Raw genomic sequence first — 56,470 nt, forward strand, 5'->3', positions numbered from 1 at the left:
AACTTCCGGCAGCCTGCTTAGAGATCTCCGGCGTACGGCAGACGGGACATCTCGTCCGAGGTCATCCACTCGCGCAGGCGGTGGGTGGCCCGGACGTCGTCCTCGTTGTACTCCAGCAACCGCTGCCGCTGTTCGACGTCCAACGCGTCACCGTTGAGCCCCACCGCTGCCCGGTACCAGCGCATGGAGTTCTCGCCGCCGGCCTCCGGGTCGCGCCACGAGAAGCCCGCGACCGGGGCGATGATCTTCAGGCCCTTGCCGTGCGCGCAGAGGAACTGCTCGCGGACGATCCCGAACAGGTCGACCCACGAGTCCGAGTTGATGAACTCCTTGACCTGCGCCACCGTCGGGATGCCGGGCTTGCCGGCGAACCGTTCCGCCGACGCCAGCAGCCAGCGGTTCTCGGCCAGCTCGTTGTAGCAGTAGGCGCGGAACGACAGCCCGCGTGCCTTGGCGCGCAGGCGAATGCCCGTGAGCCAGGTCCAGAACTCGGCGAACGAGCGGGCCTCGTCGTCGCACGGCAGCGCGTCCCACGTGACGAACGCGCGGTAGCCGTGCGATTCGTCGATGTCCTTTCCGGACAGCAGACAGCCCCACATGTACGCGCCGAGATCGCCGAAGCTCTCCATGTCGACGTCGACCTCGACGTCCGCGCGCGGCACGCTCATCTCGGGCACCCGGCGCACCAGCGTCAGATCGCGCAGCCACGCCCGTGCGAGCACCACGGCGTCGCCGAACGGCATGCCCACCAACTGGATCGGGCCCTCGGACGCCGGGTCCAGCGCGGCCAGTTCATCCACAGTGGACAGGCCGGCCTTGCGCAGCGCCACCGCGTCCTCGCCGCGCACGACGAGGCTGACGTCCCTGCCCTGCTTGAGATCGCTGTCGCAGGTCGGCCACCACGGGCACGTCTTGCAGTCGACGATCCGCGACGGCCGGGCCAGCGGGTCCTGCTGGTTCGCCGCGGCCAGCGCCACCGCCAGCCGGTCGCTGAACCGGGCGTCGTACTCGGCCAGCGCGTTGCGGCCGCCGGGCCACGTCGGTGCCTCCAGGTCGTGCCACAGCACGACATCGGCGTCCATGCCGATCACACCACCGGTCGCACGCCCGTTCCGCGCGTAGCCGGCGGCCTGCAGCTGCCGTTGCGCGTGGGCGAGCCGCAGCTGGTCGCGCGGCTGCGGCCGGACCTTGCGGTGCGGGTCGGTGCGGCTGCCGTCGGGCAACGGCAGCGTCAACGGGCTGGTGCGGGCGCCCTGACCGGGATCGGTGATCTTGTGCCGGACCACGAGCACCGGCACGTACCCGGTGGAGTCCTTGACCAGCAGGTCGATCCCACCGCGCCGGCCACCGCGCGGGTCACGCGGCAGTGCGGCGCCCCAGATGTACGGCGCGCCCATCTCCATCGCGGCGAGCGTCACGCGTTCGCGGTCAGCAGTGCGCACGTCCGGTCCGCTCGGCACCTCGAAGAGATTCGAGCCGACGATTCTGCCGAGCGCGTCCGCCACCGCGCGCCGGTGGTTCGTCGCGTCCGCTTTACGTTGTTCCGAAGCCGGATCCGGCGCCGCCTTGGGAGCGTCGCGCATCTCCGGATCGTTTTCGAGGTGCACCCGCCGCCGACAACGAGTGACCACGCCGGCGTCTAGCTGCACCTGGGAAGTCACTGGTGCAGCGTATGTCGCGCGTCGAGCCGATGTGTCGGCAACCTGGGCAGTAAGTTTCATCTGACGGAGGAGGTGTACCCGAATGGCGCGCAAAGCGAAGGCCGGCTTCACGCCCAGCAGGGCCAAGAACCTGGTCGGTGTCGCGAAGGTGGTGGCGCCCGCGCTCATTCCGGTGCTGGCCCCGGTGATCGCTCGCGGAGCTGGGCTTTTGAGCGAGCAGTACGACCGGTACCGGGCGCGGCGGCTCGGCATCGACGTCGCGGACATCGGGAAGTACTCCGGCTACGGCGCCCGGTTGCACGCGCGGATTGTCGGCTTTTCGGAGTCGTTGGAGGCATTGCGGGCTTCGGATTCCAATTGGGTTTCGAAGACCGAGGCGCGACTGGCTCAACTCCTCGCGGCGGTGCGCGCCGCCGAACGCATGCCGACGGCCCGGCGCAAAGCAGCGCACCGGGCCGTCAGTACCGATCTGGAGATGCTGGAGCAGGAACTGCTCAGGCGCCTGAACGTGCGCTGACGTTCGGGGTCTTCCCCGTCACCTCGGCCACGGCCTTGACCGCCGCCTCCTCGACCACCTGCCCCGGGTCGAGGTGCGCGGTGACCTCCTCCATGACCTCGGCGACCCGTTCCTCGCGCCTGATCATCGGGTCGGAGCGCAGGTCCTTCGCCAGCGAGACGCACAGACCGACCATCACGACCATGAACGGCAGGGCCGCGATGATGGTCAGGTTCTGCAGACCTGTCAGCGCGTTCGATCCGCCGACCAGCAACATCACCGCGGCGACGGCACCGGTCAGCACGCCCCAGAAGATCACCACCGGTTTCTTCGGCTGGATCGAGCCCTGCTGCGAGAGCGTTCCCATCACGATCGACGCGGCGTCGGCGCCGGACACGAAGAAGATCGCCACCAGCACCATCACCACCACACCGGCGATCGTCGCGAGCGGGAACTGGTCGAGCAGCGAGAAGAGCTGCGACTCCGGGGTGGACTGACCGGCGAGATCGACGCCGGCGCGTTGCTCGAAGATCGCCGTCCCGCCCAGGATCGCGAACCACACCAGCGACACCGCGGACGGCACCAGGATCACGCCTGCCACGAACTGCTTGATCGTGCGACCGCGGGAGATCCGCGCGATGAACATGCCGACGAACGGCGTCCACGAGATCCACCACGCCCAGTAGAAGATCGTCCACCCGGACAGCCACGTCTCCGTCGCGTCACCGCCGGAAGCAGCCGTCCGGCCGGCCATGTTCGCGAGCTCGCGGAAGTAGTCGCCCAGCGCGGTCGGCAGCAGGTTCAGGATGAAGACCGTCGGACCGACCACGAACAGGAACAGCGCCAGCACCACGGCCAGCACCATGTTGATGTTCGACAGCCACTGGATGCCCTTCGCGACACCCGAGACCGCGGACGCGACGAACGCCACGGTCAGCACCGCGATGATCGCGACCAGGACACCCTTGCCGACGTCACCGGCCCAGCCGGCCGCCTCCAGGCCGGACCCGATCTGCAGCGCGCCCAGTCCCAGCGACGCCGCCGAGCCGAACAGGGTCGCGAAGATCGCCATCACGTCGATCGCGCGGCCCCAGCCGGACGACGCCCGGCGACCCAGCAGCGGCGCGAACGCGGAGCTGATCAGCGAGGACCGGCCGCGGCGGAAGCTGCTGTAGGCGATGGCGATGCCGACGATGGCGTAGATCGCCCACGGGTGCAGCGTCCAGTGGAAGAGCGTGGTGGCCATCGCGGTCTCGAGCGGGTCGCCCTCGGTACCGGGCGGCGGCTTCACGAAGTGGCTCAGCGGCTCGTTGACGCCGTAGAACATCAGCCCGATGCCCATGCCCGCGCTGAACATCATCGCGACCCACGAGACCGTCTTGAACTCGGGTTTCTCGTCGTCGCGACCGAGCGGGATCTTGCCGTAGCGGCTGAACGCGAGCCAGAGGGCGAAGACCACGAACCCGGAGGCCGAGATCACAAAAGCCCAGCCCAGATGCTGGATGATCCAGCCGAGCGCCGACTTCGAGAAAGTCGCCAGACTGGCTGTGCCGACGATTCCCCAGGCCACGAACGCAAGCGTCAGACCAGCGGCAACGCCGAACACGACCCGGTCGGTACGGCCCGGCTGGTCGCATTGGTTGTGCATGCGGCCGTAGTTACCCACTCGTAGACCCGGGCAAACTCCTCCGATTACCCTCACCGACGTGAGCACACGGTCGAGTGAGTTGCGCATCCTGCGTGGTGCCGCACTCGCGCTGACGTCTGCCGCGCTCACGATCACCGCCCACGGGCTGGGCGGCGGCGAGATCTCCGAGTTCATCCACGCGTTGCCGTTGGTGGTGCTGATCGCGTTCGCGGCAGCGTCACTCGCCGACAAGCGCACCGGGCGGCTCTCGGTCATCGCCGGGCTCGGCACGGCCCAGCTCGCTCAGCACCTGCTGCTGACCTGGGTCAACCACGAGCACACGAACACGCTCACCGGGCAGATGTTCGTGGCGCACCTCGTCGCCGCGACGCTGACCGGCCTGCTCCTGTTCCACGCCGAGAACGCCCTGTTCAGGCTCTTCGCCGCCGTCACCCGCCTGATCCCCCGCAGGCTCACGCCGCTACCGGTCACGACGCCGGTGCGGACGTTCACCAGCACGCCTTACGTCCGCAACGCGCACCACACGGATCTGAGACGTGCGAACGGGCTGCGCGCCCCTCCTTGCGGTTCCTGATCACCCAAAACCACCAAACCCCTTTGGCAATCAGGAGCCACAACTTCATGTCGACAAATCGATTTGGCGTGCGCACGCTCGCCGTCCTCGCCGTTGCCGGATTCGCCGTGCTCGGCACCCCGGCGATCGCATCGGCGCACGTCAGCGCCCAGCCGTCCGAGTTCACCCAGGGCGGCCGCGCGACGTTCGCGTTCCGCGTGCCGAACGAGCGGGACAACGCCGGCACCACCAAGATCGAGGTGACGCTGCCGCAGGACACGCCGCTCACCTCGGTGCGCACGAAGCCGCTCGCCGGCTGGAAGGCCGAGGCCGTCAAGGGCAAGCTCGACAAGCCCGTGACGATCGCCGGCAAGGAGATCACCGAGGCGTTCAAGACGATCACCTGGACCGCCGATCCCGGTGTGAAGATCGGGATCAACGAGTACCAGGAGTTCTTCGTCGCGCTCGGCACCCTGCCGGAGGGCAAGGACAAGCTGGAGCTCCCGACCAAGCAGACCTACGAGAACGGCGAGGTCGTGGACTGGTCGCAGTCGACCGGCGCCGACGGCAAGGAGCCGGAGCACCCGGCGCCCGCGCTGAAGCTCGCCGCGAAGAAGGCCGGCGAGGACGCCCACGGCGGCCACGCCACGACGCCCGCCGCCGGCAGCGCCGAAACCCACGAGGCATCGGCAGCCGGTTCCGACAAGACCGCCCGCTACCTCGGTGGCGCCGGTCTGGCCGTCGGTGCGCTCGGCCTGGGCTTCGGCGTCGGCGCGATCCTGCGTTCGCGGCGCAAGGCATGAAGCGCGCACTCATCGCGTGCCTGATCGCTGGTGCGGCCGTGCTCGTCACGGCCGCCCCCGCGGCGGCGCACAACGCGCTGATCAGCAGTGACCCGAAGGACAAGACCTCACTGGACGCCGGTCCGTCGTCGGTCACGCTGACGTTCGACCAGGACGTGCAGGGCGGCCAGGGCATCAACACGATCTCGGTCGTCGACGCCAACGGCGGTCACTACGAGGTCGCGGGCGACCCGACGATCAAGGACAACGCGGTCTCGACGAAGGTCGACGCACTGGGCAAGGCCGGGCAGTACAAGATCGGCTACCGCATCCTGTCCGCGGACGGCCACCCCGTGTCCGGTGAGCTGACGTTCACGCTCACGAAGGACGGCACGGGCACTCCTCGCCAGGTCGCGACCAACGACACCCCCGACAGCGGTTCGAGCGACGGCCTGCCCATCTGGGTGTGGATCGTCGGCGCCGTGGTGCTGCTCGGCGGCGGCGTGTTCGTCGCCCTGCGCGGCGGCGGGGGCGCGAAGGCATGAGCGACGTCCGGACCGCCGCCTCCACCCACTACCGCGTGCTCGCCGGGCTCGTCCTCGGCGCACTCGCGGGCATCGCGCTCGGCCTCGTGCTGGCCCCACCTGTCGTGGTCGCCGGGGTCGTCGACGCCGGGGCGGCGGTCCGGTACGGCCTGCCGGTCACCAGGGTGCTGCTGGACGTCTCGGCGACGATCGTCGTCGGGTTGTCGATCCTGCCGAAACTGCTCGGCTTCGACCGTCCGACGCACACCGAACCCGTCATGCGGATCGCCCGGCCGGCCGCGGTCATCGCCGCGGCCGTCTGGGTGGTCACGGCGCTCACGGCCATCGTCCTGCAGGCCGCCGAGCTGCGGCCGGGCAGCAACGTCAGCATCGCCAACGCGATCGACTACATCGGCACAGTCGGTGCCGGCAAGGGCCTGCTGTTCAGCGCGGCCTGCGCGTTCATCTACCTGATCATCGGTGTGATGGCCGTGCGCGGCGGCGAGTCCGTACCCGCTGAGCTGCGGATTCTCATCTCGATGTTCGGGCTGCTGCCGATCCCGGTCACCGGGCACGCGTCCAACTGGAAGTACCACGACTACTCGATGGTCTCCATGGAGCTGCACGTGCTGGGCGCGGCCGCGTGGACCGGCGGGCTCGGCGTGTTGATGGCACTGGTCGCCCACCGCAAGGGGCTGCTCGCCGTCGCGCTGCCGAAGTTCTCCAGGATCGCGACCATCAGCCTGATCGTGGTCGCGGTGACCGGCCTGTTCAACGGCCTGCTGGAGCTGATCCTCAACCCGGTCGTCCCGTTCCCGCAGTCGCTGTTCACGACCGGGTACGGGTTGTTGTTCCTCGGCAAGGCCGTGTGCGCCGGGCTGATCGCGGTGCTCGGCGCGCACATCCGGTGGCGGTTGCTGCCGAAGATCTCCCAGCACAAGGTCACCGCGATCGTGCAGTGGGCGGTGCTGGAGGTGACCATCATGGGCGTCGCGTTCGGCCTCGCGGTCGTACTCAGCCGCGCACCCGTCAGCTGAACCCCGTCGCCACGCGAACCAGGTCGGCAACAGCGCGCGACCTGCTGTGCGGTGGCCACGCGATCACCGTCGTCACCTTTGGCGCGTCCACGACCGGCACCGCCACCAGTCCTTCGCCCAGGCCAGCTCGGACGACCTCCGGCATGACCGCGACAGCCCGGCCGAGCGCGATCATCTGGAACAGCTGCGTCAGGTTGTGCACCTCGACGCCGGGGCCGTCCAGGTAGGTGCCGTCGGGCTCCGGCCAGCGCGCGAGCTCCGGCAGGTCGATGACGTCGGCCATCCGCAACCGTGCCGCGCCGGCCAGCGGATGAGAGCTAGCGAGGATCGCGAACTGGCTCTCGGTGCGCAGGACCTCGACGTCGAGGTCGGCGGTCGAGTCGAACGGTTCGTGCAGGATCGCCACGTCGGCCCGGCCGTCGAACAGCGGTTGCCGGGTGTGGGCCTCGCACAGCAGCAGGTCGACGGCGACCGCACCGGGTTCGGCGGCGTAGGCGTCGAGCAGCTTCGCCAGCAGTTCGCTGGAACCACCGGCCTTGGCGGCCAGCACCAGGGACGGCCGGTCGACGGTCCGGGTGCGCCTCTCGGCCGCGGCGACCGCCCCGAGGATCGCCCGTCCCTCAGCCAGCAGCACCGCACCCGCGTCGGTGAGCGAGACCTTGCGACTGGTGCGGGTCAGCAGCGCGACGCCGAGCCGGTGTTCGAGCTGGGCGATGGTCCGCGACAACGGTGGCTGGGCGATGCCGAGGCGGTCGGCAGCGCGGCCGAAGTGCAGTTCTTCCGCGACCGCGACGAAATACCGGAGCTCTCGGGTCTCCACCCGACCACCGTATCGATATCCGCCGGGTATCGGTGCCAGACCGAAGTGATGTTGGTTCCGGCCACGCCGCCGACCACGATCAACTGCATGAGCGAACAGACGATTGCGCTGGTCACCGGCGCGAACAAGGGCATCGGCTACGAGATCGCGGCCGGTCTCGGGATGACTGTCGGGGTCGGGGCGAGAGATGCCCGGCGTGGCGAGGAGGCTGCGGCGAAACTGCGGGCGAACGGCGTCGACGCGTTCGCCGTGCCGTTGGACGTGACCGACGACGAGAGCGTCAAGGCGGCAGCGGCGCTGTTCGAGGAACGGTTCGGCCGCCTCGACGTGCTGGTCAACAACGCGGCAATCGCCGGAGCCTGGCCCTCCGCGCCGTCCACCGCCACACCGGAAAACCTGCGGGAGGTGCTGGAGACCAACGTGGTCGGCGTCGTCCGGGTCACCAACGCGATGCTGCCGCTGCTGGCCCGTTCCGCACGACCGCGGATCGTCAACCAGTCGAGCCACCTCGCGTCACTGACACTGCAGACCACGCCAGAAGTGGAGTTCGGCGAGGTCAACGGGACCTACACGCCGTCGAAGACGTTCCTGAACGCGCTCACCGTCCAGTACGCCAAGGAGCTCACGAACATCAAGGTCAACGCGGCCTGTCCCGGCTACGTGGCGACCGATCTCAACGGCTTCCAGGGCAGGGACACACCCGCGGAGGGAGCCAGGATCGCGATCAAGCTGGCCACCCTGCCCGACGACGGGCCGACCGGAGGGCTGTTCGACCACAGCGGACCGGTGCCCTGGTGATTGTTCAACGTGAAACATCCGCGCGATCCGAGCCGCACTCGGCGAGTGGTCCGATCGGCGCGACGAGCTGCGCACGAACGGACTAGTCGGTGATCAGTCGAGCCGAAGATTCTTCACGCATGCGCGCCAGCCGGTTCATCGTCCGCTGACCGCGACGATCGAGCTCACGGCTGTCGATCCAGCCGTTCGCGTAGTAGCGGTAGTCCTGCGCCAGCGCCACCAGCTCCGCGAGGTAGTCGGCTGACCTGCGCCGACGCTCCTCGTCGAACCCCGCCAGCAGTGGCAGCTGGGTGTCCACCACCTCGTCGAGCAACTGCGCGGACCGCAGCGCTCTCTTGGAACGCCACCTCCGAGTAAGGCTCACGCGCCGCACCTCGTCCTTCGCCCCGACCTGCCGCACCTTAGGCGTGGATTTCTCGCCCGTCGATGCTGCATTCGTGTGCGAAGGTCCTGGCGTTACCGGTTCGTGTCCCACACCATCCAATCGTGGTGCTATGGGGCCCAAACGAGATGCTGGTCAGGCAGCCGACTCGGTGCCGGTGAAGCGGGCGACGCGGTCCGCGAGCTCGCGGGCCTCGGGGTTGTTGCGGCGCTTCTCGGCCTCCTGGCGCAGCGGCTCCATGCGCTGCTTCGTGCGCACCGACTTGAGGCTTTCCGACAGGTCGACGGCCTGGCGACCGATCTTGGCGCCGTGGTCGATGTCGCCCTCGAGCAGGTGGTTGATCGCCATCGAGGTGAGGTTGAACGAGCGGCTGCGCGCGTACTCGTCACCGAAGTTGTTGATCGCCTTGGACAGCGCCGGGATGGCGGTCCTCGTGTACTTGGCGTCCACCGTCTGGGCCAGCTCCGTGTGCACCGTGCCGATCATGGACGAGAGGTCGATCTCGTTGAAGAACTTGGCCCAGGCGGGGGCTTCCGCGACGTTCGCGCGGGAGAACTCGTCGCGCGCACGGCCGAGCAGCTTGAGCGCCTGCTCGTCGGAGCCCATCTTGGCGTAGGCCCAGGCCTCGTTCGCGCACAGGATGCCCACCGCCAGTTCGGAACCGGAGTTCTGCGCGGCCAGCTGACCCAGCTGGAACACCTTCAGCGCGTCGTCCGGGGCGTTCTGGTGCAAGTAGACGCGGCCCATGCGGTACAGGATGTTCGCCATCAGCGCCTCGTTCTCGCCCTGCTTGGCGAGGTCGAGCGCCTGACCGAAGTGGTTGCGGGCCGAGTCCATCAGGCCCGTGTCGAACGACGTCCAGCCGGCGAGGTTGTGCAGGTCGGCCAGCGCGACGTAGAGGCGCTGGCGAACGATGTCCGTGGAGCTCGCACCGAGCATCTGCTGTCCCCAGGACAGCTGCGCGACCACGGCGTCGCGGCAGGAACCGCCGCCGTACTGGTAGTCCAGGGCACGCAGAGCCCGCGTCGCCGCTTCGACCTGGCGCACATCGGTCATGCCGATGCGTCCCGGAGCCGGAGTCTGTGTGGGGTGTGAAACCCACGACCCGGAGTCCGCTCCGAACACGGCCGCGCCCACTGTCACGGCGGCGGCGTGCGCGAGGAACTTCCGACGCTTCACCGACTCGTCCTCCTCAGGATGGGGTGAGTCCGCGGTTGCGGCCACCCTCACTGCCGTTGTCTCGTCATAGGCGAGACCCATGTATCCACGTGGGACACCCAAGCCGACGGCGATCCGAGTCAGGACGTCATATGCCATCACCTGGCGTCCCTTGAGGATCTCCGAGACTTCGGACTGCGACTGCCCAGTGAGCGCCGCGATCTGGCGCTGGGACACACCGTGCCGCCGGAGCAGCCGGTAAACCGAGCTGATCTCTCGTCGGGCCAGTGCGTCCCGCATCTCCTGGTGGTCCCACACCTCAGTGGGGATCGGAGAGCCCTGGGAACTCATGGTGTTCATCGCGCACCCTCACAGTCCGTTGGGCGTCATCGGCAGACTAGGGGCAGGTCCCCGAGTCGAGAAGTCCTCTTCGGCGGAGCTGATCGGCTCCACCGAACACCACTTACCGCTCACCGTAAGACTTCCACCGGTGGGCGCTGTGACGTCCCGTTCCGGCATGAATCATCGCAATCTAGATTCCGGTAAGCGAGTGAGCACGGAGAGGAACGACCAATAGTGGACAGCTCCTCCCCTGGCTCCACCTCCATTGTGGAGACGGGTGACACCGAATCCACATGGCGCGGCATGACCGGGCAACGTCGATCGTGGCAGATCAGCTGCGGCGACGTGGTCGACCGGGACCGCCAGCTCACCGTGAAGGTCGTTCAGGGCCAAGTGGTTCTGGTCGGACCTCCCGGGGAGACGGCAGTCTTGACCCACGACCAGCTCGTACAGCTCAGGGCCGCGCTACGCGAAGCCGCCGACCAGGCGGAAAGGTGACGGTGAGTTCCTCGATGGACGCGATACTCGGACAGGTTCTTCGCAACGCTGTGTGGGAACGCCTCGACCTGCTCACGGAGCTGGCGAGCCGCGCGGACGCCCCGTCCCTCCTGTCGGTGGCTCGATCCGAGCTCCCTCGGCTGACCGAGGGATGGCGTGCTCTGCTGGCAGCGCACGAGCCGGACGAGAAGGGCAACTGCCCTGAGTGCTCCGGCCGTTGGCGTCAGCAGAAGTCACCTTGCTCGGTGTGGCGCGCCGCGTACGAACACCTGGTCGCGGGCGGACTCGCCCCGCGCCCGGCTCGCCATCTGCGCGAGGCCCCGGTGACTCCTCCTGTCACCCGGTCCCGCCGCGCGGTGGCTCGAGCCCACTAACGGGCGTTTGCGACTGACCTGGCGTCCCCCCGACACGACCAGGTCTGCAAACCGCCTACTGACCGGTGGTCCGCGATGCGCGAACCCCCGACCGCGACATCGCGGACCCCGGTCAGCTCAACAACTCCACAGATTCCCGCGGGCCGGTGACGTGCACCCACCCTCCCCGACCGTCGTCGGTCCGCGGTCACCACGTCGGCCCCTTGTCTGCACCTCCCGCGCAGGCAAGGGGCCGTTTCCATGCTCGCGCAGGGGTCCCCCCGAGCTGGGAACCCCTGCGTTTCAACGTACTCAGCAGCACCGACAAGATCAGCGGTGTGTGCCGGTCCTCCAGGTCAGGTACGAGGTCAGGCCGGGGAACAGCCGGCCGGAGAGCTCGAACGCCTTGAGCTGCCACGGGAACAGGTGCTCGGCGCGTTCCTTCTCCACGGCGTCGACGATCGCCTTCGCGCACTGCTGCGGAGTGACCGTGGGGATCAGCCGGGCGATCGCCGGGATCCGCTCTTCGGCGCCGGGGTTGTTGTTGAAGTACTCGCTGGACACCTTGCCCGGGACGACCTCGCTGATCCCGACACCGGTACCGCGCAGGTCGAGGCGCAACGACGCGGTGAGACCGCGCAGCGCCCACCGCGACGACTGGTAGCCCACGCAGCCGGGAATCGGCAGGCGCGACACCGGTGAGTTCACGTTGACGATCCAGCCGGAGCCACGGGACCGCATGGCACCGAGGTATTCCCTGGTCAGCAGCAACGCCGCCAGGTACGGCACGGCGGTCATCGTCTGCAGCTCGTCGGCCGACGTGTCGTCCAGGAACAACCAGCGGCCGACGCCGGCGTTGTTGACGAGCACATCCGGTGCCGGAACCTCCTCGGCGAGCGCGCGGATCTGCGCGGCGTCCGCCAGATCCGCCACGTGAGCGGTCGCCGAGCCGCCGAACTCGATGATCCGTTTGACCTGTTGATCGAGCAGTTCGGCGCTTCTGGCCACAAGGTGGACGCGCGCACCGTGGGCCGCGAACCTGAACGCGGCCTCGGCACCGATCCCCTGGGACGCTCCGGTGACCAGAACACTCTTGCCCGACAGCTGCATCAGACCACCGATCGCACTCGACTCATCAACACCGCCGCCAGCGCGGTCGCCAGCGCCGACGCCGCGAACAGACCGCGGTAACCACCAAGGTTCGCGAGGATCATGGCAGTCAGCAAGGGGGCGATGACCTGCGGCAACGCGTTGGCCACGTTGATCACGCCCAGATCCTTGGCCCGATCGGCCGCGGCAGGCAACACCTGGGTGAGCAGGGCGATCGCGACGGCCAGGTAGGTGCCGAAGCCGATGCCGAGCAACGGGGCGGCGACCAGCGCGACCGGCCACGTCGGCGACACCACCAACAACAACGCCGCCAACGCCATGACAGCCGACGCGCCGTACACATACGGCTTCCGACGGCCAGAACGATCACTTCGTGCGCCGAACAGCACCGCTCCTGCGGTGAGCGCCACCCCGTACAGGGCCATCAACTGCAGCAGGCCCTCGTCGGGAGACGGGTGGTGCACCTCGTCGCTCAGGAAGAAGTACAGGTACAGCGTGCCGAACGCGTTGCCGACGTTGAGCATGAAGTGCCCGAGCCACGCCCACGCGAAGTCGGGGTGCTCACGGGGTGAGATCCAGAACGTCGGCCGCACCGGCTTCACGATCAACTGCGTGTCCGGCGTCCTGAGCACGAAGAACAAGCCTCCGGCCAGCACGATCACCGCACAGGCCAGGTAGCCGGCCTTCAGGTCGGTGACCAACTCCGTGACGACGACCGCGCCCAGCACGGTGCCGAGCATCTGGCTGATCCCGAACTGCCCACCGACCTTGGCCCGTTGCACGATGGGCACGCGGTCCGGCACCGCGGCGGTCAGCGCGGCGAGCATGCTGCTGACCCCCGCCTGCACCAGACACCAGCCGATTGTCATGACCAGGACCGAGTGCGCGCTGGCCAGAACAGCGAGGCCGGCCCCCGCGACGATCGCCCCGATCAGCGTCCACGGATGCCGACGGCCGAAGCGCGAGGTCGTGCGGTCGGACAGGAAGCCGATGAGCGGCACCCCCACCATCGCCACGAACGCGCCGACACCGGTGACGACGCCGAACACGAACGTCTTGTTCGCCTTGTCCAGCAGTTCGGCCTGCCGTGGCAACAGGATCTGGATCGGCGCGTAGACCGCGAGCCACAGACCGAGGTTCGCGACGAACAGCCAGGCCATCCAGCTTCTGCGAACCGGGACAACCGGTTCGGCGAGCGCTTCACTCACCACTGATCACCTTTCGGTACCAGTGGAACGAGTCGCGCGGCGTGCGTCGCTGCGTCTCGAAGTCGACGTGGACCAGGCCGAACCGCTGTGAATATCCGGACTCCCACTCGAAGTTGTCGAGCAGGGACCACACGAAGTAGCCGTCGACACCGGCTTCCAGCGCGGCCTTGAGGTGTCCGTCGAGGTAGGCGATCCGCTCGGTGTCCTCGACCTCGTGCGGGAAGCTGCAGCCGCTCTCGGTGACGTACACCGGCGGCAGGTTCGGGTGCCGCTCGCGCAACGTCGTGATGATCTCGCTCAGCCCGGACGGCACGACCGGCCAGCCGAAGTTGGTGAGCGGGTACTCGTCGATCTCCACCAGTTCGAAGGGCAGCGGATTGCCCTCCGACGGCGACTTGAGCCGGGTGGGGTTGTAGTAGTTCACGCCGTAGAAGTCGAGCGGCTGGTGGATGACCTGCAGGTCACCGTCCTGGATCGGCAGCAGATCGGCGACTGCGTCCGGATATCGGCCCGACAGAACTGGGTCCGCGTACAACCAGTTGTGGATTTCGCTGTACGCCTCGGCAGCCGCTACGTCATTCGGCGTAGCCGGCCAGGCCGGCGTGTGGTTGTTCGCTGTACCAACGGCTTGCGCGTTGAACGACCGCAGCACTTCGACCGCACGGCCGTGAGCGAGGTTCAGGTGGTGGGCGGTCGGCAACGCGTCGAAGAGCAACGCCTTGCCAGGGGCGTGCTCACCGATCGCATAGCCCTGCAACGTCACCATCGCGGGTTCGTTGATCGGGATCCACAGCTTCACGCGGTCGGCGAGACGGTTCGCGACCAGCGCCGTGTAGTCGGCGAACCGGTCGGCGATGTCCCGATTCAGCCAGCCGCCTTCGGCTTCCAGCTCCAGTGGCGTGTCCCAGTGGTACAACGTGACCACGGGGGCGATACCAACGTCGACAAGGGCGTCGACCAGGCGGTCGTAGAAGTCGAGACCTTCGGCGTTGACCGGCCCCTTGCCGGACGGCTGGATGCGCGGCCACGCGATCGAGAACCGATACGCGTTCACGCCGAGCTGCGTCATGAGCGCAACGTCCTCGCGCCACCGGTTGTAGTGGTCGCAGGCAACAGAAGCGTTGTCGTCGTCGCGGATCGGTGTGAACTCGTCCCACACGGAGGGACCCCGACCGCCTGCATCGAACGCGCCCTCGATCTGGAACGCGGACGTCGACACTCCCCAAAGGAAGTCGCTCATCGATCCTCCAAATGTGAAACTTGTTCGGATCGTAGGCGTGTTGACAGGTTCAGGGAAGTGAAAAGGCCGTACAACAGGCAAGATGGAAGCACCCGAACTACTGGGAGTCGCCGTGACGAGCACCACCCCGCTTCGCCGCCAGCCCGTGCAGCAGCGCAGCGCCAAAAGAGTCGAGCGCATGCTCGAGGCCTGCGCAACCCTGATCGACGAGGTGGGCTACGACGGAGTCACCACGACGTTGATCGCGGAGAGAGCGGGGGTGGCGGTCGGCTCGCTGTACCAGTTCTTCCCGGACAAGAGAGCCGTCGTGCAGGCGCTGACTTTGCGCAACGTCGACCGGTTCTCCCAGGGCATCACCGAACGGCTCGAGCAGGCGACACTCGAGCACTGGTGGGACGCCGTGGACACGGTGTTCGACGTCTACGTGACGATGCACCGCGAGATCCCCGCGTTCGGGAGGCTGCACTTCGGTGACGTCGTGGACATGCGGCTGCTGGACGACCGCCGCGACAACAACGCCGTCATCTCCGACAAGATCTCCGAGCTGATCTCCGGCAAGTTCGGCATCCCGATGACCGAGGTCCAGCTGCCCATCGCGATCGCCGTCGAAGCCGCCGACGCCGTGATGAAGATGGCGTTCCGCAAGAGCCCGATGGGCGACCAGACGATTCTGGGCGAAGCCAGGGCGCTGGTCAGGGGTTACCTGTCGTCACGCCTGCCGGTCTAGCGGGTGCACTCCCAGATGACCGTCGCGTCGAACGGGTTGCCGAAGGCGAAGGTCTCCTCGCACTGCGCGGCGGGATCGGTGAACCCGTCGGCCACGGCCTGATCCCGGGCGTCCCGGCGCGCGTACTCCCAGGCGAACCCGAAGCTGCTGGAGCCGTCACCGCGAAACTGCGCGGTGTATGGCGCCGCCGTCGCGCTACCAGTGCCGGTGAGCACTGTGGCGAGCGCGGCCGCCGACAGCGCACAGGCCAATGTCTGCACCGTCATGCTTCGACGCTAATGGCGGGCTTTGCCGCGTGATACCGCCGACGGCACCCGCGACCGCCTGGTCCTCAGCCGAAGTTCCTGCGCTCACCGCGGTAGGTGGGCACGGTCCGTTCGATGCGGTCGCCGTGCACCAGGTGCACCTCGTCGAACCGCTCGAACAGCTCGCCCGCCTTGGCGTGCCGCATCCAGACGCGGTCGCCGATCTTCAGCTGCTCCGCCGCCTTGCCGGTGACCGGTGTCTGCACCTCGCCCGCGCCCTCGAGCCCGAGCGTCTTCAGCCCGGCCGGCAGGTACGGCGACGGCTGGCGGTCGGGCGTCGGGGTTCCGGACGCGATGTAGCCGCCGGCGAACAACGTCGCGACCCGCTTGGTCGGCTTGCGCACCACCGACAACGCGAACAGCGCCGCGGGCTCCGGCTTGAACGCCTGGTACCCGTCGAAGAGCGTCGGCCCGAACAGACCGCTGCCCGCCGCGAGCTCGGTGACCGACGGGTCCGACCCCGTCAGCTCCAGGCTGCCGGTGCCACCACCGTTGACGAACTCCAGATCCGCGACCTGCCGCACCGCGCTGACCACGGCGATCCGCCGGTGGATCAGCTCCGGCCCGGACTTCGACTGGATGAACCGGATCCCGAGCGCGCGCAACGGCTGACCGGGCGGGTTGTCACCCAGTCCGGCGATCTGCCCCTCGTACGCCATGACACCGACCAGCTTGAACCCACGCCGTTGGGTGATCTTGGCGGCGAGGGCTTTCGCCTGCTGCGGCGTGTGGATCGACGAACGACGCGGCCCGATGTGGACGCCGGGCAACGGCCGCCACGACACGTCCAGCTCCAGGCAGACCCGGATGTCGGAGTGCGGTCCGATGGCCGCGTCCACGAAGTCGAGGTGCTCAACCGAGTCGACCATGATCGTGACCCGCTGACGTGCCGTCTCGTTGGCCGCGAGCTTCTGCAACGACGCCCGGTCGGCGGTCGGGTACGCGACCAGCAGGTCCTCGCACACGTTCTGCTCCGACAACCACAACGCCTCGGCCAGCGAGTAGCACATGACCCCGGCGTAACCGGGCCGTTCGAGCGCCCGGCTCACCAGCTCGCGCACCCGGATCGACTTGCTCGCGACCCGGATCGGATGACCGGCAGCGCGACGGGCGAGGTCCGCCGCGTTGTGGTCGAAGGCGTCCAGGTCGACGATCGCGAACGGAGGATCCAGATCCTTCGTCGCGGCGTCGAGTCGGTTTCTGCGCATGCCCCTGACGGTACGTCGTGAACCCTTGAAACGTGAAGAGCTTTCACCTACGTTGCTGTGTCAGGTCACACTCTCGTGGAGGTCCGTGTGTGGACGAACTGGGCTAGAACGGCTTCGTGCACCCCTGCGCGCGTAGTCCACCCGGCCAGCACGGACGAGATCGCAGCGGCGGTCACCTCGGGCACCCGTGTCCGCGCGCGGGGCAGCGGTCACTCGTTCAACGACATCGCGGTCGCGCCGGAAACAGCGCTCGACCTGGACCGTTGGACGGGAATCGTGCGCGCGGACACGGAATCCGGCCTCGTCACCGTCCGCTCCGGCACCCCGCTGTGGGCCTTCAACGCCGACCTCCACCGGCTGGGCCTCGCCATGCCGAACCTGGGCGACATCGACGCCCAGACCGTCGCCGGCGCAGTCTCCACCTCGACCCACGGCACCGGCGCGAAACTGGGCGTCCTCGCCACCGCGATCGCCGAACTGGAACTGGTCCTGGCCGACGGCTCGGTCGTCACCTGCTCGCGCACCGAACGCCCGGACCTCTTCAACGCGGCCAGAGTCGGCCTGGGCGCCCTGGGCGTCATCAGCACGATCACCCTGCAATGCGTGCCGTCGTTCGTCCTGCAAGCCTCCGAAACCCCGGGCCGACTGGACGCCGTGCTGGAGCAGTTCGACGACCTCTGCGCTGTCGAGGACCACGTCGAGTTCCACTGGTTCACGCACTCGGACCGCGTGATCCTCAAGCGCAACAACAGAATCACCGAACCCGCCCGCCCCCTGTCGAAGATCCGGCAGACGTGGGAGTACGAGGTGATGGAGAACGCCGCCTTCGGCGCGGTCTGCAAGGTCGCCAAGACCTTCCCGCGCTACACCCGCCGCCTGAACGAACTCTGCGGCTCCCTGATCTCCGAGCGTTCCTACTCCGACTACTCGCACAACGTCTTCGTGACCCCGCGCCGAGTCCGGTTCGTGGAAACCGAGTTCTCCATCCCCCGCGAAACCCTGATGGACGTGATCGGCGAACTCCGCGCGGTCGCCAACAAGCTGGGCGACCGCGACGCCCTGATCGTCCCGTGCGAAGTGCGGGTAGCCCAGGCCGACGACATCTGGCTGTCCACGGCGAACGGCCGCGACACCGCCTACATCTCGATGCACCAGGCGCTGGGCATGCAGTACAAGGCGTTCTTCGACGCCTACGCGAGCATCGCCGCGTCGGTGGGCGGCCGTCCGCACTGGGGCAAGATGCACGACCTCACGTCCGCCGAACTCCGCCCGCTGTACCCGCACTTCGACGACTTCCTGCGGGTCCGCGACGAGGTCGACCCCACCCGCACCTTCACCAACCCGTACCTCGATCGAGTGCTTGGCTGACGGCACGCGGGGACCCCGCGTGTCCCAGAAGGAAACGCGGGGTCCCCGCGTGCCGTCTGGAACCACGAGTGGGTGACGTCGGTGGTGGCTAGAGGATCGCGCGAACGGCGTCGGCGACCGGCGTCTCGCCGTTCACCAGCTCCAGCGTCTTGCCGACCGTCTGCGGAGCGTTCAGCAGCTCCGCCAGCACGGCGGCGACGTCCGCCCGAGTGACCGACGCCCGCGGCAACCGAGGCGCCGCCAACGTGACCAGTCCGGTGGGTGTGTCGTTCACCAACGGCCCAGGCCGCAGGATCGTCCAGTCGAGATCACGCGGCTTCAGGTCGTCCTCGGCCAGCTTCTTGGCCTTCAGGTAGACAGCGAACTCCGGATCCACCGAAGGAGAATCGGCGGCCTCGATGCCGACGGTCGACACCTGGACGAACCGCCGCACCCCCGCCTCGACGGCTGCGGAGGCGAACAGGGCGGCGGCTCCGTAGTCCACGGTGTCCTTGCGGGCGGCTCCTGAGCCTGCCCCGGCGCCGGCGGCGAAAACCGCGGCGTCCGCGCCGTTCAGATACGCGGCGACCGAGTCCAGCTCAGCGGACTCCAGGTCGCACAGCACCGGAACTGCTCCGGCTTCCTGCACATCGCCAAAGTGATCGGGATTGCGGACCAGTGCGGTTGCGGCGTCTCCACGGGTGGCCAGCAGCTGCTCGAGAAGCAGCGCGATCTGCCCGTGTCCGCCGGCTATGACTACTCGCATGTCCCGACCGTAGATCAGGAAGCGGTGGCGAGCACCTGCTCGTAGACGAGCTCGTTGACCCAGCGGGTGATGGCGGTGTCCTCGGCGGGCACGGTCTCCTGACGGCCGGACACGTCGACCGAGAGGTCCTTCTCGTCGTCGGCCAGCAGCACCGAGACGCCGTAACGACGGACGCGCGGCAGGCAGTTCGCCAGGTAGTCGTGCGAGAACGCGACCGACTCCGGCAGGACGACCGCGGCGTTGCCGTAGCGGGCGAAGGGGACGGCGGAGGCGAGCGCGGTCCGCCAGTGGCGGGCGACGGCCAGGACGCCGACGATGCGGACGGCGGCCGGCGGGACGCGGCCTTCCATCTCCGGCCACACCCAGGTGGAGACGGTGGTCTTGTCGGCCTCAGGACCCGCACCCACGCACACGCGCTCGGCGTGGGCGTCGGCCAGGAGCTCGGCCACGACGACGACCTTGCGGCCCATCAGGACCATTTCGGGGAGAACCACGCCGTGCCAGCCGAGGCGGATCGCCGCGGCGGCTGCCAACTCCTCGACGGACGCGGGCAGTTCCGGAACCGGGACTGCGGTCGTCGACAAACCGTTCGAGCTGTCGAGGGCCGCGATCCTTGCTGGGGTGCTGCTCACGCCAGTGCCTCCTCGTCACCCGCGGCGGGCTATCCGCCGCGTTTCGACTCGTGCTCTCGATAAGGATTAGCAGGAAGCGCACGGCCCGCCCCCAGGTCACCGCACCCCCTGCGATCGACGGCGCCGACCGGTCGGTGACCGGTCGAAGAGGGGTGCGGGGAGTTCGGTCCTACGGTGCTGCCGTCTGGGTGACGTTAATCCGAATGGACGCACCAAAAGACCTGCTCAGAGTGGGTGCGTCAGGCGTAGGGGCAAAATGGCGGTGAGCGGCGCCGGTCACCGTCCGTCGACCGTTCATCGCGCCAGAACGACCACCTACATGATGATCACGGTCTTGCCGGGGCCGTGACCTGCGAAAACATCAACAGCCTCGCGCAGCGGCACGCGCCGGGCGATCGGCACTTCCAGGTCGCCCGCCTGCACCATCGACGCGAGCCGCACCAACGTTTCGCGCGACCCCTTCATGCCGAAGTTCTGGGCGGGATCGCTGGAGACGTAGTTGGTGTTGAAGGCCAACGGCGCGTAGCGCGCGTTCGCCTCGAACGACGAACGGTCGGTGCTCACGAGGTCGATCAGGGCGTCGGCCTCGACCGGAGAATCCCCGCGGCCCACCGGGATGACCCGCTTGCCCGCGGCACGGGCGATCTGGACCGCGAACGACCCGACACCACCGTTGGGCCCGACGATCAGCACGGATTGCGCGGAACCGAGCGACTCGACCAACTGCAACGCCGTCATACCCGCGGTCGGCAATGCGGCGGCAACGGCGGGATCGAGATCCTCCGGCAACGGAGCCAACGCGTTCCCGGCCGGAACTGTGACGTACTCGGCGTATGTACCAACACCAACAGGATGGTGGAAGAAGGTGCCGAAAATCCTCTCTCCGGAACCGACTACCTCACCAGCCCCATCAGTTCCAGGAACCAACGGGAACACGTGGGCGGAACCCCGGAACATCCCGTCGACGACTTTCCGGTCGAACGGGTTCACGCTCGCGGCGAACAACCGGACCTTGAGCTGACCGGGCTCGGCCGAGGGCTCGGGAAGCTCCACGAGTTCGAGCTCCGCACCGAAATCCGCCGCCGCTATCGCCCACATGCCGACCCCCGAACGAGTGACAGACATCACCTGTTGGATCAAGGAATCCGATACTGCCGATCAACGAAAGAACCCCTCTCGCGATTCCGCGAGAGGGGTTCCATCTGTCTTTCGATGGGCAAGGGGGGAGTTGAACCCCCACGTCCTTTCGGACACACGGACCTGAACCGTGCGCGTCTGCCATTCCGCCACTTGCCCCTGGAGACGTTGGGAACACTAGCACGCGTCCAAACCAGGTTCCTAATCGCCCCCTGTAGGCGGAGTCGTACCCGGATACGATCGGTACAGGAGCCCGTCCGAGTGGAAGGAGTCGACATGGGCCTGCAACGCTTCGAGCGCAAGCTGGAAGGTCTGGTCGGCAACACCTTCGCGCGCGTGTTCGGCGGCAACGTGGTGCCCCAAGAGGTGGCACAGGCACTGCAACGGGAGGGTGACAGCAACATCCGCGAGCTCGCGGGTGGCAGACTGCTAGCCCCCAACCACTACAAAGTGTTGCTCGGCGCCCAGGACCACGAACGTCTTGCGGGCGACGAGCAGGATGAACTACGCATCACCCAGCTACTCGCAGAGGGCCTGCGGGAGCACCTGGCCGAGTCCGGATGGGATACCTATGGTGACGTCGTAGTCTCCCTGGAGCGCTCCGAGGCGCTGCACACCGGACAGTTCCGAACCAGCTCGTCCGTCGACCCCGACGTGAAAGCGGCCAGCCGACGGTCAGCACAACCTCGCACCGCAGGAGACCGACCCATGAGCCAGCCACCCGGCTACGGACAAGGACAGGGCCAGCCCGGCCAGGACCCTTATGGTCAGGGCGGCTACGGCCAGCAGGGCTACGACCAGCAGGGCTATGACCAGCAGGCCTACGGCCAGCAGCAGGGTTATGGCCAGCAGCAGGGCTACGACCAGGGCCAGCAAGGCGGCTATGACCAGGGTTATGGCCAGCAGCAGGGCTACGGCGGTGGCCAGCAGCAGCAGGGCTATGACCAGGGTTACGCCGGCGGCCAGCAGGGCGGCGGTTACGACCAGGGTTACGGCCAGCAGCAGGGCTACGGCCAGCAGGGCTACGACCAGGGTTACGCCGGCGGCCAGCAGGGCGGCGGCTACGACCAGGGCTACGGCCAGCAGCAGGGCGGTGGCTACGACCAGGGTTACGGCCAGCAAGGCGGGTATGACCAGGGTTACGGCCAGCAGCAGGGCTACGGCCAGCCAGGCGGCTACGACCAGGGCTACAACCAGGGCGGATACGCCCCGCCGGCCACCCAGGGCGCCAACCGTCAGCTCAACGCGACCCTGCATCTCGACGACGGTTCCAACCGCACGTACAACCTCAAGCAGGGTGGAAACGTCGTAGGACGTGGGCAGGAAGCCGACTTCCGCCTCCCGGACACGGGAGTCTCCAGGCGCCACCTGGAAATCTCGTGGGACGGGCAGAATGCGATGCTCGCTGATCTCGGTTCGACCAACGGGACCACGGTGAACGGCACGCCAGTGCAGACTTGGCAACTCGCGGAGGGCGACGTCGTCCGCATCGGCCACTCGTCACTGGTCTTCCGTACCGCGGGCTAGAGGTCGACACGGGCGTCGGTAAGCAACTCAAGGCAGGAGCGGTTACAACCGGTGCCAGAGCTGGTGATGCAGCTGACCAGAGCGGGCTTTCTCGTGCTCCTCTGGCTCTTTGTGCTGGCCGCCCTACGTGTGGTCCGCTCTGATCTCTACGCAGCCTCAGGGCTCCGGGCGTCAGGTCTGCCTGGATTCCGGAGGTCCGAGAAGTCGGCGAGGGGAAGCAAGGCGCCTCGGCAACTCGTGGTCACCCACGGGGCGCTGACCGGCACCCGCATCTCGCTCGACGGCAGGCCGATCCTGATCGGCCGCGCTGACGACTCCACTCTCGTCCTGGACGACGACTTCGCGTCGACCAGGCACGCGAGGCTGTCCATGCGCGGCACCGACTGGTACGTGGAAGACCTCGGCTCCACGAACGGCACCTACCTAGACCGAGCCAAGGTCACCGCACCCCTGCGAGTACCTCTCGGCACCCCGATCCGCATTGGCAAAACGGTGATCGAGCTGCGCTCATGACCTTGGTTCTTCGATACGCGGCCCGCAGCGACAGGGGCCTGGTTCGCTCCAACAACCAGGACTCCGTGTACGCGGGCCCTCGCCTGCTCGCAGTCGCCGACGGCATGGGTGGCCACGCCGCCGGTGAAGTCGCGAGCAAGGTGGTCATCGCCTCGCTGGCCCACGTCGACGACGACGAGCCAGGTGACGACCTCCTCGGCAAGCTCCGCGACGCGGTCGCGGCCGGCAACGGCGCCATCTCCGAGCTCGTGACGAGCGACCCGGACCTGGAGGGCATGGGCACCACGCTCACGGCCATCCTGTTCGCGGGCAACCGCCTCGGGCTCGTACACATCGGCGACTCACGGGCGTACCTCCTGCGGGAAGGCACCTTCGCGCAGATCACGCACGACGACACGTTCGTCCAGTCGTTGATCGACGAAGGCCGGATCACGCCGGACGAGGCCGCCACGCACCCGCAGCGCTCGCTGCTGCTGCGGGCGCTCACCGGCCACGACTTCGAGCCGAGCCTCACCGTGCGGGAGGCACGCTCCGGCGACCGGTTCCTGCTCTGCTCGGACGGTCTGTCCGGCGTCGTGAGCCTGGAGACGCTCGACGAGGCGATCCGCATCCCGGACCCGCAGGCCTGCGCGGACCGCATGATCGAGCTCGCGCTCAAGGGCGGCGGCCCCGACAACGTCACGGTGATCGTGGCGGACGTCGAGGACGTCGACTTCGGTGACGACTACCCGATCGTCGGTGGCGCGGCCGGTGACGGCAGCGAGGAGCACAACACCCCGCCGGACTCCGCGGCCTCCAGGGCGAGCGCGCTCACACAGCAGCGCCCGCCGATGCCGCAGCGCATGGACGCGCCGATGCCACCGCCGCAGGACCCGAAGCGCAAGAAGCGGACCGCCATCAAGGCGTTCGTGATCATCTTCGTGCTGCTGGTGCTGGCCGGGGTCGTGGCGGTCGGCGGCAAGCTGTGGCTCAACACCCAGTACTACGTGGGTGCCACCGAGGACGGTCAGGTCGCGATCTTCCGCGGTCTGAACGGCTCGGTGCTCGGCTTCAAGCTGTCGTCCAAGGTCGAGGACTCCTGTCCGCCCGGTTCGACGGGCTGCAAGCCGGTCGCGCTGAAGGACCTGCAGGAAGCCGGTCGCAAGACCATCACCGCGGGTATCCGCAGCGACAACGGACTGGACGGCGCACGCGCCGCGGTCAGGTTGCTGCGCACCGAGCACATGCTCCCGTTCTGCAAGGACACGTCGACGACGCCGAGCACCCCGACGTCACCGACGACCCCGTCCAGCACCGGGTCCAGCACGCCGACCAGTCCGCCGCCGGCGAACGGCGCGACCCCGGAGACCGGGGCCACCGAGCCGTCGCCCACCCAGAGCGGGCAGAAGGTCGGCGTGGAATGCCGGGAGGGTCCGTAGTTGATGGGCTCGCCCGCCCCCGTCGGGGAAGGCTCACCAGCCGCGTCGGTGGCGACCAACACGTCGCCAGGTCTGCGACCGCCGACGCGGCGCGGCACCGAACTGGTGATGCTCTCGTTCGCCGCAGGTCTCGTGACCCTGGCGCTGATCCTGGTGGAACTCAACCAGGAGCGGTCGCTCAGCCTGAGGATCGTCTACCTCGGTCTCGCGTACCTCGGCCTCTTCGCCTGTGCCCACCTCGCCGTGCGCAGGTGGGCGCCGTACGCCGACCCGGCGATCCTGCCGTGCGTCGCGTTGCTCAACGGGCTCGGCCTGGTGGTCATCCACCGGATCGACCTCGCCCTGGAGGGCGTCAAGTTCCTGGACGGCTCGGTGTGGGAACCGGTCGCGTTCAAGCAGGTCATCTGGACCGCGATCGGGTTGCTGCTGTTCGCGGCCACGCTGAAGTTCCTGTCCGACCACCGCACGCTGGCCAGGTTCGGCTACACCTTCGGCCTCGCCGGGCTCGTCGCGCTGCTGCTGCCCGGTGTGCTGCCGGGCTTCATCGCGCCGACCATCAACGGCGCGAAGATCTGGCTGCGGATCGGTCCGTTCTCCATCCAGCCGGGTGAGTTCGCCAAGATCCTGCTGATGGTCTTCTTCGCCGCGTTCCTGGTGTCGAAGCGGGACCTCTTCACCACCGCTGGCCGCCGGTTCCTCGGCATGGACCTGCCGCGCGCCCGCGACCTCGGCCCGTTGTTCGCCGCGTGGGGCGTCACGGTCGCGGTCATGGTGCTGCAGAAGGACCTCGGCTCCTCGCTGCTGTTCTTCGGCATCGTGCTGGTGTTGCTCTACATCGCCACCGAACGCGCGGCGTGGGTCGTGCTCGGTGTCGGCCTGTTCTCCGGCGGCGCGGTCATCGCGTGGAGGCTCTTCGAGCACGTCCAGCAGCGCGTGGCGAACTGGCAGGACCCGATCGCGCGGTACGACCTGGAATTCGGCGGCGGCTACCAGATCTCGCAGTCGCTGTTCGGTCTCGCGACCGGCGGCATCGGTGGTGCCGGTCTCGGCGCCGGCCGCCCGGAGATGATCCCCGAGGCGAACTCCGACTTCATCACCGCGGTGATCGGCGAGGAACTCGGGTTCGTCGGCCTCGCCGCGGTGCTGCTGGTCTACATGGTCTTCGCGCTCCGCGGCCTGCGCGGTGCCATCTCGGTGCGCGACAGCTTCGGCAAGCTGCTCGGCGGCGGCCTGGCGTTCGCGGTCTGCTTCCAGGTGTTCATCGTCGTCGGCGGTGTCACCAAGCTGATCCCGATGACGGGTATCACCGCACCGTTCCTGTCCTACGGCGGTTCGTCGTTGCTCGCGAACTACATCCTGGTCGCGTTGCTACTGCGAATTTCTGCCGCGGCGAGGGCTCCACAGCGGGCTCCCAAGCCGAAACCGCAACAACCGGCTATCGCCGACCAGCACACTGTGATGGTGGAGCGTCCCAAATGAACACACCGCTCCGCCGCGTCGGCATGGCCATGATGGTGATGATCGTGCTGCTCCTGGGCAACGCGACCTGGGTGCAGGTGATCAACGCCGACAAGTGGCGCTTGAACCCGCACAACAAGCGCGTGCTGCTCGACGAGTACGCCCGCAAGCGCGGCCTGATCACGGTCGCCGACGGCACGGTGATCGCGGACGTCAAGGAGACGACGGACCGTCTCCGGTACCTGCGCACCTACAACAACGGTCCGGCGTACGCACCGGTCACCGGCTACCTGTCGGTCACCTACGGCACGGCCGGTCTGGAGCGTGCGGAGAACGACCTGCTGAACGGCTCCGACGACCGGCTGTTCGCGCGCCGCGTCTCGGCGTTGATCACCGGTCGTGACCCGGTCGGCGGCAACGTGCAGCTCACCGTGCTGCCGAAGGTCCAGCAGGTCGCGTACGACCAGCTGACGGCGAAGGGCTTCACCGGCTCGGTGGTCGCGATCAAGCCGGACACCGGTGAGATCCTCGCGATGGTGAGCACGCCGTCCTACGACCCGAACCTGCTCGCGAGCCACGACGCTGACGAGCAGGCGGCGGCGTGGAAGCAGTTCAACGCGAAGGACTCGAACGACCCGCTGCTCAACCGGGCGACGCAGGCCCTCTACCCGGCCGGTTCGACGCTGAAGGTCGTGGTGGCCGCGGCCGCGCTCGCCGACGGCAAGACCAAGGACACGCAGTACACCGCGGCCGGCACCATCAAGCTGCCGAACACGCAGACGGATCTGCCGAACTTCAACGGCACCCCGTGCGGCCCCGGTCAGACGGTGTCGATGGAGACCGCGCTCGCCAAGTCGTGCAACACGGCGTTCGGTGAGATGGCGGGCCAGCTCGGTGCGAACAAGCTGCGCCGGCAGGCGGAGAAGTTCGGCTTCAACGACCCCGGCCTGCAGGTGCCGATGCCTGTCGAGACCTCGACGCTGGGCCAGATCGAGGACGACGCGGCGCTGTACCAGACGGGCATCGGCCAGCGGAACGTGCAGATCACCCCGCTGGAGAACGCGGTCATCGCGGCGACGATCGCCAACGGCGGCAAGCGCATGCAGCCGCACCTGGTGTCGAAGATCCTCGGCCCGGACCTGAAGCCGCTCGACGAGACCGACCCGAACGAGCTCGAGTCCGCGATGAGCTCGGCGAACGCGTCCACGCTGCGCGACATGATGATCCAGTCGGAGACCAACACCGGCGGTGAGGGTCGTCAGCAGGGCCTCCAGATCGCCTCGAAGACCGGCACCGCCGAGCACGGCGCCAAGCCGCTCGAGAACAACCCGCACGCCTGGTACATCGCGTTCGCGCCGGCGCAGAAGCCGGAGATCGCGATCGCGGTGATCGTGGAGGACGGTGGCGACCGCGGTCTGGGTGCCACCGGTGGCAAGGTCGCCGCTCCGATCGGGCGCGCCGTGATCAACGCGTACATGGCTGGTCGCTGATGCTCACCAAAGGCCAGCTCCTAGCCGACCGCTACCGCCTCACCAGGCGGATCGCGGTCGGTGGCATGGGCGAGGTCTGGGAAGGCGCCGACGAACGGCTCGACCGCCGGGTGGCCGTGAAGGTGCTGAAGGCGGAACTCTCGGGCGACCCGGAGTTCCTGCACCGCTTCCGCACCGAGGCGCGGATGACCGCGTCGCTCAACCACCCCGGCATCGCGTCGGTGCACGACTACGGCGAGACCGCGTCCGTCACCGACGGTCCGGAGGACACCGCGTACCTCGTGATGGAGCTCGTCGAGGGCGAACCGCTCGCGACGATCATCTCGCGGGGCCGGCTCACCGCCGACGTGACGCTGGATCTGCTGGAGCAGACCGGAAACGCGTTGCAGGCGGCCCACGAACGCGGGCTCGTGCACCGGGACGTGAAGCCCGGCAACATCATGGTCACGCCGTCGGGGAAGGTGAAGATCACCGACTTCGGCATCGCGAAGGCCGTGGACGCCGCACCGGTGACGCGGTCGGGAATGGTGATGGGGACCGCGCACTACATCGCTCCCGAGCAGGCACTTGGTGGCGAGGCCGAACCGGCGAGCGATGTTTACTCGTTGGCGGTGTGTGGCTACGAATGTCTGGCCGGGCACCGGCCGTTCCTGTCCGACAACGCGGTGACCGTGGCGATGATGCACATCCGCGACATCGCGCCGCCGTTGCCGCCGGACGTCCCGCCGGGTGCGCGGACGTTGATCGAGGCCACGCTGGTGAAGGACCCGCGGCAGCGCTACCGGACCGGTGGCGAGTTCGCCGCGGCGGTCAGCGCGGTGCGGGTCGGTCAGCCGCTGCCGACGCCGTCCGGGTTCACGATGCCGCCGGTCATCCCGCAGCACGTGCCCCAGCAGATGGCCCAGCAGCAGATGACGCAACAGCAGATGGTGCCCCAGCAGGGCGTTCCCCAGCAGGCACCACCACCGCCACAGGTTTCGCAGCCGCTGCCGATTCCACCGCAGATGGCGCACCACCAGGGCCGTCCAGGTCCCGGTACCCATCCCGCGATGCAACCGGCACACCAAACCGGCACCTTCGCGCCCATGCCGACACCACCGGGGAGAAACCGGACCGTCGTCTGGGTTATGGTCGCTTTTCTGGTGGCCGTGCTGCTGGTGCTCGGCGTGGTCGTGCTGTGGAAGTTGACCGTGAAGTCGAACGACGGCAACGGGCAAAGCGGCGGGCCGACCACCTCGACTTCGGCGAACCCGAAGCCGCCGGCGAACAGCCAGGTGAAACCGGACACCGCCGACCGGATACCGGGCAACGCCATGAAACAAATCGACGAGGACGACTACATCGGTCGTTCTGGCGACGAGGTCAGGACAGATCTGATCGGCCAAGGCATGGACCCCAGGGTGCAAAGCGCGCAGGGCACATCGCCGGGCGACCTGAAGAAGTGCCGGGTCACCGCCATCTCGCCGACAGGTGGGGTGCCGACAGGCTCGCAGGTGAAGGTGACGTGCGCGCCATGAGCAAGGCCAGAACCGAGTTGGGAACACCGTCGACTAGGAGCGGGACGAAGCACCGATGAGCACTCCGCGACTGCTCTCAAACCGCTACGAACTGGGCGAGACCCTCGGCTACGGCGGCATGTCCGAGGTCCACAAGGGGCGGGACGTCCGCCTCGGCCGAGACGTGGCGATCAAGGTGCTGCGCGCAGACCTCGCCCGCGACTCCCAGTTCCAGGAGCGGTTCCGGCGCGAGGCCCAGAACTCCGCTGCCCTGAACCACCCGGCGATCGTCGCCGTCTACGACACCGGCGAGACGCAGACCGAGTACGGCCCGCTGCCCTACATCGTGATGGAGTTCGTCGACGGACGGACACTGCGCGACATCGTGAAGACGCAGGGCCCGCTGTCGGGCAAGCGCGCGATGGAGGTCATGGCCGACGTCTCGGCCGCACTCGACTTCAGCCACCGGCACGGCATCGTCCACCGCGACGTGAAGCCGGCCAACGTGATGATCACGAAGTCCGGCGCCGTGAAGGTGATGGACTTCGGCATCGCGAGAGCCCTGCACGATGGTCAGGCCGCGGTCACGCAGACCGCCGCGGTCATCGGCACGGCCCAGTACCTGTCGCCGGAGCAGGCGCGCGGCGAGTCCGTCGACGCCCGTTCCGACGTCTACGCGGCCGGTTGCGTGCTGTTCGAACTGCTGACCGGCGAGCCCCCGTTCACCGGTGACTCCCCTGTCGCCGTCGCGTACCAGCACGTCCGGGAAGACCCGAAGGCTCCTTCGCAGCTCAACCCGAAGGTGTCGCCGCAGCTCGACGCGATCGTGCTGAAGGCGATGTCGAAGGGTCCGGCGAACCGCTACCAGTCGGCCGCCGAGATGCGTGGCGACCTGGTCCGCGTGCTGTCGGGTCAGCGTCCGTCCGCGCCGGCCGTCATGACGGCCGAGGACCGCACCGCCGTGATGAACGAGCAGGCGGCGCGTACTCCGCGCACGCAGGTGATCTCCGGTGGCGGCCGGCACCGCCCGGCGGCGTTGAAGTCGGAGCCGGAGGACGACTACGACCCGATCGCCGACGAGGAAGAAGAGCGTCGCGCGAGGCGCAAGAAGGCCATCATGATCACGCTGGTGGTGATCCTGTGCGTGGCCGTCCTCGGGCTCGCCGCGTGGATCACCAAGAACGTGATGGGCTCTGGCAACGAGGCGGCGCAGAAGGTTTCCGTTCCGTCGATCGTCGGCCTCAGCCCGTTGGAGGCCAAGGAGAAGGTCCAGAAGGCCGGCCTCGTGGCGAGCCAGGAGGACGTTGCCTGCGAGCCCGGCCCGAACGGCGCGCCGGCCAAGTGCACGGCCGACCAGATCAACAAGGTGATCGGCACGAACCCGCCGGAGGGCAGTCAGCTCGCGAAGGGTTCTTCGGTCACCATCTCCGTCGGCGCGCCTCCTGGTGAGGGCACCGTGCCGGACCTGGTGGGCAAGTCCCCGCAGGAAGCTCAGGCGATCCTGGACAAGGACCCGAACGGCTTCAAGCTGCAGCAGGCCGCTGACCAGGTCGAGGTCGACGACCAGACCAAGGTCGGCAAGGTCGCGGCGCAGAACCCGGCGACTGGCCTGAAGCTCAAAAAGGGCGGCACGATCAGCATCCAGCTCGGCAAGGCGCCGGAGAAGCAGAACGTGCCGAACGTCGTGGGCAGCGACCAGGCCGACGCCCGCCAGACGTTGGAGGGTTCCGGCTTCAAGGTCAACGTCGAGCAGGTCGACAGCGCCAAGCCCGCGGGCGAGGTCGTTTCGCAGAGCCCGGTCGGCAACTCCAAGGCGGCCAAGGACACGCAGGTCACCATCCGCGTCTCGAAGGGCAACCAGTTCGAGATGCCGGACCTGACCGGGCTCAAACAGGACGAAGCGGAGAACAAGCTGAAGTCGCTCGGTTGGAACGGCGCCTTCAACGTGACGAAGCAGCAGGTCACCGATCCGACGCAGAAGGACAAGGTGATCCAGCAGCAGCCGGCGAAGGGCACGGCGATCACCAAGGGCACGGCGGTGACGGTGACCGTGGGCCAGTTCGGGATCGGCGGAGGCTGACGTAGCGCATGAATAAGGGGCGGCTTCCTCGCGGAAGCCGCCCCTTTTTCGTTCTCGGTCTTACTGGCGTGCGGCCGCGGCGAGCGTGCGCATGCCGGTTTCCAGCTGCGCGACCGTGGCCTCGGGGACCTCGAAGCCGCAGACCTTCAGCCAGTTGGCGAGCATCCGGTGACCGCCGTCGGTCAGCACGGACTCGGGGTGGAACTGCACACCCTCGACCGGAAGTTCCCTGTGGCGCATGGCCATCACGATGCCGGTCTCGGTCTTGCCGGTGACCTCGAACTCGGCGGGGATCGTCTCGGGCAGCACCGTCAACGAGTGGTAGCGGGTCGCGATGAACGGCTGCGGCACACCGGCGAGCACACCCTGGCCCTCGTGGAAGACGATGCTCGTCTTGCCGTGCAGCAACTCGGGCGCGCGGTCGACCGTGCCGCCCCACAGCACACCGATCGCCTGATGGCCGAGACACACGCCGAAGACCGGTTTGCCGGTGTCGGCGCACTTCTTGATGACGTCGATGCTCGCACCCGCGCGCTCCGGCGTACCGGGGCCGGGACTGACGAGCACGCCGTCGACGTCGTCGATCTCGTCGAAGTCAACCTCGTCGTTGCGCCGCACGACGCACTCCGCACCCAGCTGAGCCAGGTACTGGACCAGGTTGTAGACGAAGCTGTCGTAGTTGTCGACCACGAGCACGCGCATGGACAGAGCCTAGTCGGTCGAGTCGAGTGAGTTAGCTCTCGTCTCCACGCAGGTAAGGCTACCCTAAAATAGGTGTCATGAGTCGTCCCTTGCGCGTCGCGGTCGTCGGCGCTGGTCCGGCGGGCGTCTACGCCGCCGACATCCTGACCAAGTCCGACGTAGACGTGCAGATCGACCTCTTCGAGAAGCTGCCGGCGCCCTACGGCCTCGTCCGCTACGGCGTCGCCCCCGACCACCCGCGCATCAAGGGCATCGTCTCGGCTTTGCAGAAGGTGCTCGACAAGCCGAACGTCCGGTTCTTCGGCAACGTCGAGTACGGCGTCGACGTGAAGCTCGACGACCTGCGCCAGTTCTACGACGCGGTCATCTTCTCCACCGGCGCTTCTGCCGACCGTGCTCTGGACATCCCCGGCATCGACCTGCCCGGCAGCTACGGCGCTGCGGACTTCGTGTCCTGGTACGACGGCCACCCCGACGTCCCGCGCACCTGGCCGCTGACCGCGAAGTCGGTCGCCGTCCTCGGTGTCGGCAACGTCGCCCTGGACGTGGCCCGGATCCTGGCCAAGACCGCCGACGAGCTGCTGGTCACCGAAATCCCGGCGAACGTGCACGAGGGCCTGGCGTCGTCACCGGTCACCGACGTCCACGTCTTCGGCCGCCGCGGCCCGGCCCAGGCCAAGTTCACGCCGCTGGAGCTGCGCGAACTCGACCACTCGCCGAACGTCGAGGTGATCGTCCACGCCGAGGGCATCGAGTTCGACGAGGCCTCGATGCACGCGATCAGGACCAACAAGCAGGTCGAGATGATCGTGAAGACCCTCCAGGAGTGGGCGATCCGCGACGTGGGCAACCGTCCCCGCCGCCTGCACCTGCACTTCCTGGAGGCACCGGTCGAGGTGCTGGGCACTTCCTCGGTCGTCGGTCTGCGCACCGAAACCCAGGAGCTCACCGGCGACGGCAACGTCCGCGGCACCGGCGTCTTCACCGACTGGGACGTCCAGGCCGTGTACCGCGCCGTCGGTTACCTCTCGACGCACCTGCCCGACATCCCCTTCGACCACGTGTCCGGCACGATCCCGCACCTCGCCGGCCGGGTGCTGGACCTCGACGAGGTGCCCATGCCCGGCGTCTACGCGACCGGCTGGATCAAGCGCGGACCGATCGGCCTGATCGGTCACACGAAGGGCGACGCCCTGGAGACCATCACCAGCCTGCTCGAGGACGCCGCCTCGCTGCCGCCGGCCTCGTCGCCTTCACCTTCGGCGGTGGTCGAGTTCCTCGAGCAGCGCGGGGTGCCGTTCGTGACCAACGAGGGCTGGAGCCGCCTCGACCTGCACGAGATCGCCTTGGGCGCCGTGCAGGGCCGCGAGCGCGTGAAGGTCGTGTCGCGCGAGGAGATGACCGCGATCTCGAACGGCTGACCAGCCGTTCCGCTGATGAAGCCGCCACCGTGTGGGCACGGTGGCGGCTTCACGGCTCACTGCGTGGTGACGTTGTTGAACGGCAGCTTCGGCTCCGCCCACGGGAACACCACGAACATCAGCAGCCCCACGATGACGGCGACCAGCACGACCGCCTCGATGACCCGCAGGAAAAGCGGGCCCGGCAGGTTCCGCCAGATCCAGCCGTACATCAGCCCTCCTTCATCTCGGGCGGCACGAAGCCGTCGGCCACCGGGTAGCTCTTGGTCTCGATGGCGTGCACGATCAGGCGCTGCCGGTCGGAGAAGCGCGGGTGGCAGGTCGTCAGCGTGAGCAGGCGGGCCTGCTTGTCCGCCGGCACGGTGGCGCCCACCTGGTGCGGGATGGGCGCGATGACCTCGCCCTGGGTCGGGACGACGATCTCCTGGCCGACGGTCTTCGCGTAGGCGTCGCCGAGGGTCGTCGACAACGGGGCCACGCCGGCACACGGAGCCTGCGTCGCCTTCGGGTTCGAGGCCCAGCCGGCCACCTCGCTGCTCATGGGGAGCACTCGGTAGACGAACCACTGGGTCTGGGTCTGCACCACGACGGCGTTGCAGGACTCGAGCAGGTCCAGGTCGTTGAACGGCGCGCCCTTGCCGACGCGGTGACCGGCGATCGCGAAGTTGCCCGCCTCGCCCGGCTGGGCGGTGTCCTTGTAGTGGCCGGGGCCGATTTCGAGGTGCTTGTCGGTGGTGCCCTCGACGACCGAGAACTTCCAGTCGTTGCCGAAGACCGGGATGTACATCTTCGCGAAGGCCTTGCCCTCGATGAGGTTCAGCTTCGACTGGCGGTTCGGGTCGGCCGGGGGCGGCGTGACGACGTTCGAACTCCACTCGGAGTCGAGGGCCGCCGTGGCGTCCTGCTGCTTCTCCGCGGAGAGCAGGTCGGTCACGTAGACCTCGTAGACGACGAACAGCAGGACGATCAGGCCCATCGTGATGAGGGTCTCGCCGAAGCCGCGCACCGCTTTGCGCGCGAGGCTGTCGGGCGGCGGGGCTGCCTTCTCCGGTTCGTCGTCGTAGTACTCGTCATCGTCGTAGTACTCGTCGTCGTAGTCGTCCTCAATTCGCGGGATCACCTCGGTGGGCGGATCGACCGGGCGAGGACGGGGCGGACCCGGCGGCATTCCCTGCCGCGGCATTCCTCCTGGCGGCGTTCCCTGGCGAGGCATTCCGCCGGGCGGCGTTCCCTGGGGCATCCCGCGCCCAGGGGTGCCCGGTGGCGGTCCCTGCGGCGGGCCGGGACGGCGTGGCGGAGCGCCCGCAGGAGGCAGGCTGCCGGAGAAAGCGCTGGTGAACTGGGTCGCGTCGGGCGGCGGCAGTGGGCGCGGAGAAGGGTTGGCCCGCACGTGCTGCAGGTCATCACGACGGGGTACAGGACGCCGTGGAGGCGGCTGCTGGGGTCCCGAGTTCACCTGAGAACCTCCGCACGGACTGTGAACTGAAAACAACTGCGTCTGCCAGGTGGTTCGCTCACCACGTTCGCTACGTTAACGTGTCTCCTGAGTAGTGCACGTAAACTCACGTCACTGAGGGATATCCACGTCAGGCGAGGACAGCATGCCCAAGTCCAAGGTCCGGAAGAAGGCGGTCTACACCGCACCCACTGACCGCCGCACGCCGGTCAAGGTCAAGGCAGCGGGGCCGTCTCACCCGGTCTACGTCGTTGTCATGCTCGGCTTCATGCTGCTGGGCCTCGCGTGGCTGGTCGTCAACTACATCGCGGCCGAGAAGATCCCGTTCATGCTCGAGCTGGGCGCGTGGAACTTCGCCATCGGCTTCGCGCTGATGATCATCGGCCTGCTGATGACGATGCGCTGGCGCTAGGCACTCGGCACGTCACCGTTCGTAGAGGTCGGCCCGGACGTCACACGTCCGGGCCGACTCTTGTTTGCGCCAGGTTCACCTGGTTCATCTGAGCGTCACCGAAGCACACGGCTGTAAGTCATCCCCATTGGGGACAAGTCCTGTGGACAACTTTGCACCAAAATGCACAAGCGGCGGTTTTCCCTCATGCGGACCCGTTCAGTTGTCCACATTTCATGCGGGACACTCGACGGTGTGACTCGCACCTGGTCCACTCCCGCCCCGCTGGTCGCCGGCGCGTGGGTGCTCGCCCTCCTGCTCGCCGTCGCGACGTTCCTCGCTGACGACAACGCGGGCCGTCTGCTCGTCGGACTGGCAACGCTGCTGGTCAGCTACCTCGCGGCGTTCGCGACGATCGCCCGGCCGAGGCTCACCGCGGACGCGGACGGGCTCGCCGTGCGCGGGTTCGCGAGCACGACGCTGCTGCCGTGGCACGAGGTGAAGGTCAAGCTGCAGACCACCCGCAGGCTCGGCAGGGAACAGCAGACATTGGAACTCGACGCCGACGACCGTCTCGTGGTGCTCACGAAACTGGACCTCGGCGTCGATCCCGAAGAAGTAGCCGGAGTGCTCCACGCGCTGCGGCCGTAAATCAGTTCCAGCGGGCTCTAGCGACACGTCCTGGCGTACTCCAGGACGATCTCGGCCGTCGTGTCGAGTTCGGAGGCGCGCAACACGAACATGACTCCGAGCAACAACGCGGCCGCCACCACGGCGCCGATCTGGTAGGCATTGCGGTTCTTCTGGGGCGCCTTGACCATCGCGAGCGTCAGCAGGCCACCGATCACGAACCCGCCGAGGTGCCCGAGCAGCGAGGCGTTGGTGAAGAGGTTCGACACCAGGTTGATTCCGACGATCACGAGGATCGTCGAGATGTCCCGCTTCTGGCGCTTGAACACGATCAGCAACGCGCCCATCAGGCCGAACACCGCGCCGGACGCGCCGGCGAGCTGCTGGCAGATCGTGCCGAAGTAGAACGCCGCCGCACTGCCGCCGAGCAGCGACAGGAGGTACACGACGCTGTACCGCAGCCTGCCCAGCTCCTGCTCGACCACGGGGCCCACGACGAACAGGGCGGCCATGTTGAGCGCGAGGTGGATCAGGCCGAAGTGCATGAAGCCCGACGTGAGGATGCGCCACCACTCACCGTTGGCGGTGAGCTCCGGGATCATCGACGTCGCCGTGAACAGGCCCGCACGCGAGTTGTTCATCGGGCTGCCGGACTGGACGACCGTGACCACGTACGCGAGCACGTTGAGCGCGATCATCACCTGCGTGATGATCGGCCGGCCGTTCGAGACCTGCGCGCCCGCGAGCGTGCGTGGACGGCGAACCGAGCGAGCGCCTTCGTTCACGCAGTCGACGCATTGCATGCCGACCGACGCGTCGCGCAGACAGTCCGGGCACGCCGGACGGTCGCACCTGGTGCAGAGCAGCCGGGTGGGCCGATCGGGATGACGCACGCAGACCGGAGTCTCCGGCTGCGCTCCGACCGGCCCGTCCGGTGGCACGGGGGCGTTGCTCACGCGCGTTCGATCGTGATCCGCTCGATCTTGATGTCGTTGACCGGACGGTCGCCCGCACCGGTCGTGGTGTTGCCGATCGCGTCGACGACGTCGCGCGACTCCTGGTCGGCGACCTCACCGAAGATCGTGTGCTTGAAGTTCAGCCACGTCGTCGGCGCCACCGTGACGAAGAACTGCGAGCCGTTGGTGTTGGGCCCGGCGTTCGCCATCGCGAGCAGGTAAGGCCGGTTGAACTGCAGTTCGGGGTGGAACTCGTCCGCGAAGCGGTAGCCGGGGCCACCGCGGCCGGTGCCGGTCGGGTCGCCGGTCTGGAGCATGAAGCCGGCGATGACGCGGTGGAACAGGGTGCCGTCGTAGAACGGACCCGATTTCGTGCCACCTGCGTTCGCCTCGGTGTAGTTCTTCGTGCCCTCGGCGAGCCCGACGAAGTTGGCCACCGTCTTGGGGGCGTGGTCGGGGAACAGTTGAATGCGGATATCGCCCTGCGTGGTGTGCAGGGTCGCCGTCACCTTGGTCCCGACGAAGGATTCGTTGCTGTCAGCCACCACCCCATCGTGCCATCCACAGGCAGCGATGTTCAGAAAGGGGCACGATGGGTACCTCTATGACATAACCGGACGACAACGTTGTGGAGCACAGGATGGACGAGGTGGACGTCATGACCCGCGCCGGCGAGTCCGTTGGCAAGGCTGTCGGCACCGGTCTGAAGGCCGCGCGTCAGGGTGTCGTTCGCGCTGGTCACGCTGCTGAGGTGAAGCTCGCGGAGCGTGGTATCACGGCGGACCAGGTACGCGGCGTCCTCGTGGACCGCGCCGACACGCTCATGGGCAAGGCCGAGGACTGGGAGAAGCAGACCCGGCGTTCCCGCAAGCGCCTCGCGAAGAAGAGCGCGAAGACACGTGCGGACCTCATGCACAAGGCCGAGGTCGTGCGCAAGGAAGTGAAGAAGGCTGCGAAGCACGCACGCAAGGACGCCAAGGTGCGCGCCAAGGAGATCCGCAAGGCCGCGGCCCAGCTCGGTGCGGACGCACCGAAACGCCGCAGGTGGCCGTGGGTGCTCGGACTCCTGATCGCCGCCGCGGCAGCCGGCTACGTCGCGCTGACGCGCAGGCCGGAGGAGGTCCACCTGCAGGACGAGGAGCAGGCTCCAATGCCGGAGCCGGTCCTCAACGGGCAGGTGCCGACCCAGAAGGAACCGGTCAAGTAGTCACCGAACCGCAGAACGGGTGGTCTTCCCTCGGGAAGGCCACCCGTTCGTGTGTCTTCAGAGCTTGAGGCCCTTGATCGCTTCCTCCGCGATGCGGCGAGCCTTGATCGACTGCTTCTGGTTGCTCGTCACGACCACGGCGGCATCGGCTTTTGAGACGGCGTAGACGACACCGCTGTCGTTGCTGACGTACCCTCCGGTCCACCCGGTCGGCGAGCTGGCAGGCTGCGAACCGTCCGGCGCCGCCTCGTTGACGATCAACTTGGCCACTCTTTCGTCACCCACGTACACGCGCACGGTCAGCTGGATCTCGGTCGCGTTGGCGTAGAAGAAGCACGCCGGGTGGGGCGTGTCCGTTGACAGTTTCACCTTCGGAACTCGCTGACCGTTCGCTTCGGCGACGAAACCGGTCGCGAGGTACGGGCAGGCGCCGTCGGTCGCGGGCTGGGGCGCGGGCGGCACTGTCGGAGCGGCGCTGGTCGTGGTGGTGACCTGCTGGGTCTGGGTCGTGGGCACCGGCACGTTCTGGGCGACATCGGTGCCGCACGCGGCGAGTACGCCGAGCAGGGGCAGCAACAGTGCTCGTTTCATAGGGGCAACAGTCAACCAGATCGCAGAAGTGCCTCTTCGCGGCACACTCTGAATCGGTCCATGCCTTTTTGGGCGCGACCCTGTCCCCTCCCCCCTGCCCTGGAAGGACCCTGCCATGGAGTTCCTGGAGCAACGACGAGAGCACGCCCTCGCGCTCTTCCGCATCGTCATCGGACTGCTCTTCTTGATGCACGGAGTGCAGAAGATGATGAAGGGAACCGCACTGCTGTCGTGGCCGGGCGGCCCCATGAGCCTGATCGAACTGATCGGTGGCGGCCTCATCGTGATCGGCCTGTGGACACGATGGGCCGCGTTGCTCAGTTCCGGCGCCATGGCCTACGCCTACTTCGTGGTGCACCAGCCGAAGGGCTTGTTACCCATCCAGAACGGCGGCGAGCTCGCGGCCGTGTACTCGTGGTCGTTCCTGCTGCTGGCGTTCACGGGCGCCGGTGCGTGGAGCATCGACCATCTTCGCAAGTCGTCGAAGAAGTCACTCGCGAACGCGTGATGTGACCGCAAGACACTGAAGCCCTGTTCGCAGCGGCGCGAACAGGGCTTCAGGTTTTACCGAGTCAGGTAAAGGGCGCCGACGCCGAAGGCATGCCGACCGGGGGTCCGGGGGCGAAGCCGCCCGGCTGGGGTCTGGGGGCTCGGCCCCCAGAAGACACTCGGAACGTAAAAGGCTCGCGCTCTTTGCGAGCACGAGCCATCCATACGTGGAGACGAGGGGAATCGAACCCCTAACCCCCGCCTTGCAAAGGCGGTGCTCTGCCAATTGAGCTACGTCCCCGAGATCCGAGGGCGGCGGGCCGTCCGTCAGATCGGAACCGAGATCAGTCGGTGGGAGCGGTGGCCTCGCGCCACAGGTCCGCGTCGGCCTTGGCCGAACGGCTGCGCTTCACGAAGAACAGGACCGCACCGGCGACCACGACGAGTGCGATGATCTTCTTAGCCACTTCGAATCCCTCCCAAGACCGTAAAAACGAACGACCCCATCACGTTACAGCACCGCGGCGACTGCCGAGCGAATGATGTTGATGGGGGTCCGGGGGCTTGCCCCCGGCGGGGGGTCTGAGGGCTTGGCCCCCAGATAAAAGACGATGATTCGGGATACGGTCGACGCTTTCCGTCGACATGAGTAGCCCCCGAATCGAGTGGGCCTAGGAGGACTTGAACCTCCGACCTCTTCATTATCAGTGAAGCGCTCTAACCGCCTGAGCTATAGGCCCTCGATCAACTGTCACCCCTCGGGGCGACGAGGAGAACCTTACAGGATCGTCCTCGTCGCTCCCAAATCGGGGGTCACTCACGCTCGGAGAGCGTCAACTCCAAGCCACCAGCCAGATCCGCCGACACGTTGTAGACGAACGCACCAACGGTCGCGAGCGCCGTGAACAGCACGATGTTGACGGCACCGATGATCGCCGAGACGCCGAACACGCGGCCGGCACTGATCAACGGTTCGCCCGGCTCGTTGGCCTGGAGCAGGTCGTTCGCGGTGCTGTTGATCTTGTCCCAGACACCCATGCCGTGCAGCACGCCGTAGAGCACGCCGACCGCCACGAGCCAGACGAAGAACAACGCCACGCCCAGCACCAGGGCGAGCTTGAGCACCGACCACGGGTCGACGCGCTTCACCTGCAGCGAGGCGCGACGGGGGCCACGGCCGGGGCGGCGGGCCGACGGAGTGGCCGCGGCGGGGCGGGCCCCGCTGCTGCCCATGTTCACCGACGTGCGGCTGCTGCCCAGGCCCACCGGCACGGCCGAGCCCGTGACCACCGGCTTCTGCACCTTGACGGTGTCCGGGTCGGTCTGCGGGAAGGCCGGCGCCGGTTCGGACGACGGCACGGGCGGCGCACCAGGAGCCACGTACGCCTGGGTCGTGTCCTGCTGGGCGGCTTCAGTGTCGTTCGTCACGCGCTGCCAGGGCGGCGGCGCGGAGACGACGACCGGCTCGTCGGCGGTCGGAGCGGGAGCCGCCGGAGCGGCCGTGGTGGCCGGCGCCGGCTTCTCCGCGGCCGGAGCCGGGGTGTCGATCGCGACCGTCTTCTGCTCGACCGGCGTCGTCTTCTGCTCGACCGGAGCAGCCGGTGCGGGCGTGGCGGGTGCCGCGGCGGCTGGTGCGGCGGGAGCCTCGGGAGCAGCAGCGGGCTTGGCGGCCTCGGCCGCCTTCTCCGCGGACACAGGCTTGGTCTTGTCCTGCGCGTTCCCACCCGAAGAACCGGAGGCCGGCGGCGCGGCCGAATCCGCCTTCTCCGCAGACTTCTGGGGAGTCGGCTTGGTGATCACCGCGGTCTTGTCCGCGTCCCGACCTTCGCGGTTCTCGGGTGGAGTCACGAGCTGTCCTTAGCCTCTCGCTAGCAATTCCGACTACTCGGCCGAGTCGGTGGGGCTGGCTGCCTGGTCGGCGGCAGAGTCCACTGCTGCGTCTTCCGCGGCAGACGTCTCACCGTTAGTGACGTCGCTGGGCTCGTCCGCGTTGCGTGCGACGGCGATCAAAGTGGTGCTTTCGCCGAGGTTCATCAGCCGCACGCCCTTCGTCTGCCGTCCAGCCTTGCGCACCTGCTCGGCTCGGGTCCTGATGACCCCACCGCTCGAGGTGATGGCGTAGAGCTCGTCGTCGACGTCGACGATGAGCGCTCCGACCAGCCTGCCACGTCGGCGGTCGTGCTGAATGGTCAGCACACCCTTGCCGCCACGGCCCTGGACCGGGTAGTCCTCGATCGGCGTCCGCTTCGAGTACCCACCGTCCGTCGCGACCAAAACGAACAGGCCTTCCTGGACGACGCCCACGGACAACAGCTCGTCCTCGGCGTTGAACCGCATGCCCTGCACGCCTGAAGTGGCGCGACCCATCGGGCGCAGCACGTCGTCGGTCGCGTGGAAGCGGATCGACTGGCCGTCCGCGGACACCATCAGCAGGTCGTCGTCGGCCGAGCAGAGCACCGCTCCGACCAGCTCGTCGTCCTCGCGGAGGTTGATGCCGATAAGACCACCCGATCGGTTGGAGTCGAAGTCGGAGAGCTTCGACTTCTTGACCAGGCCCTTGCGGGTGGCGAGCACGAGGTACGGCGAGACCTCGTAGTTCTTGATCTGGATGACCTGCGCGATCTCCTCGTCCGGCTGGAACGCGAGGAGGTTCGCCACGTGCTGGCCGCGGGCGTTGCGGTTCGCCTCGGGCAGCTCGTACGCCTTCGTGCGGTACACACGGCCCTTGTTCGTGAAGAACAGGATCCAGTCGTGCGTCGAGCACACGAAGAAGTGCGCCACGATGTCGTCCTGCTTGAGCTGCGCGCCCTGAACGCCCTTGCCGCCGCGCTTCTGCGCCCGGTAGAGATCGGTCTTGGTGCGCTTCGCGTAGCCGGTGCGGGTGATCGTGACGACCACGTCCTCAACGGCGATCAGGTCCTCCATGGACACGTCGCCGTCGAACGGGATGATCTTCGTGCGCCGGTCGTCGCCGAACTTGTCCACAATGGCCGTGAGCTCGTCGCGCACGATCTTGCGCTGCCGCTCCGGCTTTTCGAGGATGTCCTTGAGGTCCGCGATCTCCAGCTCGATCTCGGCCAACTGGTCGATGATCTTCTGGCGCTCGAGGGCGGCCAGGCGGCGGAGCTGCATCTCCAGGATCGCGTTGGCCTGGATCTCGTCGACGTCGAGGAGCTCCATCAGGCCCGAGCGCGCGATGTCCGGCGTCTCGGACCGGCGGATCAACGCGATGACGGCGTCGAGCTGGTCGAGCGCCTTCACCAAACCGCGCAAGATGTGCGCGCGCTCTTCGGCCTTGCGCAGGCGGAACCTGGTCCGCCGCTGGATGACCTCGATCTGGTGCTTCACGTAGTGGCGGATCATCTGGTCGATCCGCAACGTGCGCGGCACACCGTCGACCAGCGCCAGCATGTTGACGCCGAACGAGTACTGCAGCTGGGTGTGCTTGTAGAGGTTGTTCAGCACGACCTTCGCCACCGCGTCGCGCTTGAGCGTGACCACGATGCGCATACCGATGCGGCGGTTCGACTCGTCCGCGATGTTCGCGATGCCGGTGAGCTTGGCGTCGCGCACCAGCGCGGCGATGTTCTCGACCAGGTTGTCCGGGTTCACCTGGTACGGCAGCTCGGTGACGACGAGGATCGTGCGGCCCTTGGCGTCCTCGTCCATCTCGACGACCGCGCGCATGCGAACCGAGCCGCGGCCGGTGCGATACGCGTCCTCGATGCCGGAGGTGCCGAGGATCTGGCCGTACGTCGGGAAGTCCGGGCCCTTGATCCGGGCGATCGTCGCCTCGAGGGTCTCCTCGTCGGAGGCCTCGTGGTTGTCCAGCGCCCACACCACCGCGTCCGCCACCTCGCGGAGGTTGTGCGGCGGGATGTTGGTCGCCATGCCGACCGCGATGCCCGAGCTGCCGTTGATCAACAGGTTCGGGATGCGCGACGGAAGGACGACCGGCTCCTGGATGCGGCCGTCGTAGTTGTCGCGGAAGTCGACGGTCTCTTCCTCGATGTCGGCCAGCATGTGCATGGCCAACGGGGAGAGCCGGCACTCGGTGTACCGCATGGCGGCGGCGGGGTCGTTGCCCGGCGAGCCGAAGTTGCCCTGGCCCTGGATCAACGGGTAGCGCAGCGCCCACGGCTGAGCGAGACGCACCAACGCGTCGTAGATCGCCGAGTCACCGTGGGGGTGGTAGTTGCCCATCACGTCGCCGACGACGCGCGCGCACTTGTTGAAGCCGCGGTCGGGACGGAAGCCGGAGTCGAACATCGAGTACAGAACGCGGACGTGCACGGGCTTCAACCCGTCGCGCACGTCCGGCAGCGCACGACCCACGATGACGGACATCGCGTAGTTGATGTACGAGTTCTGCATCTCCTGCTGGATCTCGACCGGCTCGATGCGGTCGTGCTCCGGAGGGAGGGTCGTCTCGCTCACTGTTCTCTTTCCTTCTCGCCAGAAACGCCAGGGTGCCTAGGTGCCAAGACCGGACTCAGATGTCCAGGAACTTGATGCTCTTGGCGTTGCGGGTGATGAACGAACGGCGTGCCTCGACGTCCTCGCCCATGAGCACGCTGAACAGCTCGTCGGCGGTGGCCGCGTCGTCCATGGTGACCTGCCGCAGGATCCGGTTCGCCGGGTCCATCGTGGTCTCCCACAGCTCCTCGGCGTTCATCTCGCCGAGACCCTTGTACCGCTGGATGTTGTCTTCCTTGCCGAGCCTCTTGCCGCCCTCGATGCCCGCCTTGATCACGGCGTCGCGCTCGCGGTCGGAGTAGACGTACTCCGGCTCCGCCCGCTGCCACTTGATCTTGTAGAGCGGCGGCTGCGCGAGGTACACGTGGTTGTGCTCGATGAGCGGCTGCATGAAGCGGAACAGCAGCGTGAGCAGCAGCGTGCGGATGTGCTGGCCGTCGACGTCGGCGTCGGCCATCAGCACGATCTTGTGATAGCGCAGCTTGGTGAGGTCGAACTCGTCGTGGATGCCGGTGCCCAGCGCGGTGATCAGCGACTGGACCTCGGTGTTCTTCAGGACGCGGTCGATGCGCGCCTTCTCGACGTTGATGATCTTGCCGCGGATCGGCAGGATCGCCTGGTACATCGAGTCGCGGCCTTCCTTGGCCGAGCCACCTGCGGAGTCACCCTCGACGATGTAGAGCTCGCAACGCTCCGGCTCGGTCGAGCGGCAGTCCTTCAGCTTGCCCGGCAGGCCGCCGATGTCGAGCGCGCCCTTGCGGCGCACCAGCTCACGGGCCTTGCGGGCGGCGATGCGGGCCTGCGCCGACGACACCGACTTGGTGACGATCGTCTTCGCCTCGTTGGGGTGCCGCTCGAACCAGTCGGCCAGGTGCTCGTTCGTCGACTTCTGCACGAACGACTTGGCCTCGCTGTTGCCCAGCTTGGTCTTCGTCTGGCCCTCGAACTGGGGCTCCTTCAACTTCACCGAGATGATCGCGGCGAGACCCTCGCGGATGTCGTCACCGGTGAGGTTGGTGTCCTTCTCCTTGAGGAGCTTCTTCTCGCGCGCGTACTCGTTGACGACACGCGTCAACGCGGCGCGGAAGCCCTCCTCGTGCGTACCACCCTCGTGCGTGTTGATCGTGTTCGCGAAGGTGTAGACCGAGGCCGTGTAGCCCGTGTTCCACTGCATCGCGACCTCGACCTGGAGGTCCTCGCCCTGCGCCTCGAAGCCGATCACCTTCTGGTGCACGGCCTCGCGCGTGTGGTTGATGTGGCGGACGAAGTCCTCCAGACCACCCGGGTAGTGGAAGACGCGCTCCTTCACCGCGGCCTTGTGGCCCTCGGCGTCGGCTTCCTCGTCCTCCTCCGAGACCCGCTCGTCGCGCAGGAGGATCGTGATCCCCTTGTTGAGGAACGCCATCTCCTGCAGCCGGCGCGCGATCGTCTCGACGTTGTACTCGGTGGTCTCGAAGATCTCCGGGTCGGCCCAGAACGTGACCGAGGTGCCGGTCTCGGTCGTCGGCGCGCCCTTCTCCAGCGGCGTCGGCTTGGCGTTCTCATAGCGCTGGGTCCACACGAAACCCTTGTGCCTGATCTCCAGGTCGACGGCCGTGGACAGCGCGTTCACCACGGAGATGCCGACGCCGTGCAGACCGCCGGACACCGCGTAGGAGTCGCTGTCGAACTTGCCGCCCGCGTGCAGCTTGGTCATGACGACCTCGACGGTCGGGATGCCCTCCGCCGGGTGGATGTCGGTCGGGATGCCACGACCGTCGTCGATCACCCGGACGCCGCCGTTGGCCAGCAGGGTGACGTCGACCGTTGTCGCGTAGCCCGCCATCGCCTCGTCGACCGAGTTGTCCACAACCTCCTGGACCAGGTGGTGCAGACCGCGCTCGCCGGTCGAGCCGATGTACATGCCCGGCCTCTTGCGCACTGCCTCGAGACCCTCGAGGACAGTGATCGAGGACGCGCCGTACTCATTCTTCTTTGCTGACACGGGCCTGGAGTCTCCTCGCTGATGCGGGCACAGCCCGCACGTTGATGGGTGACGCTCCCCGTGATTCTACCGGTGCACCCCGACAGAACGGGGCCAAGGACACCTTTGATTCGGTCACAGAGGCCCTGAATCGGCCGAAGTTGGGTGCGGACCGCTGAAACGGGGGTTCAAATCCGCAGGTGAACGCTCATTAAGCCACAGAACGGCCGCTGAGCGCTTGACAGGACCTCACCCGTAGGTGTCACGCGGACCGCGCCCAGGCGCGTGCCTGGGGCCGTGTCGCCAGCTCGGCGCGTCCGGACCCTTGATCTTGAGCCGTTTGACGACGCCGTGACCGACACCTGCAGCAATCCTCTTGAGCAGATCGCGCTGCAGCAGGCGCAGCTGAGTGGCCCACGCCGTCGACGACGCCTGGACCGTCAGTTCCCCGTCACTGAGCGCGATCGGTTTCGCGTGCTCGGCGACGTCCTCACCTACTAATTTTGCCCAACGGCCGAAGACCTGGCCACCCTGAAGTTGCTCGACCCAGCCACGGTCCGCGGCGATCCGGGAGGCGATCCGGCCGAGCGGCTGGGGGTCGCGGTCGTCCGGACCAGGGCCCGACCAGCGCCGGCGCCGGCGGTTGACCGGACGGCCCTTCGACTTGCTCCCGGGCACTCTGCCGCGGGCCTTCGCACTGGCCTTCGCGGCCTCGAGAGCAGCCCGAGCGAGGTCAGACCCCTTCAGGGGTTCACCCCCAGGTGTGAGGAAACCTGTGGACAAGTCCGGATTTGTGACGGAGTTATCCACACCATCCACAGACTTGTCCCCAGATGTGTGGGCGGACACACCCGATCGAGCTACATGTGGGGGCTTCGTACCCCCAGAGTCAGGCACCGAGTCAGACACGCCGCACCTCCCCGTCGTGGACCTCGAACCGAGCGCCGCTCAGCTCCTCCGGAACGTCCTCCGCCACCGCCGCGGTGATGAACACCTGCTCCGCGCCAGCCGCCACCTTGGCCAACTGCTGCCGCCGGCCGCGGTCGAGTTCGGCGAAGACATCGTCCAGCACGAGCACCGGTTCGAGGCCGTCGACACGCATGAGTTCGTACCCGCCGAGGCGCAGTGCGAGCGCGAACGACCATGACTCTCCGTGACTTGCGTACCCCTTCGCCGGGAGCTCGCCGAGTGTGAGGTCGAGGTCGTCGCGGTGCGGGCCGACGAGGCACACGCCGCGTTCGATCTCCTGCCGCCGCACCCGGTCGAGCTCGGCCAGCAGCAGATCCTCGATGCTCTCCCGGTCTTCCGGGAGTTCGCCGACGCTCGACCGGTACGAGATGAGCGCCGGACGTGACTCCGGAGCGACCTCCGCGTACGCCGAGGTCACGTGGTCCGCCATGTCGCGGACCAGCTTCAGCCGCGCGGCCAGGAGCTCCGCGCCGTGCTTGGCGAGGTGCCCGTCCCACACGTCGAGCGTGGACAGCTCCGCCGATCGAGAATGCTTCACCGTCTTCAACAACGCGCTGCGCTGCTTCAGGACACGGTCGTAGTCACTGCGGACGCCGGCGAATCTCGGCGCGCGCAGCACCAGCATCTCGTCGAGGAACCGCCGCCGGTCGCCCGGATCGCCCCGCACAAGAGAGAGGTCTTCCGGTGCGAACAACACGGTGCGCAGAATCCCGAGCACGTCGCGCGGACGCGGCACCGGACCGCGGTTGATCCGCGCCCGGTTCGCCTTGCCCGCCGTGATCTCGAGTTCCACGAGCAGCTCGCGGTCGTCGTTGACCACGGCCGTCCGCACCACCGCGCGTTGTGCACCGTGACGGATCAACGGCGCGTCCGTGGCGACGCGGTGCGAACCGAGCGTCGCCACGTACCCGATCGCCTCGACCAGGTTCGTCTTGCCCTGGCCGTTGCGCCCGACGAGCACCGAGACACCGGGCTCGAACGCCAGGTCAGCGAGCTCCCACGACCGGAAGTCGCTGACCTGAAGGTGTCTGACGTGCACTTATGCCTGCGTGCTGCCCGCGCCGGACGACGGACCGGCGAGGTGAACGGCGTGGCCACCGAACTGGTTGCGCAGCGCGGCGACCGCACGCATCGCGGGCGAGTCGTCCTGCCGCGACTGGAACCTGGCGAAGAGCGCGGCGGAGATCACCGGGAGCGGCACCGCGTTGTTGATGCCCTCCTCGACGGTCCACCGGCCCTCGCCCGAGTCCTCGACGTACCCGCGCAGGTCGTCGAGCTCCGGGTCGGACTCCAACGCACGCACCAGCAGGTCGAGCAGCCACGACCGGACCACGGTGCCGCGCTGCCAGGCCGAGATCACCGCGGGCACGTTGTCCACGACGTCGGTCTTGTCGAGCAGCTCGAAGCCCTCGGCGTACGCCTGCATCAGGCCGTACTCGATGCCGTTGTGCACCATCTTCGAGTAGTGGCCGGCGCCGGCCTTGCCCGCGTGCGCGAAACCTTCCTCGCGCGGGCCTTCCGGACGCAGCGCGTCGAAGATCGGCATCGCCTGCTCGACGTGCGCGGCGTCGCCGCCGACCATCAGCGCATAGCCGTTGTCGAGACCCCAAACGCCACCGGACACACCGCAGTCGAGGTAGCCGATCTCCTTCTCCGCCAACAGGTCCGCGTGGATCCGGTCGTCGGTGAACTTGGAGTTGCCGCCGTCGATCACGAGGTCTCCTGGCGCGAGTAGCTCGGACAGCTCGTTCACCGTGTTACGGGTGATCTCGCCGGCGGGCACCATCACCCACACGACGCGCGGCGCTTCGAGCTTGGACACCATGTCCGCCAACGACTCCGAGTCGCTGACCTCCGGGTTGCGGTCGTAGCCGATCACCTCGTGACCGGCACGACGCACCCGCTCGCGCATGTTGAAACCCATCTTGCCGAGGCCGACGAGTCCGAGCTGCACGGTGTTCTCCCCTAAACGTTTCTGTTACCCGGTAAGGGTTTTAGCCGGGCAGGCGAACGGGCATCAGGAGGTACAGGTAACCCGGCGCCACGTTCCCATCCTCGTCCACCGGCTTGAGCAACGCCGGTCGGCTGGGTGTGGTGAAGGACAAGTGGACCTTCTGGGTGCGGACCGCACCGAGACCGTCGAGCAGGTAGCCGGGGTTGAACGCGATCGTGACCGCGTCGCCGGTGTACTCGACCGGAAGCTCTTCCTCGGCCGAACCCTCGTCGTCGCCGCCGGCGGACAGACGCAGGCCGCCGTCCACGAACTCGAGGCGCACCTGGGTACCACGTTCGGCGACGAGCGACACGCGCTTGATCGCCTGCTGCAGCGCGTCGATGTCGATGATCGCCGCGGCCGAGTGCTCGGACGGCAGCAGCTGGCGGTACTTCGGGAAGTCGGCGTCGAGCAGGCGGGTGGTGGTCCGCTTGCCGGAACCGGAGAGACCGAGCAGACCGTCGTTCGCCGCGAGGGACATCTCGACCTTGCCGCCGGACGAGCCGAGCGTCTTGGCCGCGTCGCCGAGCGTGCGGGCCGGGACGAGCACGGCGACCTCGCCGAGCGCCTCGTCCGGCTCCCACGGGAACTCGCGCATCGCGAGCCGGAACCGGTCGGTGGCGACGAGGGTCAGCTTGCCCTCGCCGATCTCGACGCGGACGCCGGTCAGCATCGGGAGCGTGTCGTCCTTGCCGGCTGCGACGGCGACCTGGCCGACCGCCTCGCCGAAGACCTCGCCGGGAAGCTCACCGATCAACTGCGGCATGGACGGAAGCGCGGGGTAGTCCTCGACCGGCATCGTCGGGAGGCTGAACCTGGCGCTGCCACAGCTGATCATCATCCGGGCGCCGTCGACCGCGATCTCGACCGGGTGGTTCGGCAACGCCTTGGTGATGTCGGCGAGCAGCCGGCCGGAGACGAGCGCGCGGCCGCCGTCGGCGATCGTGGCCGGGACACCGACCTGGGCGGAGACCTCGTAGTCGAACCCGGACACCGTCAGCGAGTCGTCCGACTCCGCGTCGAGCAGCACGCCGCCCAGCACGGGGACCGGCGGACGGGACGGAAGGCTGCGAGCGACCCAGGCGACAGCGTCGGCCAGGCCGTCGCGTTCGACGCGGATCTTCATGAGGCGTCCTTTCCTCGACAGTCGACAAGCCCAACCACGACAACGTGCCAGTGGGGGTTAGGGAGCCTCGACCCTCGGCTACCCGAGGTGCGGAGCAACCACGTTAGAGCGTCCTGGCCCTTCCCGTCACTTCGGGGTTCGGGCACCGATCCCCGGGAACCATCCCCCGCTGTTTTGCTTTGAAGTTCTTCCTAGAAGAGATCAAACAGCAGTAACAGTAAGGGCTGTGGATTGTGGGGACAGGCCTTGAACCCGCTGGTCAGGGTGTCACCCACCATGTGGACTAAGGGGGGATGGCACCCGGGGACAGATCGGCGCACCCGGGGACAGCCAGTTGTGCACACCTCTCGATCCACAGATCGTCCACAGTTGTCCCCGGGTGCGTCCCCGGGTGCGGGGCAGTTGTACCCGGGTGTTCAACAGGCTTCTGTGGCCAGATCGTGGCCGGGGCCACAGACTTTTCCAGTTGTCCCCACCCCTTCGAGTGCTGGGGGTGAACAGAAAGCCTCGCCGCGCGGCTGGGCGCCCTCGACTCCACCCGGGTTCGAGCGCGCGCGTACGGCTCGTGTGCCGATCGCACGCGGGGCCCTTCCGTACTGTCTGAGCGCACGCGGGGACCCCGCGTGCTTTCCCCGCGTGCGCGGAGATGCCGCGTGCGCAACAAAAAGAAGGGGTCCTCCGTAGTGGAGGACCCCTCGTCGTACCCGGGTTGGATCAGGGAGCGTGGCGGGCGCGCTGCTTGATCCGGGACGTCAGTTCCTGCACCTGGTCGTAGATCCGCCGGCGCTCGGCCATCTCCTTGCGGATCTTCTTGTCCGCGTGCATGACGGTCGTGTGGTCGCGGCCGCCGAACGTCTGGCCGATCTTCGGCAGCGAGAGGTCCGTCAGCTCGCGGCACAGGTACATGGAGATCTGCCGCGCCTGGGCGAGCGCCTTCGTCTTGCCGGGGCCACAGAGGTCGTCGATCGACACGCCGAAGAACTCCGCGGTGACCGCCATGATCGTCGGGGCGGTGATCTCCGGCGCGTGCGAGTCGGGGATCAGGTCGCGCAGCACGATCTCGGCGAGCTGGATGTCGACGGGCTGGCGGTTGAGCGACGCGAACGCCGTGACGCGGATGAGCGCGCCCTCGAGTTCGCGGATGTTCCGCTCGATCCGGGAGGCGATGAACTCCAGCACGTCGGCCGGGGCCGCGAGCCGGTCCTGCGCCGCCTTCTTGCGGAGGATCGCGATCCGGGTCTCGAGCTCTGGCGGCTGGATGTCCGTGATCAGACCCCACTCGAACCGCGTGCGCAGGCGGTCTTCCAGCGTCTCCAGCCGCTTGGGCGGCCGGTCGCTCGACACCACGATCTGCTTGTTCGTGTTGTGGAGCGTGTTGAACGTGTGGAAGAACTCCTCCTGCGTACCTTCCTTGCCCTCCAGGAACTGGATGTCGTCGACGAGAAGAACGTCGATGTCCCGGTAGCGGCGCTGGAAGGCGACCTTGCGGTCGTCGCGCAGTGAGTTGATGAAGTCGTTGGTGAACTCCTCGGTCGACACGTACCGCACGCGCATGCCGGGGAACAGGCGCTGGGCGTAGTGCCCGACGGCGTGCAGCAGGTGCGTCTTGCCGAGGCCGCTCTCACCCCAGATGAAGAGCGGGTTGTACGCCCTGGCCGGAGCCTCGGCCACCGCGACGGCCGCGGCGTGCGCGAACCGGTTCGAGGCGCCGATGACGAACGTGTCGAAGTTGTACTTCTCGTTCAGCCGGGTCTGCGACGGCGACGGGTTCGCGGGCCGGGTGTACGGCATGTTCCCGTTCGGCGCCGCGCCGCCGGCCGTGTTGAAGGTCGGCCAGATCTCGGTGACGGCGGCGAGCGCGTCGCCGGCTTCGTCGACCTCGTCCGAGTCGGAGCCGTCGACGTCGGTGTTCGTACCAACAGTTGTGACGACTGCCTCGTCCGCGAGGACGGGCGTGTCGCCGGTGGGGATGCTCGGCACGACCGCCTGCACCGGGATCGGCGTGGTCGGCGGGCTCACCGGTTCCGGCGAGTCGACCTTCACCGCCAGGGAGACCGTGCGGCCGAGCCGGCGGGAGAGAGCTGCGGTGATCGGGTCGCGCAGAGCCCGTTCGATCGCCTCTTTCGCGAAGTCGCTCGGCGCCGCGAGCAGGGCCGTTCCGTCGAGCAGACCGATCGGCCGGGTGACCCTCATCCACGCGCGCTGCTGAGGGGACAGGTGGCTCGTGGCGAGCTCCTGCACCACCTCGGCCCACACGAGACCAAGATCGACCTGCTGGTTCGACACCTCCGCGCTCCCCTCCCCTCCACCGGAGCCAATGACTCCACACGTGGACACGGAGAATAGAGGCATCCACAGAGTTATCCACAACTGTGCACTAAACGGTGCGTTGTGTTGCCGGTACGGTGGCGGCTCCCTCGCCAGCTCCGGCGTGCGCGAGTGGAGAACGGTAACAAGGCCCGGCACGCCTCACAAGACGTGGCATCTGCCACCCCGATTTGGTCGTGGCACCCGGGCGTGCGTACCCTCAGAGGAGTCTCCCGCTTGCGACGGGCGCCTTTGTCGCGCCTACGTCCACTGCTCGTTGGGGACGCCAACCAGGCTTTGTACGCAGTGAAGCACCGGGAGAACCGACCGTGAGCAAGGGTAAGCGCACCTTCCAGCCCAACAACCGCCGTCGCGCGAAGACGCACGGCTTCCGGCTTCGCATGCGGACCCGCGCCGGCCGCGCCATTCTGGCCGCGCGCCGTAGCAAGGGCCGTGCCACTCTGTCCGCCTGACAGCGGCTGGTAAGCGCAGCGTCGTCGTGCTCCCACCGGCCGCCCGGCTCACCCGCAGCCAGGACTTCGGCCTGGTGGTCCGCAGAGGCCGCCGCGCCGGACGACCCCGGTTGGTCGTCCACGCCTTGATGCCTGACGTGCCCACCTTGGATTCGTCCAAGGTGGGCTTCGTCGTGAGCAAGGCAGTCGGCAACTCGGTGGTCCGCCACCGGGTCTACCGGCGTCTGCGTCACGTGGTTCGCCCGGTCCTGGCCGACCTGCCACCGGGAACCCTGGTGGTGGTCCGGGCGTTGGCCCCAGCAGCCGAGGCGTCGAGCTCGGAGCTCGCCGCCGACTTTTCCTCCGCCCTGCGCAAACTCGTGACGGGCAAGGTGCCGCGATGACCACGTTGCCCGCGAAGGTCGCACTGCTGCCGGTGCACTTCTACCGGCGTTTCATCTCACCGTTGCTGCCGCCCACATGCCGGTTCTATCCGAGCTGCAGCGCGTACGCGGTGGAAGCGCTGACCGTCCACGGTGCGCTGCGCGGAACCTGGCTGACGATCCGCCGGTTGCTGCGCTGCGGACCCTGGCACCCTGGAGGCCTGGACCCCGTTCCGCCGAGGCGGCAGGTCCCCGACGTATCCACCGAGGAGTAGCTCCGTGCTCAACTTCATCTACTACCCGGTGTCCTTCATCTTGTGGTGTTGGCACTGGGTCTTCGGCCACGTCTTCGGTGAGTCGAGCGGAATCGCCTGGGCCCTGTCCGTGGTCTTCCTGGTCTTCACCCTCCGCGCCATCCTGTTCAAGCCGTTCGTCGGCCAGGTGCGCTCCATGCGAAAGATGCAGGAGTTCGCGCCGGAGATGCAGAAGATCAAGAAGAAGTACCCGAACGACCGTCAGCGCCAGGCCCAGGAGATGCAGAAGCTCCAGTCCGAGCACGGCGTGAACCCGCTCGGCGGCTGCCTGCCGATGCTGGTGCAGATTCCGGTGTTCATCGGTCTGTTCCACGTGCTGCGTTCGTTCAAGCCCGGCTGGGGCGAGGTCTACTTCTTCGACAAGGCCGGCGTCGACTCGTTCGTCCAGGCGAAGCTCTTCGGTGCGAACCTCTCCACGTTCATCACGATGCCCGAGAACCTGCTGAGGGACTTCGGCACCGAACGCCTGAACGTCATCCTGGTCTCCGTGCCGCTGATGATCGTGGCGTCCATCGCGACCCACTTCACGGCCCGCCACTCGGTCGCCCGCCAGAACCAGGCCGCGCTGGACAACCCGCAGACGGCCATCATGAACAAGCTGACGCTCTACATCTTCCCGCTGGGCGTCCTGGTCGGTGGCTTCTTCTTCCCCATCGCGATCCTGATGTACTGGCTGTCCAACAACGCGTGGACCCTCGGCCAGCAGCACATCGTCTACAAGCGCATCGACTCCGAAGAAGAAGAGAAGAAGGCCACGGCTGTGGAAACGCGCCAGGCCCTCGCCCCCAAGCCGGGCGCCAAGCCGGTCAACCCGAAGAAGCCCGCACCGGGCGCCAAGCCGGCGAACGGCGCCAAGCGCATGCCGACCGCGGGCCCCAGCGGCGCGTCGAAGCCTGCTGCCGACAACACGAACGGCAGCACGCCCAACACCGAGATCCCCGGCCTGACCCCAGGCCGATCCACCAGCAAGAAGCCGGGCAGCAAGAAGCGCCGCTGATTTCGGGCGTTTGCCCCGGAGAGGAGACATCGTGTCGGAGACCTTGCAGGCGACCGACGACGTGGAGGCGTCGTCGCCGGCTGAGGCCGAAGCCGAGGCCGAGCCGCAGTCGCAGAGCAAGACCGAGGACCTGCTCGTCCAGGAAGGCGACATCGCAGGTGACTACCTCGAGCGCCTGCTGGACCTGCTCGACTACGACGGCGACATCGACCTGGACGTGGAAAGCGGTCGCGCCATCGTCAGCATCGACGGCGGCGAGGACCTGTCCAAACTGGTGGGCCCCCGAGGCAACGTCCTCGAATCGCTGCAGGAACTGACCCGCCTGGCCGTTCAGCAAGAAACGGGAGTCCGCTCCCGCCTGATGCTGGACATCGCCCAGTGGCGAGCAGGCCGCCGAGCCGAACTGGCCGAAATGGGCCGCACCACCGCCGAAAAGGTCCTGGCCTCAGGCGAACGCGCCCGCCTGCACCCCATGACCCCCTTCGAACGCAAGGTGGTCCACGACGCCGTGGCCGCAGTGGCAGGCGTGCACAGCGAAAGCGAAGGCGAAGAGCCGCAGCGCCGGGTGATCATCTTCCCCAAGCCCTGACGCCCTCCGCTCACAACGGCCCCTGGTTCCCCGGGAACCAGGGGCCGTTTGCTGTCCGGACCACCGAGCGGGCCGGTGGCGACAAGTCGACAAGGCGTGATGTGTCCTCGCTCGCCCCGCACCACCCGGCGGTGGAGGGCAAGCACCCGCCGTGGCAATGCCGGGCAGGCTTGCGCAGGAGTCCCCCCGTGATTTCGCGTCCCCCGCGGCCCAACGTACTCATCGGGTCTGACAGTCCGGGGCGATGCGGCGATGGGTACGTCCCGTGTGATGCCGCGCTGGGTGACAAGCGGTGGGGTTGGCATGGAGCGTGCCCCGCAGAGTGCCAACGCGACCACCCGAGCAAGGTGACTCGTCTGGAACGCGATCAGCGCTCCGCAAGATCACCACCTACTCAGAAGCCCCACCACCCGACTCACGGTTTCACGTGAAACCGCCCCTCCCGCCACCCAGCCAACCACTGCTCCTGCTCCCCCGTGTCCGGCACTGGAAACCCCCGAGCCTCCGAAATCACCCGCCAAGCCTCCCCAGGCGAAACCCCATCCACCAGATCGCACTCCACCCGTTCAGCGTCAGTCTGAGCGGGCACCAGCACATCGACCCCAAGCCGACGCCCCCGCACCTTCGTCCAACAACAACCCCGCCAGCTGGATGAGCCATCGTCAAAACCAGGCCGGCGCCGGCCGATGGATGCGGATGAGTGACCGTGTAGATGGTCGGAGGCAACTTTCCCCCAAGTTTCACGTGAAACGGCGCTCAGGATTTGGCGGAGCGCATGGTCGATCCGTCATGATGGTCCCCTGGCATTCGCCAGCTTTTCCACCGGCCGCCGGAACGTCGCCGCCGCGTGGTTTCACGTGAAACGCTCACGGACGGAGAACATGGCCGGGGAGTTGCCCGACAACGCGAAGCTCGTCTTCGGTGAGCACGTTGACCGTGCCGCCGAGTTCGTCAGGTTGCTGACGGAGCATGGCGTCGAGCGCGGACTTATTGGTCCTCGTGAGGTCGACAAGATTTGGGAACGGCACGTGCTCAACTCGGCGGTGATCGAGGAGCTGTTCCAACAGAACGAGCGCGTTGTGGACGTGGGGTCGGGAGCTGGGTTGCCGGGCGTGCCCCTGGCGATCGTGCGACCGGACCTGAGGATCACGCTGCTGGAGCCGATGGCGCGCCGCATCGCGTGGCTCGAAGAGGTGAAGGAGCGGCTGAGTCTCGACAACGTCACCGTCCTCCGCGGGCGTGCGGAGGAGGGGCCGATCAGGGCTCAGCTGAAGAACTGCGATGTGGCCACGGCGAGGGCCGTGGCGCCGCTGGAGAAGCTAGCGAAGTGGTGCCTGCCTCTGCTCAAGGGCGGTGGGCGGATGGTCGCGCTCAAGGGCGAGCGCGCGCAGGAAGAGTTGGACCGCGACGGGACCTCAGTGCTCAAGGCCGGGGGCGCCAACCCGAGGGTCGTCGTCGTGGGAGCGGATCTACTCGAGGTGCCTACGACAGTGCTGATCGTCGAGCGCCAGACGCGGAGGGATCGGTGAGCGTGTACCCGGAGTTTCAGGCAGCCGATGTTCCACGTGAAACGAAGCCCTCCAAACCCCAAGCCAAGCCGACCAACAACGGAGATGACAGCGCCGTGGTGTGGACCCCGATTGCAGAAGAGGCGGCTCGTGCGGCAAGCGTGCTGCACCCCGACGAGTCGTTGCTCCCCCGGCCTACCCGCCGCCGGGTGATCACCGTCGCCAACCAGAAGGGCGGCGTGGGCAAGACGACGAGCACGGTGAACCTCGCCGCGGCGCTCGCGATTCACGGGCTCAAGGTGCTCGTGATCGACCTCGACCCGCAGGGGAACGCCAGCACGGCGCTCGCGGTCGAGCACCGCAGTGGCACCCCGAGTGTCTACGAGGTGCTCATCGGCGAGATCTCCATCGCGGAGGCCGCTCAGGTCAGCCCAACGTCGCCGAACCTGTTCTGCGTTCCCGCGACGATCGACCTCGCCGGCGCCGAGATCGAGCTCGTTTCGATGGTGGCCCGCGAGTCGCGACTCAAGGAAGCGCTCAGCCCGGAGGCGCTTGACCAGCTGCAGCCCGACTACGTCTTCATCGACTGCCCGCCGAGCCTCGGCCTGCTGACCGTCAACGCGATGGTCGCGGCCCAGGAGGTGCTCATCCCGATCCAGTGCGAGTACTACGCGCTGGAGGGGCTGAGCCAGCTGCTGCGCAACATCGAGCTCGTGCAGCAGCACCTGAACCCGGACCTCGCGATCTCGACGATCCTCCTCACGATGTACGACGGCCGCACGAAGCTCGCGGACCAGGTGACCAGCGAGGTGCGTGGCCACTTCGGCGACGTTGCC

The 56,470-nt window shown here is 67.6% G+C and carries 55 protein-coding genes, 3 tRNA genes and 1 pseudogene (1 of these 59 cut by a window edge); 28 read left to right on the forward strand and 31 right to left on the reverse strand.

The window, feature by feature from the left end; all coding sequences use genetic code 11:
• Positions 1-17: 17 nt before the first annotated feature.
• Complete coding sequence (locus tag B0F77_RS21955; RefSeq protein ID WP_086664843.1) at positions 18-1,661, reverse strand: TM0106 family RecB-like putative nuclease; 1,644 nt, start codon at positions 1,659-1,661, stop codon at positions 18-20.
• A gap of 82 nt (positions 1,662-1,743) precedes the next feature.
• On the opposite strand from B0F77_RS21955, the gene B0F77_RS21960 reads away from it, so the two are divergent.
• Positions 1,744-2,178, forward strand: coding sequence for a DUF6474 family protein (locus tag B0F77_RS21960; protein WP_086664844.1), 435 nt, complete (start codon positions 1,744-1,746; stop codon positions 2,176-2,178).
• Here the strand turns inward: B0F77_RS21960 and B0F77_RS21965 are convergent.
• Positions 2,156-3,805 (reverse strand): BCCT family transporter, encoded by a 1,650-nt coding sequence (locus B0F77_RS21965; RefSeq protein WP_086664896.1) that lies wholly within the window; start codon positions 3,803-3,805, stop codon positions 2,156-2,158. The two genes, B0F77_RS21960 and B0F77_RS21965, sit on opposite strands and share 23 nt — an antisense overlap.
• Before the next feature lie 58 nt (positions 3,806-3,863).
• Here B0F77_RS21965 and B0F77_RS21970 point away from each other — a divergent pair, with 58 nt between their 5' ends.
• From B0F77_RS21970 to B0F77_RS21985, 4 genes are all read left to right on the forward strand, one after another.
• Positions 3,864-4,379 (forward strand): hypothetical protein, encoded by a 516-nt coding sequence (locus B0F77_RS21970; protein WP_143466845.1) that lies wholly within the window; start codon positions 3,864-3,866, stop codon positions 4,377-4,379.
• Between the two features lie 68 nt (positions 4,380-4,447).
• The gene (locus tag B0F77_RS21975; protein WP_245848529.1) at positions 4,448-5,161 is read left to right on the forward strand and encodes a YcnI family copper-binding membrane protein; all 714 of its coding nucleotides are present in this window, start codon (positions 4,448-4,450) and stop codon (positions 5,159-5,161) included.
• Complete coding sequence (locus B0F77_RS21980) at positions 5,158-5,685, forward strand: copper resistance CopC family protein (RefSeq protein WP_086664847.1); 528 nt, start codon at positions 5,158-5,160, stop codon at positions 5,683-5,685. Before B0F77_RS21975 ends, B0F77_RS21980 begins: the two co-directional genes overlap by 4 nt.
• The gene (locus B0F77_RS21985) at positions 5,682-6,701 is read left to right on the forward strand and encodes a copper resistance D family protein (RefSeq protein ID WP_086664848.1); all 1,020 of its coding nucleotides are present in this window, start codon (positions 5,682-5,684) and stop codon (positions 6,699-6,701) included. The genes B0F77_RS21980 and B0F77_RS21985 overlap by 4 nt, the downstream gene beginning before the upstream one ends.
• Here the strand turns inward: B0F77_RS21985 and B0F77_RS21990 are convergent.
• The gene (locus B0F77_RS21990) at positions 6,694-7,521 is read right to left on the reverse strand and encodes a LysR family transcriptional regulator (protein ID WP_086664849.1); all 828 of its coding nucleotides are present in this window, start codon (positions 7,519-7,521) and stop codon (positions 6,694-6,696) included. The two genes, B0F77_RS21985 and B0F77_RS21990, sit on opposite strands and share 8 nt — an antisense overlap.
• A gap of 87 nt (positions 7,522-7,608) precedes the next feature.
• Between B0F77_RS21990 and B0F77_RS21995 the strand changes: the two genes are divergently transcribed.
• Positions 7,609-8,319, forward strand: a complete 711-nt coding sequence (locus tag B0F77_RS21995; RefSeq protein WP_086664897.1) for an SDR family oxidoreductase — start codon at positions 7,609-7,611, stop codon at positions 8,317-8,319.
• Positions 8,320-8,401: 82 nt separating this feature from the next.
• Here the strand turns inward: B0F77_RS21995 and B0F77_RS22000 are convergent, their stop codons facing one another.
• Together B0F77_RS22000 and B0F77_RS22005 are read right to left on the reverse strand one after the other, a co-directional pair.
• Positions 8,402-8,683: a hypothetical protein gene (locus tag B0F77_RS22000; protein ID WP_086664898.1), complete on the reverse strand. Its 282-nt coding sequence runs from the start codon at positions 8,681-8,683 to the stop codon at positions 8,402-8,404.
• A gap of 153 nt (positions 8,684-8,836) precedes the next feature.
• Positions 8,837-10,219, reverse strand: coding sequence for a helix-turn-helix domain-containing protein (locus tag B0F77_RS22005; RefSeq protein WP_086664850.1), 1,383 nt, complete (start codon positions 10,217-10,219; stop codon positions 8,837-8,839).
• 494 nt (positions 10,220-10,713) lie between these two features.
• On the opposite strand from B0F77_RS22005, the gene B0F77_RS22015 reads away from it, so the two are divergent.
• Positions 10,714-11,073, forward strand: a complete 360-nt coding sequence (locus B0F77_RS22015) for a hypothetical protein (protein ID WP_030480258.1) — start codon at positions 10,714-10,716, stop codon at positions 11,071-11,073.
• Positions 11,074-11,382: 309 nt separating this feature from the next.
• Here the strand turns inward: B0F77_RS22015 and B0F77_RS22020 are convergent, their stop codons facing one another.
• From B0F77_RS22020 to B0F77_RS22030, 3 genes are read right to left on the reverse strand one after another with little or no spacing between them, the layout of a single operon-like run.
• Positions 11,383-12,162, reverse strand: coding sequence for an SDR family NAD(P)-dependent oxidoreductase (locus B0F77_RS22020; protein ID WP_086664851.1), 780 nt, complete (start codon positions 12,160-12,162; stop codon positions 11,383-11,385).
• On the reverse strand, positions 12,162-13,322 hold the full coding sequence (locus B0F77_RS22025; protein WP_086664852.1) for an MFS transporter: 1,161 nt from the start codon (positions 13,320-13,322) through the stop codon (positions 12,162-12,164). Before B0F77_RS22025 ends, B0F77_RS22020 begins: the two co-directional genes overlap by 1 nt.
• Before the next feature lie 40 nt (positions 13,323-13,362).
• Positions 13,363-14,610 carry a GH1 family beta-glucosidase gene (locus tag B0F77_RS22030; protein WP_086664853.1) on the reverse strand — a complete coding sequence of 416 codons (1,248 nt, stop codon included), beginning with the start codon at positions 14,608-14,610 and terminating at the stop codon, positions 13,363-13,365.
• Positions 14,611-14,692: 82 nt separating this feature from the next.
• Here B0F77_RS22030 and B0F77_RS22035 point away from each other — a divergent pair, with 82 nt between their 5' ends.
• On the forward strand, positions 14,693-15,337 hold the full coding sequence (locus B0F77_RS22035; protein WP_211293928.1) for a TetR/AcrR family transcriptional regulator: 645 nt from the start codon (positions 14,693-14,695) through the stop codon (positions 15,335-15,337).
• On the opposite strand, the gene B0F77_RS22040 is transcribed toward B0F77_RS22035, so the two are convergent.
• Both B0F77_RS22040 and B0F77_RS22045 read right to left on the reverse strand, forming a co-directional pair.
• Positions 15,334-15,603, reverse strand: coding sequence for a hypothetical protein (locus tag B0F77_RS22040; RefSeq protein ID WP_086664855.1), 270 nt, complete (start codon positions 15,601-15,603; stop codon positions 15,334-15,336). The genes B0F77_RS22035 and B0F77_RS22040 overlap by 4 nt on opposite strands.
• Before the next feature lie 65 nt (positions 15,604-15,668).
• A complete protein-coding gene (locus tag B0F77_RS22045) occupies positions 15,669-16,850 on the reverse strand; it encodes an amino acid deaminase/aldolase (protein ID WP_086664856.1) in 1,182 nt (393 codons plus the stop codon).
• Between the two features lie 75 nt (positions 16,851-16,925).
• Between B0F77_RS22045 and B0F77_RS22050 the strand changes: the two genes are divergently transcribed.
• Positions 16,926-18,218: a D-arabinono-1,4-lactone oxidase gene (locus B0F77_RS22050; protein ID WP_086664857.1), complete on the forward strand. Its 1,293-nt coding sequence runs from the start codon at positions 16,926-16,928 to the stop codon at positions 18,216-18,218.
• An 88-nt stretch (positions 18,219-18,306) separates the two neighbouring features.
• Here the strand turns inward: B0F77_RS22050 and B0F77_RS22055 are convergent, their stop codons facing one another.
• The 4 genes from B0F77_RS22055 to B0F77_RS22070 form a co-directional block, all read right to left on the reverse strand.
• Positions 18,307-18,963 (reverse strand): NAD(P)H-binding protein, encoded by a 657-nt coding sequence (locus tag B0F77_RS22055; RefSeq protein ID WP_086664858.1) that lies wholly within the window; start codon positions 18,961-18,963, stop codon positions 18,307-18,309.
• Positions 18,964-18,977: 14 nt separating this feature from the next.
• Positions 18,978-19,595, reverse strand: a complete 618-nt coding sequence (locus B0F77_RS22060) for a hypothetical protein (protein ID WP_086664859.1) — start codon at positions 19,593-19,595, stop codon at positions 18,978-18,980.
• 315 nt (positions 19,596-19,910) lie between these two features.
• Positions 19,911-20,720, reverse strand: a complete 810-nt coding sequence (locus B0F77_RS22065; RefSeq protein WP_143466846.1) for an alcohol dehydrogenase catalytic domain-containing protein — start codon at positions 20,718-20,720, stop codon at positions 19,911-19,913.
• An 88-nt stretch (positions 20,721-20,808) separates the two neighbouring features.
• Positions 20,809-20,891: transfer RNA gene (locus B0F77_RS22070), tRNA-Leu, on the reverse strand.
• Between the two features lie 117 nt (positions 20,892-21,008).
• Between B0F77_RS22070 and B0F77_RS22075 the strand changes: the two genes are divergently transcribed.
• From B0F77_RS22075 to pknB, 7 genes are read left to right on the forward strand one after another with little or no spacing between them, the layout of a single operon-like run.
• Positions 21,009-22,259, forward strand: coding sequence for an FHA domain-containing protein (locus B0F77_RS22075; protein ID WP_086664861.1), 1,251 nt, complete (start codon positions 21,009-21,011; stop codon positions 22,257-22,259).
• A gap of 51 nt (positions 22,260-22,310) precedes the next feature.
• Positions 22,311-22,772, forward strand: coding sequence for an FHA domain-containing protein FhaB/FipA (locus B0F77_RS22080; protein WP_030465595.1), 462 nt, complete (start codon positions 22,311-22,313; stop codon positions 22,770-22,772).
• On the forward strand, positions 22,769-24,190 hold the full coding sequence (locus tag B0F77_RS22085; RefSeq protein ID WP_086664862.1) for a PP2C family protein-serine/threonine phosphatase: 1,422 nt from the start codon (positions 22,769-22,771) through the stop codon (positions 24,188-24,190). Before B0F77_RS22080 ends, B0F77_RS22085 begins: the two co-directional genes overlap by 4 nt.
• 3 nt (positions 24,191-24,193) lie before the next feature.
• Positions 24,194-25,669 (forward strand): FtsW/RodA/SpoVE family cell cycle protein, encoded by a 1,476-nt coding sequence (locus B0F77_RS22090; RefSeq protein WP_086664863.1) that lies wholly within the window; start codon positions 24,194-24,196, stop codon positions 25,667-25,669.
• Positions 25,666-27,138, forward strand: a complete 1,473-nt coding sequence (locus tag B0F77_RS22095; protein ID WP_086664864.1) for a peptidoglycan D,D-transpeptidase FtsI family protein — start codon at positions 25,666-25,668, stop codon at positions 27,136-27,138. Before B0F77_RS22090 ends, B0F77_RS22095 begins: the two co-directional genes overlap by 4 nt.
• Positions 27,138-28,655: a serine/threonine-protein kinase gene (locus B0F77_RS22100; RefSeq protein ID WP_086664865.1), complete on the forward strand. Its 1,518-nt coding sequence runs from the start codon at positions 27,138-27,140 to the stop codon at positions 28,653-28,655. Before B0F77_RS22095 ends, B0F77_RS22100 begins: the two co-directional genes overlap by 1 nt.
• Before the next feature lie 55 nt (positions 28,656-28,710).
• Complete coding sequence (pknB, locus tag B0F77_RS22105) at positions 28,711-30,714, forward strand: Stk1 family PASTA domain-containing Ser/Thr kinase (protein ID WP_086664866.1); 2,004 nt, start codon at positions 28,711-28,713, stop codon at positions 30,712-30,714.
• A 60-nt stretch (positions 30,715-30,774) separates the two neighbouring features.
• Here the strand turns inward: pknB and B0F77_RS22110 are convergent, their stop codons facing one another.
• Positions 30,775-31,416 carry an aminodeoxychorismate/anthranilate synthase component II gene (locus B0F77_RS22110; RefSeq protein WP_086664867.1) on the reverse strand — a complete coding sequence of 214 codons (642 nt, stop codon included), beginning with the start codon at positions 31,414-31,416 and terminating at the stop codon, positions 30,775-30,777.
• 77 nt (positions 31,417-31,493) lie between these two features.
• Here B0F77_RS22110 and B0F77_RS22115 point away from each other — a divergent pair, with 77 nt between their 5' ends.
• Complete coding sequence (locus tag B0F77_RS22115) at positions 31,494-32,837, forward strand: FAD-dependent oxidoreductase (protein ID WP_086664868.1); 1,344 nt, start codon at positions 31,494-31,496, stop codon at positions 32,835-32,837.
• A gap of 56 nt (positions 32,838-32,893) precedes the next feature.
• Here the strand turns inward: B0F77_RS22115 and B0F77_RS48720 are convergent, their stop codons facing one another.
• Together B0F77_RS48720 and B0F77_RS22125 are read right to left on the reverse strand one after the other, a co-directional pair.
• Complete coding sequence (locus B0F77_RS48720) at positions 32,894-33,049, reverse strand: hypothetical protein (RefSeq protein WP_086664869.1); 156 nt, start codon at positions 33,047-33,049, stop codon at positions 32,894-32,896.
• Entirely contained in the window at positions 33,049-34,020 is a 972-nt protein-coding gene (locus B0F77_RS22125; protein ID WP_245848531.1) for a class E sortase, read from the reverse strand. Before B0F77_RS22125 ends, B0F77_RS48720 begins: the two co-directional genes overlap by 1 nt.
• Before the next feature lie 418 nt (positions 34,021-34,438).
• Here B0F77_RS22125 and crgA point away from each other — a divergent pair, with 418 nt between their 5' ends.
• Both crgA and B0F77_RS22135 read left to right on the forward strand, forming a co-directional pair.
• Positions 34,439-34,705, forward strand: a complete 267-nt coding sequence (gene crgA / locus B0F77_RS22130; RefSeq protein ID WP_030465604.1) for a cell division protein CrgA — start codon at positions 34,439-34,441, stop codon at positions 34,703-34,705.
• A 234-nt stretch (positions 34,706-34,939) separates the two neighbouring features.
• Positions 34,940-35,335 carry a PH domain-containing protein gene (locus B0F77_RS22135; RefSeq protein WP_245848532.1) on the forward strand — a complete coding sequence of 132 codons (396 nt, stop codon included), beginning with the start codon at positions 34,940-34,942 and terminating at the stop codon, positions 35,333-35,335.
• A 17-nt stretch (positions 35,336-35,352) separates the two neighbouring features.
• Here the strand turns inward: B0F77_RS22135 and B0F77_RS22140 are convergent, their stop codons facing one another.
• Both B0F77_RS22140 and B0F77_RS22145 read right to left on the reverse strand, forming a co-directional pair.
• Positions 35,353-36,270, reverse strand: coding sequence for a rhomboid family intramembrane serine protease (locus tag B0F77_RS22140; protein ID WP_245848533.1), 918 nt, complete (start codon positions 36,268-36,270; stop codon positions 35,353-35,355).
• A complete protein-coding gene (locus tag B0F77_RS22145; RefSeq protein ID WP_086664901.1) occupies positions 36,267-36,815 on the reverse strand; it encodes a peptidylprolyl isomerase in 549 nt (182 codons plus the stop codon). The genes B0F77_RS22140 and B0F77_RS22145 overlap by 4 nt, the downstream gene beginning before the upstream one ends.
• A 95-nt stretch (positions 36,816-36,910) precedes the next feature.
• On the opposite strand from B0F77_RS22145, the gene B0F77_RS22150 reads away from it, so the two are divergent.
• Entirely contained in the window at positions 36,911-37,477 is a 567-nt protein-coding gene (locus B0F77_RS22150; RefSeq protein ID WP_143466847.1) for a hypothetical protein, read from the forward strand.
• Between the two features lie 57 nt (positions 37,478-37,534).
• Here the strand turns inward: B0F77_RS22150 and B0F77_RS22155 are convergent, their stop codons facing one another.
• Positions 37,535-38,068 (reverse strand): DUF2020 domain-containing protein, encoded by a 534-nt coding sequence (locus B0F77_RS22155; RefSeq protein ID WP_086664872.1) that lies wholly within the window; start codon positions 38,066-38,068, stop codon positions 37,535-37,537.
• Between the two features lie 115 nt (positions 38,069-38,183).
• On the opposite strand from B0F77_RS22155, the gene B0F77_RS22160 reads away from it, so the two are divergent.
• On the forward strand, positions 38,184-38,576 hold the full coding sequence (locus tag B0F77_RS22160; RefSeq protein WP_086664873.1) for a DoxX family protein: 393 nt from the start codon (positions 38,184-38,186) through the stop codon (positions 38,574-38,576).
• Positions 38,577-38,785: 209 nt separating this feature from the next.
• On the opposite strand, the gene B0F77_RS22165 is transcribed toward B0F77_RS22160, so the two are convergent.
• The 11 genes and pseudogenes from B0F77_RS22165 to dnaA all read right to left on the reverse strand — a co-directional run bounded on the left by B0F77_RS22165 (position 38,786) and on the right by dnaA (position 51,370).
• Positions 38,786-38,858: transfer RNA gene (locus tag B0F77_RS22165), tRNA-Ala, on the reverse strand.
• Positions 38,859-38,904: 46 nt separating this feature from the next.
• Positions 38,905-39,024: pseudogene (locus tag B0F77_RS49080) on the reverse strand (DLW-39 family protein); the annotation flags it as partial.
• Positions 39,025-39,223: 199 nt separating this feature from the next.
• Positions 39,224-39,297, reverse strand: a tRNA-Ile gene (locus tag B0F77_RS22170).
• Positions 39,298-39,370: 73 nt separating this feature from the next.
• On the reverse strand, positions 39,371-40,105 hold the full coding sequence (locus B0F77_RS22175) for a DUF3566 domain-containing protein (RefSeq protein ID WP_425435699.1): 735 nt from the start codon (positions 40,103-40,105) through the stop codon (positions 39,371-39,373).
• Positions 40,106-40,438: 333 nt separating this feature from the next.
• Positions 40,439-42,994 (reverse strand): DNA gyrase subunit A, encoded by a 2,556-nt coding sequence (gene gyrA, locus B0F77_RS22180; RefSeq protein ID WP_086664874.1) that lies wholly within the window; start codon positions 42,992-42,994, stop codon positions 40,439-40,441.
• 55 nt (positions 42,995-43,049) lie between these two features.
• On the reverse strand, positions 43,050-45,017 hold the full coding sequence (gene gyrB / locus B0F77_RS22185; protein WP_086664875.1) for a DNA topoisomerase (ATP-hydrolyzing) subunit B: 1,968 nt from the start codon (positions 45,015-45,017) through the stop codon (positions 43,050-43,052).
• Between the two features lie 228 nt (positions 45,018-45,245).
• Positions 45,246-45,806 carry a DciA family protein gene (locus B0F77_RS22190; protein WP_425435700.1) on the reverse strand — a complete coding sequence of 187 codons (561 nt, stop codon included), beginning with the start codon at positions 45,804-45,806 and terminating at the stop codon, positions 45,246-45,248.
• A 91-nt stretch (positions 45,807-45,897) separates the two neighbouring features.
• Positions 45,898-47,004 (reverse strand): DNA replication/repair protein RecF, encoded by a 1,107-nt coding sequence (gene recF / locus B0F77_RS22195; protein WP_086664876.1) that lies wholly within the window; start codon positions 47,002-47,004, stop codon positions 45,898-45,900.
• Complete coding sequence (gnd, locus tag B0F77_RS22200; RefSeq protein ID WP_086664877.1) at positions 47,005-47,919, reverse strand: phosphogluconate dehydrogenase (NAD(+)-dependent, decarboxylating); 915 nt, start codon at positions 47,917-47,919, stop codon at positions 47,005-47,007.
• 40 nt (positions 47,920-47,959) lie between these two features.
• Complete coding sequence (gene dnaN / locus B0F77_RS22205; RefSeq protein WP_086664878.1) at positions 47,960-49,084, reverse strand: DNA polymerase III subunit beta; 1,125 nt, start codon at positions 49,082-49,084, stop codon at positions 47,960-47,962.
• Between the two features lie 714 nt (positions 49,085-49,798).
• Positions 49,799-51,370, reverse strand: a complete 1,572-nt coding sequence (gene dnaA / locus B0F77_RS22210) for a chromosomal replication initiator protein DnaA (protein WP_086664879.1) — start codon at positions 51,368-51,370, stop codon at positions 49,799-49,801.
• A gap of 350 nt (positions 51,371-51,720) precedes the next feature.
• Here dnaA and rpmH point away from each other — a divergent pair, with 350 nt between their 5' ends.
• The 7 genes from rpmH to B0F77_RS22250 form a co-directional block, all read left to right on the forward strand.
• Positions 51,721-51,864 carry a 50S ribosomal protein L34 gene (rpmH, locus tag B0F77_RS22215; protein WP_030465619.1) on the forward strand — a complete coding sequence of 48 codons (144 nt, stop codon included), beginning with the start codon at positions 51,721-51,723 and terminating at the stop codon, positions 51,862-51,864.
• 26 nt (positions 51,865-51,890) lie between these two features.
• Positions 51,891-52,247, forward strand: coding sequence for a ribonuclease P protein component (gene rnpA / locus B0F77_RS22220; RefSeq protein ID WP_086664880.1), 357 nt, complete (start codon positions 51,891-51,893; stop codon positions 52,245-52,247).
• On the forward strand, positions 52,244-52,501 hold the full coding sequence (gene yidD / locus B0F77_RS22225) for a membrane protein insertion efficiency factor YidD (protein ID WP_030465621.1): 258 nt from the start codon (positions 52,244-52,246) through the stop codon (positions 52,499-52,501). Before rnpA ends, yidD begins: the two co-directional genes overlap by 4 nt.
• A 4-nt stretch (positions 52,502-52,505) precedes the next feature.
• The gene (gene yidC, locus B0F77_RS22230; protein ID WP_086664881.1) at positions 52,506-53,537 is read left to right on the forward strand and encodes a membrane protein insertase YidC; all 1,032 of its coding nucleotides are present in this window, start codon (positions 52,506-52,508) and stop codon (positions 53,535-53,537) included.
• A gap of 31 nt (positions 53,538-53,568) precedes the next feature.
• Positions 53,569-54,126 carry a Jag family protein gene (locus B0F77_RS22235; protein ID WP_086664882.1) on the forward strand — a complete coding sequence of 186 codons (558 nt, stop codon included), beginning with the start codon at positions 53,569-53,571 and terminating at the stop codon, positions 54,124-54,126.
• 881 nt (positions 54,127-55,007) lie between these two features.
• Positions 55,008-55,655, forward strand: coding sequence for a 16S rRNA (guanine(527)-N(7))-methyltransferase RsmG (gene rsmG, locus B0F77_RS22245; RefSeq protein WP_086664884.1), 648 nt, complete (start codon positions 55,008-55,010; stop codon positions 55,653-55,655).
• Between the two features lie 95 nt (positions 55,656-55,750).
• Positions 55,751-56,470, forward strand: partial view of a ParA family protein gene (locus B0F77_RS22250; protein WP_086664885.1) — the 5' portion only. It continues 156 nt past the right edge of the window; the window shows 720 of its 876 coding nt (coding positions 1-720); the start codon lies at positions 55,751-55,753; its stop codon lies beyond the right edge, outside the window.

Source organism: Lentzea kentuckyensis (assembly GCF_002150765.1).
Taxonomy (GTDB): Bacteria; Actinomycetota; Actinomycetes; order Mycobacteriales; family Pseudonocardiaceae; genus Lentzea; species Lentzea kentuckyensis.

Coding starts and splice junctions, on each gene's coding strand:
- B0F77_RS21960 (WP_086664844.1), top strand. CDS start 1,744: ATGGCGCGCAAAGCGAAGGCCGGCTTCACGCCCAGCAGGGCCAAGAAC.
- B0F77_RS21965 (WP_086664896.1), bottom strand. CDS start 3,805: ATGCACAACCAATGCGACCAGCCGGGCCGTACCGACCGGGTCGTGTTC.
- B0F77_RS21980 (WP_086664847.1), top strand. CDS start 5,158: ATGAAGCGCGCACTCATCGCGTGCCTGATCGCTGGTGCGGCCGTGCTC.
- B0F77_RS21985 (WP_086664848.1), top strand. CDS start 5,682: ATGAGCGACGTCCGGACCGCCGCCTCCACCCACTACCGCGTGCTCGCC.
- B0F77_RS21995 (WP_086664897.1), top strand. CDS start 7,609: ATGAGCGAACAGACGATTGCGCTGGTCACCGGCGCGAACAAGGGCATC.
- B0F77_RS22005 (WP_086664850.1), bottom strand. CDS start 10,219: ATGAACACCATGAGTTCCCAGGGCTCTCCGATCCCCACTGAGGTGTGG.
- B0F77_RS22015 (WP_030480258.1), top strand. CDS start 10,714: ATGGACGCGATACTCGGACAGGTTCTTCGCAACGCTGTGTGGGAACGC.
- B0F77_RS22020 (WP_086664851.1), bottom strand. CDS start 12,162: ATGCAGCTGTCGGGCAAGAGTGTTCTGGTCACCGGAGCGTCCCAGGGG.
- B0F77_RS22025 (WP_086664852.1), bottom strand. CDS start 13,322: ATGGCCTGGCTGTTCGTCGCGAACCTCGGTCTGTGGCTCGCGGTCTAC.
- B0F77_RS22030 (WP_086664853.1), bottom strand. CDS start 14,610: ATGAGCGACTTCCTTTGGGGAGTGTCGACGTCCGCGTTCCAGATCGAG.
- B0F77_RS22035 (WP_211293928.1), top strand. CDS start 14,693: ATGGAAGCACCCGAACTACTGGGAGTCGCCGTGACGAGCACCACCCCG.
- B0F77_RS22040 (WP_086664855.1), bottom strand. CDS start 15,603: ATGACGGTGCAGACATTGGCCTGTGCGCTGTCGGCGGCCGCGCTCGCC.
- B0F77_RS22045 (WP_086664856.1), bottom strand. CDS start 16,850: ATGCGCAGAAACCGACTCGACGCCGCGACGAAGGATCTGGATCCTCCG.
- B0F77_RS22055 (WP_086664858.1), bottom strand. CDS start 18,963: ATGCGAGTAGTCATAGCCGGCGGACACGGGCAGATCGCGCTGCTTCTC.
- B0F77_RS22065 (WP_143466846.1), bottom strand. CDS start 20,720: ATGTCTGTCACTCGTTCGGGGGTCGGCATGTGGGCGATAGCGGCGGCG.
- B0F77_RS22075 (WP_086664861.1), top strand. CDS start 21,009: ATGGGCCTGCAACGCTTCGAGCGCAAGCTGGAAGGTCTGGTCGGCAAC.
- B0F77_RS22085 (WP_086664862.1), top strand. CDS start 22,769: ATGACCTTGGTTCTTCGATACGCGGCCCGCAGCGACAGGGGCCTGGTT.
- B0F77_RS22090 (WP_086664863.1), top strand. CDS start 24,194: ATGGGCTCGCCCGCCCCCGTCGGGGAAGGCTCACCAGCCGCGTCGGTG.
- B0F77_RS22095 (WP_086664864.1), top strand. CDS start 25,666: ATGAACACACCGCTCCGCCGCGTCGGCATGGCCATGATGGTGATGATC.
- B0F77_RS22100 (WP_086664865.1), top strand. CDS start 27,138: ATGCTCACCAAAGGCCAGCTCCTAGCCGACCGCTACCGCCTCACCAGG.
- pknB (WP_086664866.1), top strand. CDS start 28,711: ATGAGCACTCCGCGACTGCTCTCAAACCGCTACGAACTGGGCGAGACC.
- B0F77_RS22110 (WP_086664867.1), bottom strand. CDS start 31,416: ATGCGCGTGCTCGTGGTCGACAACTACGACAGCTTCGTCTACAACCTG.
- B0F77_RS22115 (WP_086664868.1), top strand. CDS start 31,494: ATGAGTCGTCCCTTGCGCGTCGCGGTCGTCGGCGCTGGTCCGGCGGGC.
- B0F77_RS48720 (WP_086664869.1), bottom strand. CDS start 33,049: ATGTACGGCTGGATCTGGCGGAACCTGCCGGGCCCGCTTTTCCTGCGG.
- B0F77_RS22125 (WP_245848531.1), bottom strand. CDS start 34,020: ATGCCGCGGCAGGGAATGCCGCCGGGTCCGCCCCGTCCTCGCCCGGTC.
- crgA (WP_030465604.1), top strand. CDS start 34,439: ATGCCCAAGTCCAAGGTCCGGAAGAAGGCGGTCTACACCGCACCCACT.
- B0F77_RS22150 (WP_143466847.1), top strand. CDS start 36,911: ATGGACGAGGTGGACGTCATGACCCGCGCCGGCGAGTCCGTTGGCAAG.
- B0F77_RS22155 (WP_086664872.1), bottom strand. CDS start 38,068: ATGAAACGAGCACTGTTGCTGCCCCTGCTCGGCGTACTCGCCGCGTGC.
- B0F77_RS22160 (WP_086664873.1), top strand. CDS start 38,184: ATGGAGTTCCTGGAGCAACGACGAGAGCACGCCCTCGCGCTCTTCCGC.
- dnaN (WP_086664878.1), bottom strand. CDS start 49,084: ATGAAGATCCGCGTCGAACGCGACGGCCTGGCCGACGCTGTCGCCTGG.
- yidD (WP_030465621.1), top strand. CDS start 52,244: ATGACCACGTTGCCCGCGAAGGTCGCACTGCTGCCGGTGCACTTCTAC.
- rsmG (WP_086664884.1), top strand. CDS start 55,008: ATGGCCGGGGAGTTGCCCGACAACGCGAAGCTCGTCTTCGGTGAGCAC.